Annotated in this window: 48 protein-coding genes and 1 tRNA gene (1 of these 49 cut by a window edge); 30 read left to right on the forward strand and 19 right to left on the reverse strand. The window is 64.6% G+C overall.

The features are described 5' to 3' along the window. Positions 1-897 precede the first annotated feature (897 nt). Positions 898-3618 (forward strand): cation-transporting P-type ATPase, encoded by a 2721-nt coding sequence (locus ACFQU0_RS20995; protein WP_382204081.1) that lies wholly within the window; start codon positions 898-900, stop codon positions 3616-3618. Positions 3619-3625: 7 nt separating this feature from the next. Here ACFQU0_RS20995 and ACFQU0_RS21000 read toward each other — a convergent pair whose 3' ends face one another. The 5 genes from ACFQU0_RS21000 to ACFQU0_RS21020 form a co-directional block, all read right to left on the reverse strand. Then, on the reverse strand, positions 3626-4780 hold the full coding sequence (locus tag ACFQU0_RS21000; RefSeq protein ID WP_382204083.1) for an MFS transporter: 1155 nt from the start codon (positions 4778-4780) through the stop codon (positions 3626-3628). A gap of 14 nt (positions 4781-4794) precedes the next feature. Then, positions 4795-5142: an Hpt domain-containing protein gene (locus tag ACFQU0_RS21005; protein ID WP_382204085.1), complete on the reverse strand. Its 348-nt coding sequence runs from the start codon at positions 5140-5142 to the stop codon at positions 4795-4797. 16 nt (positions 5143-5158) lie between these two features. Next, entirely contained in the window at positions 5159-5716 is a 558-nt protein-coding gene (locus tag ACFQU0_RS21010) for an NUDIX hydrolase (protein WP_382204087.1), read from the reverse strand. A gap of 29 nt (positions 5717-5745) precedes the next feature. After that, positions 5746-6807: a TRAP transporter substrate-binding protein gene (locus ACFQU0_RS21015; protein WP_382204089.1), complete on the reverse strand. Its 1062-nt coding sequence runs from the start codon at positions 6805-6807 to the stop codon at positions 5746-5748. 87 nt (positions 6808-6894) lie between these two features. After that, positions 6895-7599 carry a fumarylacetoacetate hydrolase family protein gene (locus ACFQU0_RS21020; protein ID WP_382204091.1) on the reverse strand — a complete coding sequence of 235 codons (705 nt, stop codon included), beginning with the start codon at positions 7597-7599 and terminating at the stop codon, positions 6895-6897. A 104-nt stretch (positions 7600-7703) separates the two neighbouring features. On the opposite strand from ACFQU0_RS21020, the gene maiA reads away from it, so the two are divergent. Both maiA and pgeF read left to right on the forward strand, forming a co-directional pair. Then, complete coding sequence (gene maiA, locus ACFQU0_RS21025; protein ID WP_382204093.1) at positions 7704-8381, forward strand: maleylacetoacetate isomerase; 678 nt, start codon at positions 7704-7706, stop codon at positions 8379-8381. Beyond that, entirely contained in the window at positions 8381-9184 is an 804-nt protein-coding gene (gene pgeF / locus ACFQU0_RS21030; RefSeq protein ID WP_382204095.1) for a peptidoglycan editing factor PgeF, read from the forward strand. Before maiA ends, pgeF begins: the two co-directional genes overlap by 1 nt. Here the strand turns inward: pgeF and ACFQU0_RS21035 are convergent. Next, the gene (locus ACFQU0_RS21035) at positions 9104-9418 is read right to left on the reverse strand and encodes a hypothetical protein (RefSeq protein ID WP_382204097.1); all 315 of its coding nucleotides are present in this window, start codon (positions 9416-9418) and stop codon (positions 9104-9106) included. The two genes, pgeF and ACFQU0_RS21035, sit on opposite strands and share 81 nt — an antisense overlap. A 109-nt stretch (positions 9419-9527) precedes the next feature. On the opposite strand from ACFQU0_RS21035, the gene ACFQU0_RS21040 reads away from it, so the two are divergent. The 5 genes from ACFQU0_RS21040 (at position 9528) to dusA (ending at position 15740) form a co-directional block, all read left to right on the forward strand. Continuing rightward, on the forward strand, positions 9528-11315 hold the full coding sequence (locus ACFQU0_RS21040) for a PHA/PHB synthase family protein (RefSeq protein ID WP_382204099.1): 1788 nt from the start codon (positions 9528-9530) through the stop codon (positions 11313-11315). A gap of 32 nt (positions 11316-11347) precedes the next feature. Continuing rightward, complete coding sequence (locus ACFQU0_RS21045) at positions 11348-12526, forward strand: acetyl-CoA C-acetyltransferase (RefSeq protein WP_382204101.1); 1179 nt, start codon at positions 11348-11350, stop codon at positions 12524-12526. Positions 12527-12587: 61 nt separating this feature from the next. Then, positions 12588-13325, forward strand: a complete 738-nt coding sequence (phbB, locus tag ACFQU0_RS21050) for an acetoacetyl-CoA reductase (protein WP_382204103.1) — start codon at positions 12588-12590, stop codon at positions 13323-13325. A gap of 194 nt (positions 13326-13519) precedes the next feature. Beyond that, positions 13520-14638, forward strand: coding sequence for a protein adenylyltransferase Fic (gene fic, locus ACFQU0_RS21055; RefSeq protein ID WP_382204105.1), 1119 nt, complete (start codon positions 13520-13522; stop codon positions 14636-14638). A gap of 82 nt (positions 14639-14720) precedes the next feature. Next, positions 14721-15740 carry a tRNA dihydrouridine(20/20a) synthase DusA gene (gene dusA / locus ACFQU0_RS21060; protein WP_382204107.1) on the forward strand — a complete coding sequence of 340 codons (1020 nt, stop codon included), beginning with the start codon at positions 14721-14723 and terminating at the stop codon, positions 15738-15740. Positions 15741-15758: 18 nt separating this feature from the next. Here the strand turns inward: dusA and ACFQU0_RS21065 are convergent, their stop codons facing one another. Further along, a complete protein-coding gene (locus ACFQU0_RS21065; protein WP_382204109.1) occupies positions 15759-16418 on the reverse strand; it encodes a GntR family transcriptional regulator in 660 nt (219 codons plus the stop codon). Between the two features lie 90 nt (positions 16419-16508). On the opposite strand from ACFQU0_RS21065, the gene scpA reads away from it, so the two are divergent. The 6 genes from scpA (at position 16509) to ACFQU0_RS21095 (ending at position 26521) form a co-directional block, all read left to right on the forward strand. Continuing rightward, positions 16509-18659, forward strand: a complete 2151-nt coding sequence (scpA, locus tag ACFQU0_RS21070; RefSeq protein ID WP_382204111.1) for a methylmalonyl-CoA mutase — start codon at positions 16509-16511, stop codon at positions 18657-18659. After that, entirely contained in the window at positions 18656-19660 is a 1005-nt protein-coding gene (gene meaB, locus ACFQU0_RS21075) for a methylmalonyl Co-A mutase-associated GTPase MeaB (RefSeq protein WP_382204113.1), read from the forward strand. Before scpA ends, meaB begins: the two co-directional genes overlap by 4 nt. A 19-nt stretch (positions 19661-19679) precedes the next feature. Then, positions 19680-21212 carry an acyl-CoA carboxylase subunit beta gene (locus ACFQU0_RS21080; protein WP_382204114.1) on the forward strand — a complete coding sequence of 511 codons (1533 nt, stop codon included), beginning with the start codon at positions 19680-19682 and terminating at the stop codon, positions 21210-21212. A gap of 321 nt (positions 21213-21533) precedes the next feature. Further along, positions 21534-23582, forward strand: a complete 2049-nt coding sequence (gene accC, locus ACFQU0_RS21085; RefSeq protein WP_382204116.1) for an acetyl-CoA carboxylase biotin carboxylase subunit — start codon at positions 21534-21536, stop codon at positions 23580-23582. Next, on the forward strand, positions 23582-24052 hold the full coding sequence (locus ACFQU0_RS21090; RefSeq protein ID WP_382204118.1) for a VOC family protein: 471 nt from the start codon (positions 23582-23584) through the stop codon (positions 24050-24052). Before accC ends, ACFQU0_RS21090 begins: the two co-directional genes overlap by 1 nt. 138 nt (positions 24053-24190) lie before the next feature. After that, positions 24191-26521: a methyl-accepting chemotaxis protein gene (locus ACFQU0_RS21095; RefSeq protein WP_382204120.1), complete on the forward strand. Its 2331-nt coding sequence runs from the start codon at positions 24191-24193 to the stop codon at positions 26519-26521. 3 nt (positions 26522-26524) lie between these two features. Here ACFQU0_RS21095 and ACFQU0_RS21100 read toward each other — a convergent pair whose 3' ends face one another. The 8 genes from ACFQU0_RS21100 to ACFQU0_RS21135 all read right to left on the reverse strand — a co-directional run bounded on the left by ACFQU0_RS21100 (position 26525) and on the right by ACFQU0_RS21135 (position 38753). Beyond that, positions 26525-29446 (reverse strand): bifunctional diguanylate cyclase/phosphodiesterase, encoded by a 2922-nt coding sequence (locus tag ACFQU0_RS21100; RefSeq protein WP_382204122.1) that lies wholly within the window; start codon positions 29444-29446, stop codon positions 26525-26527. A 54-nt stretch (positions 29447-29500) separates the two neighbouring features. Then, positions 29501-31240, reverse strand: coding sequence for a methyl-accepting chemotaxis protein (locus ACFQU0_RS21105; protein WP_382204124.1), 1740 nt, complete (start codon positions 31238-31240; stop codon positions 29501-29503). Between the two features lie 39 nt (positions 31241-31279). Next, entirely contained in the window at positions 31280-31774 is a 495-nt protein-coding gene (locus ACFQU0_RS21110) for a chemotaxis protein CheW (RefSeq protein ID WP_382204126.1), read from the reverse strand. 95 nt (positions 31775-31869) lie between these two features. Continuing rightward, the gene (locus ACFQU0_RS21115; RefSeq protein ID WP_382204128.1) at positions 31870-34680 is read right to left on the reverse strand and encodes an MASE3 domain-containing protein; all 2811 of its coding nucleotides are present in this window, start codon (positions 34678-34680) and stop codon (positions 31870-31872) included. Between the two features lie 32 nt (positions 34681-34712). After that, positions 34713-35282, reverse strand: a complete 570-nt coding sequence (locus ACFQU0_RS21120; RefSeq protein WP_382204130.1) for a response regulator — start codon at positions 35280-35282, stop codon at positions 34713-34715. A gap of 67 nt (positions 35283-35349) precedes the next feature. Then, entirely contained in the window at positions 35350-36009 is a 660-nt protein-coding gene (gene rsxB / locus ACFQU0_RS21125; protein WP_382204132.1) for an electron transport complex subunit RsxB, read from the reverse strand. Then, complete coding sequence (locus ACFQU0_RS21130) at positions 36006-37391, reverse strand: polyhydroxyalkanoate depolymerase (protein ID WP_382204134.1); 1386 nt, start codon at positions 37389-37391, stop codon at positions 36006-36008. Before ACFQU0_RS21130 ends, rsxB begins: the two co-directional genes overlap by 4 nt. Before the next feature lie 165 nt (positions 37392-37556). Continuing rightward, on the reverse strand, positions 37557-38753 hold the full coding sequence (locus tag ACFQU0_RS21135; RefSeq protein ID WP_382204136.1) for an amino acid aminotransferase: 1197 nt from the start codon (positions 38751-38753) through the stop codon (positions 37557-37559). Between the two features lie 97 nt (positions 38754-38850). On the opposite strand from ACFQU0_RS21135, the gene uvrB reads away from it, so the two are divergent. The 10 genes from uvrB to ACFQU0_RS21185 all read left to right on the forward strand — a co-directional run bounded on the left by uvrB (position 38851) and on the right by ACFQU0_RS21185 (position 47446). After that, positions 38851-40953: an excinuclease ABC subunit UvrB gene (uvrB, locus tag ACFQU0_RS21140; protein WP_382204138.1), complete on the forward strand. Its 2103-nt coding sequence runs from the start codon at positions 38851-38853 to the stop codon at positions 40951-40953. A 219-nt stretch (positions 40954-41172) separates the two neighbouring features. Then, a complete protein-coding gene (iscR, locus tag ACFQU0_RS21145) occupies positions 41173-41706 on the forward strand; it encodes a Fe-S cluster assembly transcriptional regulator IscR (protein WP_382204140.1) in 534 nt (177 codons plus the stop codon). A 70-nt stretch (positions 41707-41776) separates the two neighbouring features. Continuing rightward, positions 41777-42994, forward strand: a complete 1218-nt coding sequence (locus tag ACFQU0_RS21150; protein ID WP_382204142.1) for an IscS subfamily cysteine desulfurase — start codon at positions 41777-41779, stop codon at positions 42992-42994. Positions 42995-43006: 12 nt separating this feature from the next. Further along, positions 43007-43393 carry a Fe-S cluster assembly scaffold IscU gene (gene iscU / locus ACFQU0_RS21155; RefSeq protein ID WP_382204144.1) on the forward strand — a complete coding sequence of 129 codons (387 nt, stop codon included), beginning with the start codon at positions 43007-43009 and terminating at the stop codon, positions 43391-43393. 7 nt (positions 43394-43400) lie between these two features. Continuing rightward, positions 43401-43724, forward strand: a complete 324-nt coding sequence (iscA, locus tag ACFQU0_RS21160) for an iron-sulfur cluster assembly protein IscA (RefSeq protein WP_382204146.1) — start codon at positions 43401-43403, stop codon at positions 43722-43724. A gap of 19 nt (positions 43725-43743) precedes the next feature. Beyond that, the gene (gene hscB / locus ACFQU0_RS21165; protein WP_382204383.1) at positions 43744-44262 is read left to right on the forward strand and encodes a Fe-S protein assembly co-chaperone HscB; all 519 of its coding nucleotides are present in this window, start codon (positions 43744-43746) and stop codon (positions 44260-44262) included. A gap of 48 nt (positions 44263-44310) precedes the next feature. Then, a complete protein-coding gene (gene hscA, locus ACFQU0_RS21170) occupies positions 44311-46197 on the forward strand; it encodes a Fe-S protein assembly chaperone HscA (protein ID WP_382204148.1) in 1887 nt (628 codons plus the stop codon). Between the two features lies 1 nt (position 46198). After that, entirely contained in the window at positions 46199-46537 is a 339-nt protein-coding gene (fdx, locus tag ACFQU0_RS21175) for an ISC system 2Fe-2S type ferredoxin (protein ID WP_382204150.1), read from the forward strand. A gap of 14 nt (positions 46538-46551) precedes the next feature. After that, a complete protein-coding gene (gene dnaQ / locus ACFQU0_RS21180; RefSeq protein WP_382204152.1) occupies positions 46552-47277 on the forward strand; it encodes a DNA polymerase III subunit epsilon in 726 nt (241 codons plus the stop codon). A gap of 94 nt (positions 47278-47371) precedes the next feature. Further along, positions 47372-47446, forward strand: a tRNA-Val gene (locus ACFQU0_RS21185). A 56-nt stretch (positions 47447-47502) separates the two neighbouring features. On the opposite strand, the gene ACFQU0_RS21190 is transcribed toward ACFQU0_RS21185, so the two are convergent. Next, positions 47503-48141 carry a hypothetical protein gene (locus tag ACFQU0_RS21190; RefSeq protein ID WP_382204154.1) on the reverse strand — a complete coding sequence of 213 codons (639 nt, stop codon included), beginning with the start codon at positions 48139-48141 and terminating at the stop codon, positions 47503-47505. Between the two features lie 123 nt (positions 48142-48264). On the opposite strand from ACFQU0_RS21190, the gene ACFQU0_RS21195 reads away from it, so the two are divergent. Further along, the gene (locus ACFQU0_RS21195) at positions 48265-49068 is read left to right on the forward strand and encodes a ZIP family metal transporter (protein ID WP_382204155.1); all 804 of its coding nucleotides are present in this window, start codon (positions 48265-48267) and stop codon (positions 49066-49068) included. A gap of 116 nt (positions 49069-49184) precedes the next feature. On the opposite strand, the gene ACFQU0_RS21200 is transcribed toward ACFQU0_RS21195, so the two are convergent. The 3 genes from ACFQU0_RS21200 to ACFQU0_RS21210 are packed head-to-tail and all read right to left on the reverse strand — an operon-like array spanning position 49185 to position 52140. After that, positions 49185-50057, reverse strand: coding sequence for a sulfurtransferase (locus ACFQU0_RS21200; RefSeq protein WP_382204156.1), 873 nt, complete (start codon positions 50055-50057; stop codon positions 49185-49187). Continuing rightward, positions 50054-50932, reverse strand: a complete 879-nt coding sequence (locus ACFQU0_RS21205; RefSeq protein WP_382204158.1) for a DMT family transporter — start codon at positions 50930-50932, stop codon at positions 50054-50056. Before ACFQU0_RS21205 ends, ACFQU0_RS21200 begins: the two co-directional genes overlap by 4 nt. A gap of 53 nt (positions 50933-50985) precedes the next feature. After that, the gene (locus ACFQU0_RS21210) at positions 50986-52140 is read right to left on the reverse strand and encodes an aromatic ring-hydroxylating oxygenase subunit alpha (RefSeq protein WP_382204160.1); all 1155 of its coding nucleotides are present in this window, start codon (positions 52138-52140) and stop codon (positions 50986-50988) included. A gap of 213 nt (positions 52141-52353) precedes the next feature. On the opposite strand from ACFQU0_RS21210, the gene xseB reads away from it, so the two are divergent. The 5 genes from xseB to ACFQU0_RS21235 form a co-directional block, all read left to right on the forward strand. Continuing rightward, the gene (xseB, locus tag ACFQU0_RS21215; protein WP_382204162.1) at positions 52354-52593 is read left to right on the forward strand and encodes an exodeoxyribonuclease VII small subunit; all 240 of its coding nucleotides are present in this window, start codon (positions 52354-52356) and stop codon (positions 52591-52593) included. Then, positions 52590-53486: a polyprenyl synthetase family protein gene (locus ACFQU0_RS21220; protein ID WP_382204163.1), complete on the forward strand. Its 897-nt coding sequence runs from the start codon at positions 52590-52592 to the stop codon at positions 53484-53486. Before xseB ends, ACFQU0_RS21220 begins: the two co-directional genes overlap by 4 nt. Before the next feature lie 36 nt (positions 53487-53522). Continuing rightward, positions 53523-55406: a 1-deoxy-D-xylulose-5-phosphate synthase gene (gene dxs, locus ACFQU0_RS21225; RefSeq protein WP_382204165.1), complete on the forward strand. Its 1884-nt coding sequence runs from the start codon at positions 53523-53525 to the stop codon at positions 55404-55406. Between the two features lie 180 nt (positions 55407-55586). Next, complete coding sequence (locus ACFQU0_RS21230; RefSeq protein WP_382204167.1) at positions 55587-56666, forward strand: TRAP transporter substrate-binding protein; 1080 nt, start codon at positions 55587-55589, stop codon at positions 56664-56666. A gap of 147 nt (positions 56667-56813) precedes the next feature. Beyond that, positions 56814-57394, forward strand: the 5' portion of a protein-coding gene (locus ACFQU0_RS21235; protein ID WP_382204168.1) for a TRAP transporter small permease subunit. Its footprint extends 19 nt past the window's final position; 581 of the gene's 600 nt are visible here — the first part of the coding sequence; its start codon is at positions 56814-56816; its stop codon lies off the right edge, out of view.

Genomic DNA, 57394 nt, shown 5'->3' on the forward strand with positions numbered 1-57394 from the left:
TCAACGGTCTACCCAGACCACCCCCGCGCCAGTGCTAGCTTTGCGTACCGTCACTTATTGCACTGAAAACGAGGAGACCCCGAGAGGTACGCATGTCAGAGGTACGCACATCGGTACGCACATGGACGCCAGAGCGACGGCAGCGACAGCGCGAGGCAATCCAGCGGTGGAAGCCCTGGCAGCAAGCCACCGGCCCAAGAAGCGCGGCAGGTAAGGCGGCATCGGCGCGCAATGCCTACAAAGGCGGGCATACCGTCAAGCTGCGGCGGCTGATCGTGGAGTTGAACGGGCTACTTCGGGAGCAACGCGACCACCTGCCCTGTGGCGATTGCTGACCCAGGTGTGTGAAAGGTACTCCCTGGCACTTTGCCTGACGGGTAGTTCGCGCCCCGAGCTTTGACAGTTTTTCGGGGGCACAGGGATTGTTGTTTCTTACCCCTGGCCGTGGCGCGCTGTGGGGGTGCTGCAACAGGTCGGGGGAAATTTCAAAGCCCCCAGGCTGTGCCCCGGTGGCAACGGCAAAACCGGGGTATCAAGGCCGTCACCGGGGAACAAATCGGGGAACAAATGACATTGTCAGTTTCAAATGTTCAACAAAATCAAATGGTTGGGTGATTCTTTGGAATCCCGCCACGCATTCGAAAAGCCTGAGGTTTCACGACCTCAGGCTTTTTTTTCGCCTGCGCCTGCGCTTGGGCTGTCGGTTGAGCCACATCAAATCAGCGTGTCACAGCGATTTCTACAATGATCTGTGCGTTTGACGATCCACCGGCGATCTCGCTCTCGATTTCCCGTTCAGGTTTCCGTGCCTGCGTGGCTGTTGCTGGCTGGCACTGTGGCATCTCAAACACCGCTTGAACCGCAAGACGCTGCCCACAAAGGCGCGAGGAAGTTGCCATGTCCCCTCCGCACGCCCCTTTGGCTGAGCCAGCAGCGACAGCACCCTGTTGGCATGCACTGGCCGCCGACGTCACGTTGCAGTCCTTGGGCAGCAACGCACATGTGGGCTTGCGGGCCGACGAGGCAAAAACCCGCCTGGCGCAACATGGTCCCAACCAGTTGGCTGTGGCCCACCGTCGCCCGGCGTGGCGCCGTTTTCTGTTGCAGTTCCACAACCCGCTGATTTATGTGTTGATCGCAGCGGGCTTGGCGACGTTGGCGCTCCGGGACTATGTGGACAGCGGTGTGATTTTTGGTGTGGTGCTGATCAACGCTTTGATTGGACACATCCAAGAGGGCAAGGCCGAGCGCGCGCTGGATGCCGTGCGGGGCTTGCTGGCGTCCCGCGCCAACGTGCTGCGGGGTGGCGAACGGCACCAGATCGATGCCGCCGGGCTGGTGCCGGGCGACGTGGTCTGGCTGGAGTCGGGCGACAAGGTGCCGGCCGATGTGCGGCTGTTGCGCACCAAGAACCTGCGGTTGGTGGAAGCGGCACTCACCGGCGAATCGGCGCCGGTAGAAAAGACCGTGGTGCCGGTGCCTGCCGACGCCGCCATGGGCGACCGGCTGTGCATGGCGTACTCGGGCACGCTGGTGGCGTTTGGGCAGGGCCAGGGTGTGGTGGTGGCCACGGGCGCCCAAACCGAGATCGGTCGCATCGGCAGCCTGGTGGGTGAGATGCACACGCTGGCCACGCCACTCACGCGCCGACTCGACCAGTTTGCGCGTCAGATCACCGCTGTCATTCTGGGTGTTGGCGCACTCACCTTGTTGTACGGTCACTGGGTCGCGCAGATGCCGATGATGGAGGTGTTTCTGGCGGTGGTGGGCTTGGCCGTTGCCGCCATCCCAGAGGGTTTGCCGGCGGTCGTCACCATTGTTCTGGCCATCGGTACGCGGGTGCTGGCGCGCAACAAAGCCATCGTGCGGCGCCTGCCGGCGGTGGAAACGCTCGGCTCGGTCACGGTGATCTGTTCCGACAAAACAGGCACCCTGACCCGCAACGAAATGACCGCCGTGCGCGTGCTGCTGCCAGGCGCCGAACTGGCGGTGACGGGCACCGGCTACGCGCCGGAGGGCGGCTTTTTGCACCACGGGCGGTCGCTGGACCCAGGCGACAACCCGGTGCTGATGGACCTGGCCCGTGTGGCGCTGTTGTGCAACGACGCGCGTTTGCACACCGGCCCAGAAGCCACCTGGCAACTGGTGGGTGACCCGACCGAGGGCGCCCTGCTGACGCTGGCGCTCAAAGCGGGGTTGAACCTGTCCGAAGTGCTGGCCCAATGCCCGCGTCTGGACGCGATACCGTTCGAGTCTGAGCGGCAGTACATGGCCACGCTGCACCACGACCACGAAGGCCACCACCTGGTGCTGCTCAAGGGCGCACCAGAGCGTGTGCTGGCGCTGTGTGCCACCCAGGCCGGTGGCCAGCCACTGGACCTGGCGCACTGGCACGCTGCCTTGGCACGCGCGGCCGGCGTGGGCGAACGTGTGCTGGCGCTGGCCCAGTCCCGCTGGGATGTCTCCCGGCACGAAATCGATGTGCAGGACATGCGGGGTGGCTTCGAGTTGCTCGGTTTGGTCGGCATCATCGATCCGCCGCGCGACGAGGCGATTGCTGCGGTGGCCGATTGCCAGCGCGCTGGCATACGGGTGAAGATGATCACCGGCGACCATGCGGTCACGGCCGCAGCCATCGGTCGGCAACTGGGGTTGGCGGCCGATACGGCGCTCACGGGCGATGTGATCGAAAGCCTGGACGACCAGCAACTGAAAACCCGCGCACTGGACACCGACGTGTTTGCCCGCGCCAGCCCGGAGCACAAGTTGCGCTTGATCGCGGCGCTGCAGTCGCAAGGGCATTTGGTGGCCATGACGGGGGATGGCGTCAACGATGCGCCCGCGCTCAAGGCGGCTGACATCGGCGTGGCCATGGGCGGCAAGGGCACAGATGCCGCGCGCGAGGCGTCGGACCTGGTGCTGACCGACGACAACTTCGCCACCATAGCCCGCGCGGTGCGCGAAGGGCGGGTGGTGTTCGACAACATCAAAAAGTCCTTGATGTTCATGCTGCCCACCAACGGTGGCGAGGCCGGCGTGATTTTGCTGGCCATTTTTGCCGGCCTGCCCCTGCCGGTGACGGCGGCGCAAATCTTGTGGGTCAACACCGTGACCTCGGTGACATTGGCACTTGCGTTGGCCTTCGAGGCGCCAGAGCGCGGGGTGATGGACCACGCGCCCCGGCCGGTGGACGAGCCCATCGTCACTGGCGCGCTGGCGCGCCGCATCCTGTTTGTGATGCTGCTCATGGTGGCGGCCACCTTTGTTGTTTTCAACTGGGAGCTGGCGCGTGGCAGCAGCCTGGAGACTGCGCGCACCGCCGCCGTCAACATGATCGTGGTGAGCGAAATGTTCTATCTGTTCAACGTGCGCCGTTTCACCGACCACGCGTTCCGGCTGGAGACCCTCACCGGCAACCGCATGGCCGTGCTGGTGTTGGCCATCCTCATCGTGCTGCAACTGCTGTTCACCTACGCACCCACCTTGCAGTTGCTGTTCCGCAGTGTGGCGCTGGACGCCGCTTCGTGGGGCCTGATCCTGCTGCTGGGGGTGGCACTGTTCTGCGCTGTGGAGCTGGAAAAAGCCTGGCTGCGTCGCGCGGGTGCGTTCCGGATGTGAGCCTGCGTCAGCGTGCTGGGTCGGCCTTGAGCCAGGCCAGCACACCCAACGCGCTCAGGCCCAGCGCGGTGGACACCCACATGGCATCTGTGCCCCAGCGCGCCACACAGGCGCCAAACAGCAGCGGTGCCAGCGCCTGTGCCAGCCGCGATGGCGCCATGATCCAGCCTTGGCGCTGACCGTAGCCTTGTGGCCCGAACAGGGCCAGCGGCAACGTGCCCTTGGCGATGGTGAGGATGCCATTGCCCACGCCGTGCAACACAACCAACGCCGGGCTGGCCACCGGCCCCAGCGCCAGCCAGGAGGCGGCACCCAGCGGGTGTGCGAGTGCGGCCACGCGTGCCGACCAGACGGGATGGAAGCGCTGCATCAAGCCGTATTCGGCCAGGCGGCCAGCCACCTGTGCCGGCCCCACCAGCGCGGCAGTGGCCACCGCCGCCGACAGGCTGGCGCCGTGCGCCATGAGCAATTGCGGCAAATGGGCTGCCATGGCCGTGCTGATGAACCAGGTGGCGGCAAACACGTAGGCCAGTGCCCATGCCACGCGGCGCGGCGGCTGGGTGGGCGCAGACGCGCTGGCCGCTTGCACAGCCGCCGACTGCATTTGTCGCTGAGGTTCGGCGGCGCGTGCCTGCGGCAGGCTGGCATTGAGTGGCAGGCCGAGCACCAGGTGCAGCACGGCCCAGGTGGCACAGGCTTCGCGCCAGCCCCAGGTGTGGGCCAGCCAGGCCGTGAGCGGCCAGCCCACGGTGCTGGCAAAACCCGCCAGCAGGGTGATGCCGGTGATGGCCGAACGGGCGTGTCCGCCCTGAATGCGCACCAGGGCGGCAAACGCCGCGTCATACAAACCACAACCCATGGCCACGCCAAGAACCAGCCAGCCCACCCACAACACCGCTGGTGTGGGCGCGAGCGCCAAGGTCAGCAGACCGGTGGCGAACAGCAGGCTGACCAGACTGAGCACACGGCGGCCACCGTGGTGGTCGATCGCGCGGCCGCTGAACGGCCCGAGCAGCGCCGACACGCCCAGCGCCAGGCTGAAACCCAGCCACACCTCCGTGGCGGCCATGCCCAGTTCGGCGGCCATGGCACCGGCCAGCATGGCCGGCAGGTAGTAGGACGAGGCCCAGGCCAGCGTCTGGGCGCTGCCCAGGCGAAGCACCAGCGAGGTGGTGTTCAGGTCCGCACCCAGCCCGATTCGACGTAGGCGTTGGCGGTCTCCAGCGCCAGCGCCGCCACACGCGCCACGGTGGTGTCGAGTTCGGTGCTGCCCAGGCCGGTGGCGGCCAGCTTCTCGATCTGTGCGGCCAACGCCCCCAGTTGCTCAGCGCCCATGCTGATGCTGCTGCCCTTGAGGCTGTGGGCGGTGCGCCGCAGTGCCACCCAATCGCCCGCGCTCAGCAGCGCCACCAGGTGGGCGCTTTGTTCGGGCAAACCGTCAACGTACAGCTTCACGATGCCGTCGAGTTCGTCACCCAGCGCTTCGCGCAGTTCGTTCAGGGTGGCGTGGTCGATGAGCTGCATAGGGCGCTGTGCCAGGTCAGGCAATGTCGAGGGTGTGAAAACCGAAGTGTCCGCTTCGGCGGTCGGCAAAATAGCACAGCAGTGTTTCTCTGACCGTGCGGAAGGCGATGTCGTCCCAGGGGATCTGATCTTCGGTGAACAGGCGGGCCTCCTGGGTTTCGTGCCCGGGGTCAAATTGGTCGCTCAGCAGCCGTGCGCGGTAGTACATGTGCACCTGGCCCACCCGCGCCACGTTGAGTAGCGTGTACAGCGGGCCCATTTCGATTTGGGCGCCAGCTTCCTCGTCGGTCTCTCGCGCCGCGCCTTCGGCGGTGGTCTCGCCCAGTTCCATGAAGCCGGCGGGCAAGGTCCATTTGCCTAGGCGGGGTTCGATGTTGCGTTTGCACAGCAACACCCGCTCGCCGGTCTCGCCCCACACGGGCACCGTGCCCACCACATTGAGCGGGTTCTCGTAGTGGATGGTGTGGCAGGCGGGGCAGACGGCGCGCACGCGCGTGTCACCATCATCGGGCACCCGGTGTTGCACCTGGGTGCCGCACACACGGCAGTGGTTGACGGGGAAACGCGGCAGCATGCGACGAGTGTAGCGTCGCCGCAGGTCCCTCAAGCCTTGGCGGGTCTGGTCGCCTTGGTGTGTTTGTCGATCAGGCTGCGTGCGGTGTCGAGCAGCTTGCGGCCGTCGAAGCCGCGCTTGTTCATGTCGTCCACCCACTCCACCTCCACCTGGCGGGCCTTGCGGCGGAACTCCTGCGCATCGGCCTGGGGAATGGTGTAGATCGTGTTGCCACGGTCGGCAGCGGCCTTGCGGCCCGGCACGTCACCCGCCTGCTGCACCTGGCCCAGGTAGGCCGAGGTGGCCATGCCCGAGTTGGCGTCGATGATTTTCTTCAGGTCGGGCGCCAGCGATGCGTACTTGGCCTTGTTCATGCCCATCACGAAGGTGGTGGTGTACAGCGCGCCGCCGGCAGGGTCGAACTCGCTGTGGAACTTGGTCAGCTCGTGCACCTTGACGGCGGGCACCACTTCCCAGGGAATGGCGCAGCCGTCGATCACACCCTTGGACAGCGCGTCCGGAATCTGCGGCAGTGGCATGCCCACCGGCGTGGCGCCCAGGTAGCCCAGCATCTTGGTGATCTGGCGGGTGGGGCCGCGCAGCTTCATGCCGCGCAGGTCATCGGGGTGCCGGATCTGTTTGTTTTTGGTGTGGAACATACCCGGGCCGTGCACCTGCAGGGCGATGGGCTGGATGTCCTTGTACTCGTCGGCCGCCATGGTCTGGATGTACTCCCAGAAGGCCTTGGAGGTGGCCTCGGCGTTGGTCATCATGAAAGGCAGCTCGAACACTTCGGTGCGCGGGAAGCGCCCAGCGGTGTTGCCGGGCAGCGTCCAGACGATGTCGACCACGCCGTCTTTGGCCTGGTCAAACAGCTGCACCGGCGAGCCGCCCAGCTGCATGGCCGGGTAGGCCTCGAACTTGATGCGCCCGCCCGACTCCTTTTCGACCTTGTCCATCCACCACTTGTGCATGTTGAGCCACACGTTGGACTGTGGCGCCATGAAGGTGTGGAACTTGAGCGTCACGCTTTGTTGGGCAAAGCCCACCAGGGCGGGGGCGCCCAGCGCCACGGCGGCGGAGGACTGGAGCAGGGTGCGGCGCTGGATCATGGGAAGTCTCCTGGGGGTCTGAGGTGGGCGCGAGTGTAGCCCCGGGGTTGGTCTGGGCTCAATCCGCGTATCTACTGAAGCGGGGCCTTATGCCACCGCCACACGGATGGGTGTGAGGCCCCCCACGCCACCGTCCATCACGTCGCCAGCTTTCACGGCGGCCACCCCTTCGGGTGTGCCGGTGTAGATCAGGTCGCCGGCTTGCAATTCCCAGGCGGCCGACAGGTGTTCGATGGTTTCGGCGATGTTCCAGATGAGCTTGGACACGTTGCTGCGCTGGCGGTCGGCCCCGTTCACCTGCACCCAGATGTCGGCCTGCGCAATGTCGCCTGCCTGTGCGGCGGGGGTGATGGGGCCGATGGGGGCGGACTGGTCGAAGGCCTTGCCGATGCACCAGGGGCGGCCCTGCTTCTTCATGTCGTTTTGCAGGTCGCGCCGCGTCATGTCCAGGCCCACGGCGTAGCCGTAGATGTGCTTGAAGGCGTCGGCCGCCTGGATGTTTTTGCCACCGGTGCCAATGGCCACCACCAGCTCGATTTCGTGGTGCAGGTTGCTGGTCTGGCTGGGGTAGGTTATTGCTGCGGTCTGCCCGGCATCGGCCACCACGATGGCATCGGCCGGCTTGAGAAAAAAGAAGGGCGGCTCGCGACCGGTGAAGCCCATTTCCTTGGCGTGTTCCTCGTAGTTGCGGCCCACGCAGTAGATGCGGTGCACCGGAAAGCGGGCCGGCTGGCCCACCACCGGGACCGAGACCGTGGCAGGGGGGGCGAACACAAAAGCATCAAGCGACATGGGTTTTCCTGAAGGTGTGTGGACTGACCGAGGCGGGCAGTGTGCCACGCTCAGCAGGGTTTGTTGGCCCGTGGTTTTGCGAGGCTGGGTTTATCCTAGCGCCCATGAAGCTCTACAACTTTTTCCGTTCGGGCACCTCTTTCCGGGTGCGCATCGCCCTCAACCTCAAGGGCCTGTCTTACGAGTACCTGCCCGTGGCTTTGCCCAAGGGCGAGCACAAGCAGGACGCCTACCGCGCGTTGAGCCCCGACACCCTGGTGCCCGTGCTGGATGTGCAGGGCGACCCCGACCAGGCGCTGTTGAGCCAGTCCATGGCCATCATCGAATACCTGGACGAAACCCACCCCCACCCGCCGTTGTTGCCGGCCGATCCGCTGGGCCGCGCCCGCGTCCGCGCTCTCGCCCAAACCGTGGCCTGCGAAATCCACCCCGTGAACAACCTGCGCATCCTCAAGTACCTGGGCAGCACGCTCCAGGTCACCGACGCACAGCGAGACGCTTGGTACAACCATTGGGTGCTGGAAGGTCTGCAGTCGTACGAGCGCCGTTTGCAAGACCTGGCCGCGCAGCGCGCCGCCGCCGGTTTGCCGCCCTCGGTCTATTCCTACGGCGACACGCCCACCCTGGCCGACTGCTGCCTGGTGCCCCAGGTGATCAACGGCACACGTTTTGGCCTGAAGTACGAGAACCTGCCTTTGACGATGGCCGTTCACGAGGCCTGCATGAAACTGCCCGCCTTCCAGCAGGCCCATCCGTCGAACTGCCCGGACTTCACGCCCTGATGGCTGAGTCCGACTGGCTGGTGCCTGAGTGGCCGGCACCGGCGCGCGTGAAGGCCATCTTCACCACCCGCGCGGGCGGTGTGTCGCAGGCGCCTTTTGACAGCCTGAACCTCGGCGACCATGTGGGCGATGCGCCCGACGCCGTGGCGACCAACCGCCAGCGCCTGGGTGGCGCCATCCACGCCGCCCCGGTGTTTTTGCAGCAGGTGCACGGCGTGGCGGTGGCCCACCTGGACCGCCCAGCACCCGCGCCCGGTGTGCTGGTCGCCGATGCCTGCCTCAGCGCCGAAGTGGGGCAGGCCTGCACCATCATGGTGGCCGATTGCCTGCCCATCCTGTTGACCGACCGCGCGGGACGCTGGGTAGCCGCCGCCCACGCGGGCTGGCGCGGGTTGGCAGGGCGGCAAGGCGTTGGCGTCATCGAGTCGGTGCTGGCGGCGTTGCGCGCGCGCGCGGCTGAGGCGGGCGAGTCGGTGGCCGATGCCGATTGGTTGGCCTGGCTGGGCCCCTGCATCGGTCCAACGGCATTTGAGGTGGGGCCCGAGGTGCAGGCGGCATTCACCGACACCTTGCCCGCCGCGCAGGTCTGTTTTGTGCCTCAGCCTCAGGGCAAATTCCTTGCCGATCTGGCGGGGCTGGCGCGGCAGCGCCTGCAGGCCGCCGGCGTCACGTCCATGTGGGGCAACGACGGCTCCGCCGACTGGTGCACCGTCGGCCAAGCTTCACGTTTCTTTTCGCACCGGCGCGACGCCGGGCGGCTCGGCAGCACCGGGCGCATGGCCGCCTGCATCTGGCTCGGCTGAGGCCGGCGCCTGGGCCTGCGCGGCCTGCCAGGCCGCCAGTTCCGCAGCCTCGCGGGCCTTGATCTTTCGTTTGCGCGCGGGGGTCGACATCAGGTAAACCACCAATGCCATGGGCCCAAGACCGTAGAGCAAAAAGGTCACAATGGCACCCAGGACACTGCCTTCGGGGTTGGTGGCCTCGGCGAAGGCCATCATCAAGGTGACATACAGCCAGGCTATGACTACGAGGTACATGGTGTTGAGTCAGTGGGAGGTAAGGGATGGGCCCGCATCATCGGGCCTGATAGCGCATGGAACGCCTCTTGCTGCACAGCGATAATGCCCTATCACGTTGGAGACACGTATGAGTTCAGAACCGAATTGGCTGGCCGCCGCGCAACAGTTCCAGCAACAGCTGGTCGATCAATGGACGAAGATAGCGCAAGGCACGGTCAAAGTACCTGACCTCGCGGAAAACCCCTTGATGGCCGCCATGCAGGCCGCGGTGCCCAGTGGGGCAGGGGCCAACGGTTGGGGCTTGCCCGTGGGGGCCACCGATCTGTTCAAGGCCGCCAACGGGCAGCCGGTGTCGTTCGACATGGGCAAGCTGCTGGAGATCCAGCGCAACTACCTGACCGAAGTGGCCGAACTCTGGAACCAGGGCTTGCAGGCCAAACCCCTGGCCGACCGCCGCTTCTCCAGCGAAGCCTGGAGCAAAAACCCCGTGTCGGCCTTTTCGGCCGCGGCCTATCTGCTGAATGCGCGCACCCTGATGGCCATGGCCGAGGCGGTGCAGGGCGACGCAAAAACCCGCAACCGGGTGCGCTTCTCAGTGCAACAGTGGATCGACGCCAGCTCGCCCAGCAATTTCCTGGCCTTCAACGCTGAAGCCCAGAAAAAAGCCCTGGAAACGCAAGGCGAGAGCATTGCCAAAGGCATGCAGAACCTGCTGCACGACATGAAGCAGGGCCACGTGTCCATGACGGACGAGAGCGTGTTCGAGGTGGGCAAGAACGTGGCCACCACCGAAGGCGCGGTGGTGTTCGAGAACGAGCTGTTCCAGCTCATCGAATACAAACCGCTGGGTGCCAAGGTGTTTGAGCGGCCGTTCCTGATGGTGCCGCCCTGCATCAACAAGTTCTACATCCTCGATCTGCAGCCCACCAACTCCATGATCCGCTACGCGGTGGAGCAGGGCCACCGCACTTTTGTGGTGAGCTGGCGCAACCCCGACGAGTCGATGGCCCAGGTCACCTGGGACCAGTACATCGAAGACGCGGTCATCCGCGCCATCGACGTGGTGCGCGACATCACAGGCGCCGACACCATCAACGCGCTGGGCTTCTGTGTGGGGGGCACCATGTTGTCCACCGCGCTGGCCGTGCTGGCCGCCCGTGGCCAGCACCCGGTGCAAAGCGCCACGCTGCTGACCACGCTGCTCGATTTCACCGACACCGGCATCCTCGACGTGTTCATCGACGAGAACTTCTGCAAGTTCCGTGAGATGCAGTTCGCCCAAGGCGGCCTCATGCCCGGACGTGATCTGGCCACCACCTTCAGCTTTCTGCGCCCCAACGACCTGGTGTGGAACTACGTGGTGGGCAACTACCTCAAGGGCGAAACCCCGCCGCCCTTCGACCTGCTCTACTGGAACAGCGACGCCACCAACCTGCCCGGCCCCTACTACACCTGGTACCTGCGCAACACCTACCTGGAAAACAACCTGGTCAAGCCGGGAGTGGCCACGGTCTGCGGCGAGAAGATCGACTTTCGCCAGGTCAAGCTGCCGGTTTACATCTACGGCTCGCGCGAAGACCACATCGTGCCCATCGGCGGCGCGTACGCCAGCACCCAGCACCTGCCCGGCCCCAAGCGTTTTGTCATGGGCGCGTCCGGCCACATCGCCGGGGTGATCAACCCACCTGCGGCCAAGAAGCGCAGCCACTGGATTGGCCCAGCCAACAAATTCCCGGCCAACGTCAACGACTGGATCGCCAGCGCCAAGGAGCACCCGGGCAGCTGGTGGACGGACTGGGCCGACTGGCTCAAGGGCCACGCGGGCAAACAGATTGCCGCGCCCAAAGCCTACGGCAGCCGTGCCTACAAGGCCACCGAGCCGGCCCCTGGCCGCTACGTCAAGGCCAAGGCTTGAGAGACACAACCGATTTGCAACAGGAGAAGCACATGGAAGACATCGTCATCGTTTCGGCCGCCCGCACCGCCGTGGGCAAGTTTGGTGGTTCGCTGGCCAAGACACCGGCCACCGAACTGGGCAGCATCGTCATCAAGGAACTGCTGGCGCGCACCGGCCTGCCCGCCGACGCCATCGGCGAAGTGATCATGGGCCAGGTGCTGGCTGCAGGCGTGGGCCAGAACCCAGCCCGCCAGGCCATGATGAAGGCCGGCGTGGCCAAGGAAACCCCCGCGCTGACCATCAACGCCGTTTGCGGCTCAGGCCTCAAGGCGGTGATGCTGGCCGCGCAAGCGGTCGCCTGGGGCGACAGCGAAATCGTCATTGCCGGTGGCCAGGAAAACATGAGCGCCAGCCCCCACGTGCTCAATGGCAGCCGCGACGGCCAGCGCATGGGCGAGTGGAAGATGGTCGACACCATGATCGTGGACGGCCTGTGGGACGTGTACAACCAGTACCACATGGGCATCACCGCTGAAAACGTGGCCAAGGCTCACGGCATCACCCGCGAAATGCAGGACGCGCTGGCCGCAGGCAGCCAGGCCAAGGCCGCCGCCGCCCAGGCCGCCGGCAAGTTCAAGGACGAAATTGTGGGCGTGAGCATCCCGCAGCGCAAGGGCGATCCGGTGCTGTTCAACAGCGACGAATTCATCAACGGCAAGACCACCGCCGAGGTGTTGGCTGGCTTGCGCCCCGCGTTTGACAAGGCCGGCTCGGTCACCGCCGGCAACGCATCGGGCATCAACGACGGCGCGGCCGCCGTGATGGTGATGAGCGCCAAGAAGGCCGCAGCCCTGGGCCTGACGCCGCTGGCGCGCATCGCCGCTTTCGGCACCAGTGGCCTGGACCCGGCCACCATGGGCATGGGCCCGGTGCCAGCCTCGCAAAAGGCCCTGGCGCGCGCCGGCTGGAAGGCCAGCGATGTGGACCTGTTCGAACTCAACGAAGCTTTTGCCGCTCAGGCTTGCGCCGTCAACCAGGCGCTGGACATCGATCCGGCCAAGGTCAACGTCAACGGTGGCGCCATTGCCATCGGCCACCCCATCGGTGCGTCCGGTTGCCGCATCCTGGTGACGCTGCTGCACGAGATGCAGCGCACCAACGCGAAGAAAGGCCTGGCGGCCTTGTGTATCGGCGGTGGCATGGGGGTTTCCCTCGCTGTCGAGCGCTGAGAAGCGCCCTAGCATCACATTCGCATTCCAGTTTCCACAACGACAACAGAGGAACACACACATGAGTCAAAAAGTTGCATACGTCACCGGTGGCATGGGTGGCATCGGTACCGCGATCTGTCAGCGCCTGCACAAGGAGGGCTTCAAGGTGGTTGCTGGCTGCGGCCCCACGCGCGACCACGCCAAGTGGATCGCTGAGCAAGCCGCGCTGGGCTACACCTTCTACGCGTCGGTGGGCAATGTGGGCGACTGGGACTCCACCGTCGAAGCCTTCAGCAAGACCAAGGCCGAACACGGCAGCATCGACGTGCTGGTCAACAACGCCGGCATCACCAAGGACCGCATGTTCCTGAAGATGTCGCGCGAAGACTGGGACGCGGTGATGAACACCAACCTCGACTCCATGTTCAACGTGACCAAGCAGGTTGTGGGCGACATGGTGGAAAAGGGCTGGGGCCGCATCATCAACATCTCGTCGGTCAACGGTGAAAAGGGCCAGGCTGGCCAGACCAACTACTCGGCCGCCAAGGCCGGCATGCACGGCTTCTCCATGGCCCCGGCGCAGGAGTTGGCCACCAAGGGCGTGACTGTCAACACCGTGAGCCCGGGCTACATCGGCACTGACATGGTCAACGCCATCCGCCCCGACGTGCTGGAAAAAATCGTGGCCACCGTGCCCGTCAAGCGCCTGGGCAAGCCCAGCGAAATCGCCTCCATCATCGCCTGGTTGGCCTCGGAAGAGGGCGGCTACGCCACCGGCGCCGATTTCTCGGTGAACGGCGGTCTGCACATGGGCTGATCCCTCTGGGTGCCCTCACAAAGCCCGCTTCGGCGGGCTTTTTTGTGCGCGCTGGGATAATCGGGGTTTGTCATCGGCATCGACATTCACGCTGTACGTGTCGATATTTCATAAAAACGAGAACACGTTTTGTTGACGTGTCGTTTGTGGCGACATAAGCTGACCATCTGTCGCCAAAACGAGATTTTTGCATCATGACCGACGCCGCCTTTGCCTGGCACCCCGAGCAGCCCCACAACCAGCTCCCAGCGTTGCCCCCGGCGCACGAGCTGGAGACCCGGGCCGTGCTCAAGGCCTGCATCGAGGCCCGCGCCGCGCTGGCCGAGCTGAAGCAGGCCGCCGAGCTGATCCCCAACCAGGCGATGCTGATCAACACCATCCCGCTGCTGGAAGCCAAAGACAGTTCGGAAATCGAAAACATCGTCACCACGACCGACCAGCTGTTCCAGTACGCGCAGGGACACGACAACGCCGACCCGGCCACCAAAGAAGCCTTGCGCTACCGCACCGCGCTGCACCAAGGCTTTCAGTCGCTCAAGGCAAGGCCGCTGAGCACCGCCACCGCCGTGGACGTCTGTCGCACCCTCAAGGGCGTGGACATAGACATCCGCCGCACCCCGGGCACCCAGCTCGCCAACGACCGCACCGGCAAGGTGGTCTACACCCCGCCCGAAGGCGAAGCCTGCCTGCGCGACATGCTGGCCAACTGGGAGCGCTTCCTTCACAACCAGACCGAGCTGGACCCCTTGATCCGCATGGCCGTGGGCCACTACCAGTTCGAAGCCATCCACCCGTTTACCGATGGCAACGGTCGCACCGGCCGCGTGCTCAACATCCTCTACCTCATTCAGGAAGGGCTGTTGAACCTGCCCATCCTGTACCTCAGCCGCCATGTGATCGCCCACAAGGCCGACTACTACCGCCTGCTGCTCAGCGTCACGCGCGACGGCGCTTGGGAGCCCTGGCTGCTCTTCATGCTGCAGGCCGTTGCCGACACCTCCAAATGGACCACCGGCAAGATCGCCGCTATCCGAACGCTGGCCGAACACACCACCGAACACGTGCGCACGCGCCTGCCCAAGATCTACACCCGCGAGCTGGTGGACGTGATCTTTGAGCAGCCCTATTGCCGCATCGGCAACCTGGTGGACAAAGGCATCGCCCAACGCCAGGCGGCCTCCCGCTACCTGCACGACCTGGTGGGGTTGGGCGTGCTGCGTGAAATGCCCTTTGGCAAAGAGAAACTTTTTATTCACCCCAAACTGATGCAGCTGCTCAGCCGGGACAACAACCAGTTCCAGTCTTACGCTTGAAAGCGTCCGTGATGCGCTCAACCAACTCAAACCAGTCTCGGCAGCTCATTGGCATGCACTGCAAAAAGTGTGGACATCAAAAATGCAGATAAATCAACAGGTCAGCCCCTGGCGTTTGTCGGTCGCCCCCATGATGGGCTGGACCGATCGCCATTGCCGCTATTTCCACCGGCTGCTCACGCGCCACACCCTGCTGTACACCGAGATGTTGACCACCGGTGCGCTGATCCACGGCAACGCGGCCCAGCACCTGCGGTTTAACGAAGAGGAGCACCTGGTGGCCCTGCAACTCGGCGGCAGCGAGCCGGCCGACCTGGCCCGCTGCGCGGTGATGGGTGAGCAGCGTGGCTACGACGAGATCAACCTCAACTGCGGCTGCCCGAGCGAACGTGTGCTGCGCGGCGCGTTTGGCGCGTGCCTGATGAACGAAGCCGCGCTGGTGGCCGATTGTGTGAAGGCCATGGTGGACGTGGTGGACATCCCGGTGACGGTGAAACACCGCATCGGCATCGACAAGATCGAGAGCTACGACTTTGCCGCCAATTTCGTCGGCACGGTGGCCGAAGCGGGTTGCAAGGTGTTCATCGTGCATGCGCGCAACGCCTGGCTCAAAGGCCTGTCACCCAAAGAGAACCGCGAGATTCCGCCGCTGCGCTACGACATCGTCTACCGCCTCAAGCGCGAATTTCCGCACCTCACCTTTGCGATCAACGGTGGCATCAAGACCAACGCGGAAATCGCCCAGCACCTGCAGCACGTGGACGGCGTGATGGTGGGCCGAGAGGCCTACCACAACCCCTGGCTGATGGTGGATTGGGACGCCGAGTTTTACGGCGACGCACCGCGCGAGCTCAGCCGGGAGGCGGTGGAGGAAGCCATGGTGGCCTACATGGAACGCGCCCACGGCGAAGACGGTGTGGGCTGGTACTCGGTGGCCAGCCACATGCTGGGTCTGCGCAATGGCCTCAAAGGTGCGCGCCGTTGGCGGCAGGTGTGGAGCGATCACCACCTCAAACCCGAGCCGCCGCGTGAGGTGTGGTGTCTGGCGCAGCACAGACCGGAGACTTTGGCGGCGCAGCCGCACGCGCCCACCCCGGTGTGATTTTGGCCTGACGCGGCTTCAGATGGCCGCTTCCAGCCCGTTGCTGAAATGCTCGCGCATGCGTTGTGCGGCCAGGGCGGGGTTGCGTGCCTGCAAGGCGGTCATGATGGCGCGGTGTTCAAGCAGGGATTCCTCGATGCGCCCGGTCTTGAACAGCGAGTTGTGCCGGTTGAGCTTCATGACCTTGCGCAGGTCGCTCACCATCTGGTCGCGCCAGCGGTTGTTGGCGATGTCCAGCAGGCGCATGTGGAACTGCTCGTTGATCTGAAAGAAGCGCTCGCGTTGGCGCTCGGGGTCGCTACCGGCGGCTTCCAGCTCCTGGTGCAGGCGGTCGAGCTCTGTCAGTTGTTCGTCGCTGGCGCGCTCGGCCACCACCGCCACCGCGTCCGATTCGAGCAGGGACAGCAGGTGGTACACGTCGCTCAAGTCTTTGTCACTCACCTCGGTCACGTAGGCGCCGCGCCGCACCTTCATGGTGATCAGGCCTTCTGCTGCCAGCACCTTGAGCGCCTCGCGCATGGGTGTGCGGCTGATGCCCAGCTCGTCCGCAATTTTGAGTTCGTCAATCCAGCTGCCCGGCTCCAGCTCGCGGTTGAAGATGCGCTGGCGCAAGCGCTCCGCCACCTCTTCGTAGAGGGCGCGAGGGATGATGGTGGCGTCAGGGCGGGTGTCGAACATGCGGAACGTGATTGTAGAGCAACTTAATTTTGCATCAATAATTATGAATCATGTAGAATCCCGGCACCCCTGAAAACCCTTGCCCTTGTCATGAGCACCTTCGAATTCAAGCCTGCCAGCCTGTCCGACTGGGAAAAAGCCGCCGCCAAATCGCTCAAGGACAAACCGCTGTCCAGTCTGAACTGGGTCACGCCCGAGGGCATCACGGTCAAGCCGCTGTACACCGCCGAAGACACGGCCACGCTGCCCCACACCAACACGCTGCCGGGTTTCGAGCCCTTCATTCGCGGCCCGCAAGCCACCATGTACGCGGTGCGCCCCTGGACCATCCGCCAATACGCGGGCTTCTCCACCGCTGAAGAATCCAACGCCTTCTACCGCAAGGCGCTCGCGGCCGGCGGGCAGGGCGTGTCGGTGGCGTTCGATCTGGCCACCCACCGCGGCTACGACAGCGACCACCCACGCGTGACCGGTGATGTGGGCAAGGCGGGTGTGGCCATCGACTCGGTCGAGGACATGAAGGTTTTGTTCGACGGTATCCCGCTGGACAAGGTGTCGGTGTCCATGACCATGAACGGCGCCGTGCTGCCGGTGTTGGCCGGCTACGTGGTGGCGGCGGAAGAGCAGGGCGTGGCGCAGGACCAGCTGAGCGGGACCATCCAGAACGACATCCTCAAGGAGTTCATGGTCCGCAACACCTACATCTACCCGCCCGAGCCGTCGATGAAGATCATCGGCGACATCATCGAGTACACGGCGAAGCACATGCCGAAGTTCAACTCGATCTCGATCAGCGGCTACCACATGCAGGAAGCGGGCGCCAACCAGGCGCTGGAGCTGGCCTTCACCCTGGCCGATGGCAAGGAGTACGTGAAGACCGCCATCGCCAAAGGCATGGACGTGGACGACTTCGCTGGCCGCCTCAGCTTCTTCTGGGCGGTGGGCATGAACTTCTACCTGGAAATCGCCAAGATGCGCGCCGGCCGCCTGCTCTGGACGCGCATCATGAAGGGCTTCAACGCCAAGAGCCCCAAGAGCCTGATGCTGCGCACACACAGCCAGACCTCGGGCTGGAGCCTGACCGAGCAGGACCCTTACAACAACGTGGTGCGCACCACCATCGAAGCCATGGCGGCCGTGTTCGGCGGCACGCAGTCGCTGCACACCAACAGCTTCGACGAAGCCATCGCGCTGCCCACCGAGTTCAGCGCCCGCATCGCGCGCAACACCCAACTGATCATCCAGGAAGAGACCCACATCACCCACGTGGTGGACCCCTGGGCCGGCAGCTACATGATGGAGAGCCTGACCAACGAGATGGCGGACAAGGCCTGGGCCATCATCGAAGAAGTCGAGAAGATGGGCGGCATGACCAAGGCCGTGGACAGTGGCTGGGCCAAACTCAAGATCGAGGCCAGCGCGGCGGAGAAGCAGGCGCGCATCGATTCGGGCAAGGACGTGATCGTGGGCGTCAACAAATACAAGTTGGCCAAGGAAGACCCGATCGACATCCTGGCCATCGACAACGTCAAGGTGCGTGACGGCCAGATCACCCGCTTGCAGCAGATCAAGGCCACGCGTGACAGCGCCAAAGTGCAAGCCGCCTTGGCCGCACTCACGGCAGCCGCCGAGAGCGGGCAGGGTAACCTGCTCGACCTGTCCATCCAGGCCATCCGCCTGCGCGCCACCGTGGGCGAGGTGAGTGATGCGCTGGAGAAGGTTTTTGGGCGCCACCGCGCCGACACACAAAAGGTGACCGGTGTGTACGCAGCCGCTTACGACAGCGCCGAAGGCTGGGAACAACTCAAGGCCGAAATCAACGACTTCGCCATCGCCCAGGGCCGCCGCCCGCGCGTGATGATCAGCAAGCTGGGCCAGGACGGCCACGACCGGGGCGCCAAGGTGGTGGCCACGGCGTTTGCAGACCTGGGTTTCGATGTGGACATGGGACCGCTGTTCCAGACGCCCGAGGAATGCGCCCGCCAGGCGATTGAAAACGACGTGCACGCCGTGGGTGTCAGCACCCTGGCCGCCGGCCACAAAACGCTGGTGCCGTCCATCATTGCGGAGCTGAAGAAACAGGGCGCCGATGACATCATCGTTTTCGTGGGCGGCGTGATCCCGCGCCAGGACTACGACTATCTCTACGAGGCCGGCGTCAAGGGCATCTACGGCCCCGGCACACCCATCCCCGCCAGCGCCAAGGACGTGCTGGAGCAAATCAAAAAGGCGATCGGGTGACACCTGAGGCCTTGTTCGAGGGTGTGGTGCGTGGCACGCCGGCGCAGCAGCGCCGCGCCATGGCCAAGGCCATCACCCTGCTTGAATCCACGCGGCCGGACCACCGTGCCCAGGGCGACGAGCTGTTGACCACACTGCTGCCCCACACCGGCCAAGCGCTGCGCTTGGGCATCAGCGGTGTGCCCGGCGTGGGCAAAAGCACATTCATCGAGGCATTGGGTCTGTACCTGATCGCTCAGGGCCACCGCGTGGCGGTGCTGGCGGTCGATCCCTCGTCCACCGTGTCCGGTGGCTCCATCCTGGGCGACAAGACACGCATGGAGCACCTGAGCGTGCACGAGAAGGCTTACATCCGCCCCAGCCCCAGCAGCGGCACCTTGGGCGGCGTGGCCGAAAAAACGCGCGAGGCCATGCTGGTGTGTGAAGCGGCGGGTTACGACGTGGTCATCGTCGAGACGGTGGGCGTGGGCCAGAGCGAGACGGCGGTGGCCAACATGACCGACATGTTCTGCCTGCTGCAACTGCCCAACGCCGGCGACGACCTGCAAGCGATCAAGAAGGGTGTGATGGAGTTGGCCGACCTGGTGGTCATCAACAAGGCCGACATCGATCCCGACGCTGCCACCCGCGCCGAGGCGCAAATCACCTCCAGCTTGCGGCTGCTGGGACTGCACGGCAACCCCGATCACGCCCACCACGACACGGCCATCTGGCACCCCAAGGTCATCCAGATCAGCGCGCTGCTGGGCCAGGGCGTGGACAGTTTCTGGTCAGCCGTGTGTCAATACCGCGACGTACAAAATGCCAATGGCCGCTTCGCTGCGCGGCGCCAAGGCCAGGCCAAGGCCTGGATGTGGGAGCGCATCGACGCCGCCCTGAAACAACGCTTCCGCCAGCACCCGCAAGTGCAGGCCCGTCTGGGCCCCGCCACCGACGCGGTGCTGGCCGGCACGCTGCCCGCATCGACGGCGGCGCGTCAACTGCTTGAACTGTTCGACTGAATTTTTCCGGAGACCCCTCATGCAAGAAATCCTGCAACAACTGGAAGCCAAGCGCGCTGCCGCGCGCCTGGGTGGCGGCGAAAAACGGATTGCCGCCCAACACGCCAAAGGCAAGCTCACTGCCCGCGAGCGGCTGGAGGTGCTGCTCGACGAGGGCACCTTCGAAGAGTGGGACATGTTTGTGGAGCACCGCTGCACCGACTTCGGCATGCAGGACCAGAAGATCCCCGGCGACGGCGTGGTGACGGGCTACGGCATGATCAACGGTCGCCTGGTGTTCGTGTTCAGCCAGGACTTCACCGTCTTCGGCGGCGCGCTGTCTGAAGCCCATGCCGAGAAGATCTGCAAGGTGATGGACCAGGCCATGAAGGTGGGTGCGCCGGTGATCGGCCTCAACGATTCGGGCGGCGCCCGCATCCAGGAGGGTGTCGCGTCGTTGGGTGGATACGCCGACGTGTTCCAGCGCAACGTGATGGCCAGCGGCGTGGTGCCGCAGATCAGCATGATCATGGGCCCATCGGCCGGTGGTGCGGTGTACTCGCCCGCCATGACCGACTTCATCTTCATGGTCAAGGATTCGAGTTACATGTTCGTGACCGGTCCCGAGGTGGTGAAAACGGTGACCCACGAGGAAGTGACCGCCGAGGAGCTGGGCGGCGCCATCACCCACACCACCAAAAGCGGCGTGGCCGACCTGGCCTTCGAGAACGACGTGGAGGCGCTGCTGATGCTGCGCCGCCTCTACAACTACCTGCCGCTCAACAACCGCGAGAAGGCGCCGGTGCGCCCCAGCGGTGACCCGATCGACCGCATGGAGTTGAGCCTGGACACGCTGGTGCCCGACAACCCCAACAAACCCTACGACATGAAGGAGCTGATCCTCAAGGTCGTGGACGATGGCGATTTCTTCGAGCTGCAACCCGACTACGCCAAGAACATCCTGATCGGATTTGCCCGGATGGACGGCCAGACCGTGGGCATCGTGGCCAACCAGCCGCTGGTGCTGGCCGGCTGCCTGGACATCAAGAGCAGCATCAAGGCCGCGCGTTTTGTGCGTTTCTGCGATGCGTTCAACATCCCGGTGGTGACCTTCGTGGATGTGCCCGGCTTCATGCCCGGCACGGCGCAGGAATACGGCGGCATCATCAAACACGGCGCGAAGCTGCTGTACGCGTATGCCGAGTGCACGGTGCCCAAGATCACGGTCATCACCCGCAAGGCCTATGGTGGTGCTTACGACGTGATGGCCTCCAAGCACCTGCGTGGCGACGTGAACTTGGCGTGGCCGAATGCCGAGATTGCGGTGATGGGCGCCAAGGGCGCGGTGGAAATCATCTTCCGCGAGGACAAGAAGGACCCGGCCAAGCTGGCCGAGCGCGAGGCCGAGTACAAGGCCCGTTTCGCCAACCCGTTTGTGGCGGGTGCGCGGGGCTTCATCGACGACGTGGTTTTGCCACACGAAACCCGCAAGCGCATCTGCCGCTCGCTGGTGATGCTCAAGGACAAGAAGCTGGAGAACCCGTGGCGCAAGCACGGGAACATTCCGCTGTGATTTCGTGGGCTGTTGCTGTGTCGGTTTTGCGCGCTGGAGTCGGTGGGCTGGGCGTTTTGCTCCGTGTCCCCCGCGCTTCGCGCTCCTCCTTTACCTGCGCAAAACGCCCAGCCCACCCACTCCAGGGCATGTGGCGCGCCACCGTGTTCAAGCCCCTTCACTTCGCAGCCATGGGTACGGCGTGCCTGTCGCAGCGAGGTAAAGGAGGAGCCGGCCACAGGCCGGCGGGGGACACGAGCGGAGGCAGGCACGCCGTGCCCATGGCGGGCACAGCCACAGCGCAAAGCCAAACAAACCGATTCCCGAACTGAGGAGATTTCCATGTTCACCAAAATTCTGATCGCCAACCGTGGCGAAATCGCCTGCCGCGTGATTGCAACGGCCAAAAAAATGGGCATCGCCACCGTGGCGGTCTACTCCGACGCCGACAAGGAAGCCCGCCACGTCAAGCTGGCCGACGAAGCCGTGCACATCGGCGCTGCGCCCAGCCGCGAGAGCTACCTGCTGGCGGACCGCATCATCGCCGCCGCCAAACAGACCGGCGCGCAGGCCATCCACCCCGGCTACGGCTTCCTGAGCAAAAACGAAGCCTTCGCCAAACGCTGCGAAGACGAAGGCATCGCCTTTGTGGGCCCACGCGCCCACTCCATCGCCGCCATGGGCGACAAGATCGCCTCCAAGAAGCTCGCCAACGAAGCCAAGGTCAACACCATCCCCGGCTGGAACGACGCCATCGAATCGCCCGAGCGCGCGGTGGAGATTGCCCGCGACATCGGCTACCCCGTGATGATCAAGGCCTCCGCCGGCGGCGGCGGTAAGGGCCTGCGCGTGGCCTTTAACGACAAGGAAGCCCTCGAAGGCTTCACCTCCTGCCGCAACGAGGCCCGCAACAGCTTCGGCGACGACCGCATCTTCATCGAGAAGTTCGTCGAGCAGCCGCGCCACATCGAGATCCAGGTGCTGGGCGACAGCCATGGCAACGTGATTTACCTGAACGAGCGCGAATGCTCCATCCAGCGCCGCCACCAGAAAGTGATCGAAGAGGCGCCGTCGCCTTTCATCAGCGACGAAACCCGCAAGGCCATGGGCGAGCAGGCGGTGCAGCTGGCCAAGGCCGTGAAGTACCAGAGCGCGGGCACGGTGGAGTTTGTGGTGGGCAAGAACCAGGACTTCTACTTCCTGGAGATGAATACCCGCCTGCAAGTGGAACACCCGGTGACCGAGTGCATCACCGGCCTGGACTTGGTGGAGCTGATGATCCGCGTGGCCGCAGGCGAAAAGCTGCCGCTGACGCAGGCCGACGTCAAGCGCGAAGGCTGGGCCATCGAGTGCCGCATCAACGCCGAAGACCCCTTCCGCAACTTCCTGCCCTCCACCGGCCGCCTGGTGCGCTTCAACCCGCCGCATGAAACCATGTGGCAGGCCGACACCGCGCACCGCTACGGCGTGCGGGTGGACACCGGAGTGTACGACGGTGGCGAGATCCCGATGTACTACGACTCGATGATCGCCAAGCTCATCGTGCATGGCAAAGACCGCAATGACGCCATCGCCAAGATGCGTGAGGCGCTCAACGGCTTTGTCATCCGTGGTATCAACAGCAACATCCCCTTCCAGGCAGCGTTGCTGGCCCACCCTGATTTTGTGTCGGGCGACTTCAACACCGGCTTCATCGCCCACCACTACGCCAACGGCTTCCGCGCCGAGGACGTGCCACACGACGACACCGATTTCCTGCGCGCCATCGCCGCCTTCGTGCGCCGCAAGTCGCGCGAGCGCGCCAGCGGCCTGAGCGGCCAGCTGCCCGGCTACGGCGTCAAGGTGGGCAAGGACTACGTGGTGGCGTCCCTGTCGGCCGACGGCGAACACGCCTACACGCCGGTGCACGTGGACGAATTCGTGGGCGAGACCGGCTACGCCTCAGTCACGGTCAACGACAAACGCTACAAGATCACCTGCAACTCGCGCCTGAACGATGTGCGCATTGAAGGCATGTGCAACGGCAATCCCTTCGTGGCGCAGATCGAGCGTGGCACCGCGCGCAACCCGCTGGCGCTGGTGATCCAGCACAACGGCACCAAGCTGGAGACCATGGTGGTGTCCAAACGCATGGCCGAGCTGCATGCCCTCATGCCCTTCAAGGCACCGCCCGACATGAGCAAGTACGTGCTCTCGCCCATGCCCGGCCTGTTGGTCGAGGTGGCGGTGTTGCCGGGCCAGAAGGTGCAGGCCGGCGAACGCGTGGCCGTGATCGAGGCCATGAAGATGGAGAACGTGTTGTTTGCGGCCGCCGATGGTGTGGTGGGCAAGGTGCTCGCAGCCAAAGGCGACTCGCTGGTCGTTGACCAACCCATTGTGGAGTTTGCGTGATGGCCCGTCCTTTCAAGGTGCTGGGCATCCAGCAAATCGCCATCGGTGGCCCTGACAAGACCCGCTTGCAAAAGCTGTGGGTGGACATGCTGGGCCTGGAGGTCACGGGCACCTTCAAGAGCGAACGCGAGAACGTGGACGAGGACATCTGCGCCATCGGCAGCGGCCCGTTCAAGGTCGAGGTCGACCTGATGCAGCCGCTGGACCCGGAGAAAAAACCGGCGGTGCACACCACACCGCTCAACCACATCGGGCTGTGGATCGACGACCTGCCCGTGGCCGTGGAATGGCTGACGGCACAAGGGGTGCGCTTCGCACCCGGTGGCATCCGCAAGGGTGCGGCGGGTTTCGACATCACCTTCCTGCACCCCAAGGCCAGCGACGAATTCCCCATCGCCGGTGAGGGCGTGTTGGTGGAGTTGGTACAGGCGCCGCCCGAGGTGGTCAAGGCATTTGCGGCCCTCGGGTAAGCGGGCTGTCAGGTCTCGTAAAACCCCGCACCCGCCCAATTTGAGGCGTTATAGTTTGTAAAACTTCACAATTGTGTTCAAGCCGCTGCCGTGCGGTGATGGCTTGCTGTTGTGGAGCCGCACAACGACGGGGACACGATGACCACTCTCCACGAACAACTGGGTGTTTGGCGCCTGGGCATATGGCTGGCCCGCAAAGCCCGGTTTCCGGTCAAGCTGGGCGGTATGGCCACGGTGTTGCTGGTGCCCTTGCTGGTGGCGGCGGTGCTGTTGGTGATGCGCCAGCACAAAGACATCCAGACCACCCAGGCGGAAGTCGAAGGTGTGCTCAACATCCGCCCCGCCATGGAGGTGTTGAGTCTGGTGCAAAAGCACCGTGGCCAGACTAATGTGCTGCTGTCCGGCAACAACAACGTGGCCGCCGATCTGGCGCAAACGGGTGAGCAATTGGCGCGTGCGCGGGCCGCCCTCGATCAGCGGGTGAGCAACAACACCTCGTTCGACGTTCGGTCGTCCTGGCGCGGGCTCAGCGAGCGATTGCAACGCCTGCCCACCGAAAGCCGCGCCGGCACTGCGGCCGCCAGTTTTGCCCTGCACACCACGCTGGTGGGCGATCTGCGGCGCTTCATCTACACCACGGCCGAAGCCTCGCAACTGCTGTTCGACCCCGTGCCGCAGACCTACTTGTTGATGGACAACGTGGTGGTGCGCACCATCCCGCTGACCGAATTGTTGGGGCAGATGCGGGGCGCTGGTGCGGGCTTGTTGGCCAAGAGCGAACCAGATGTGGCGGGTGCGGCCGGCATGCGCCTGCGCTCGCAGCAACTGGGTGACATGCTGGTGGATCAGCAGCACGGGCTGGCGCTGCTGACGCAGTCCGGGCTGACCGGCTTGTCGGTGGACGGTGCGGTGGAGGTGGCCAAACGTTTTGGCGAGATGGCCATGGCCCGTTTTGCCGACGGTGCGCAAGGGGGTGATGCGGGGGCGTTTTTTTCCGCCGGCACCGAGGCGATTGAACAGGTGCTCAAGGTGCAGACGGGCATGATGGACGCGTTGCAGACCCAGTTGGTGCAGCGTGAGCAGTCGCTCCAGTCGGAGCGCACCTTCCTCATCGTGGTCATGGTGCTGGGTTTTGTGGCGCTGCTGTACACCGTGATCAGCGTTTACCGCAGTTTCATGATCGACTTGTGGCGCCTGGGCTACGCCATGAACGAGCTGGCCAGCGGCAACCTGCGCGTGGCAGCTTCGGTGCGCGCCAACGATGAAATCGGTGATCTGGCCGAACTGTTGCGCAAGATGATTGCCAACGTGTCCTCCATGGTGGCGGCCGTGGGCAGCGACGCCGCGCTGGTGGCCCACGCCGGCAAGCAGCTGGTGGATGGCAACCGCCAACTGTCTGAACGTACCGAGCAGCAGGCCGCCAACCTGGAGCAGACCTCGGCCAGCGTGCAGGAGCTGGCGTCCACGGTGCAGCAGAACGCCGGCACGGCGTTGGAAGTGGATCGGCAGGCCGCTGAGGTGCGCACGGTGGCCGAGTCGGGCGCACAGACCATGACGGCAGCGGTGGACTCGGTGGAGGCCATCCAGCGCAGCGCCCACCGCATGAACGAGATCATTGGCGTCATCGACGGGCTGGCGTTCCAGACCAACATCCTCGCGCTCAATGCCGCCGTGGAGGCCGCGCGCGCGGGTGAGGCCGGCCGGGGTTTTGCCGTGGTGGCCAGCGAGGTGCGTTCGCTGGCACAACGTTCCGGTGAAAGCGCGCGCGAAATCCGCAACCTCATCCAGACCTCGTCGTCGCAGGTGGAAACCAGTGTGGGGCAGATCCGCAAGGCCGGCGAGGGCATGGCCCAAATTTTGGGCGGCACGCGCGGCGTGTCGGCCAACATCTCCGCCATCTCCACCGCCAGTTCGGAGCAGAACACCAGCGTGCAGGAAATCTCCACGGCGGTGAAACAACTTGACGACATCACCCAGCGCAACGCGCAGATGGTGGAGGTGGCGGTGCGGCAGTCCGAAAGCCTGGAGACACGCGCCGCCTCGCTGTCCTCGGCCATCAACAGCTTCAAGCTGTTGCAAGGTGTGGCCGAAGAGGCCATGGCGCTGGTGGAGCGGGCCCACGCACACCGGCGCGGCGCGGGTTCGCTGGACAGCTACTTGCGCAGCCTGACCGACCGCGCGAGCGGCTTCTTTGACCGCGACATGTATGTGTTTGCGCTCACCGCCGATGGCACCTATGTGGCCTTCGGCGGCAACCCGGCCAAGGTGGGCACGCGGGTGCAAGACGTGCCGGGCATCGACGGCAACGCGCTGATTGCCGGCATCGTGCGCCAGGCCGAGGAAGGACCGGGCTGGGTCGAGTACGACATCGTCAACCCGGCCTCAGGCCGTGTGCAGGGCAAGATGTCTTACGTGATGAAGGTGGACGACGTCTACATCGGCTGCGGCGTGTACAAGACGCTGGCCTGACACTCAGGCCGCCACGGGCGGTGCGATCGTGTCGGTCAATTGGGTCGCAGGTACCGGGCGGCTGAACAGGTAACCCTGGAAAGCCGTGCAGCCCTGTTCCAGCAGGAAGTCGCGTTGTGCCAGGGTTTCCACGCCTTCGGCCACCACGCCCAGCCCCAGGCTTTTGGCCAGCGACAGGATGGTGCAGGCGATGGCGGCGTCGTTGGGTTCGGTGAGTACGTCGCGGACAAAAGACTGGTCGATTTTGAGCTGGTCCAGCGGCAGGCGTTTGAGGTAGCTCAGCGAGGAGTAACCGGTCCCAAAATCGTCCAGCGAAAAGCGCACGCCGATCAGACGCAGGGTGCTCATTTTTTCGATGGTTTCCTCGATGTCGCTGTGCAGCATGCTTTCGGTCAGTTCCAGGCGCAGCAGGTGGGGGTTGGCCCCGGTGGACTGGATGGCAAACATGACTTTTTGTACAAAGTCGGCGTCGCGGAACTGGCGCGCACTGACGTTGACGGCCATCGTCCAGAGGCTGCGTTCTGGGTCGGTGTGCCAGGCCGCCAGTTGGCGGCAGGCGGTGGTCAGCACCCATTGGCCCAAAGGCTGAATCAGGCCACTTTGTTCGGCCAGTGGAATGAACACCGCAGGCGACACCATGCCACGTTCGGGGTGGGGCCAGCGCACCAAGGCCTCCACACCCATGACCCGGCTGTGGGTGTTGACGATGGGCTGATAGAACACCTGAAAACGCAAGGTTTCCATGGCCTGGCGCAAGTCCCGCAGCATGGCGGCACGGGCATTGACCTCGTCCTGCAGCGCCGGGTCGAAGAAGGCGAGCCGGTTGCGACCGGCTGCCTTGGCGCGGTAGAGCGCCATGTCGGCCTGCTTGAGCAGTTCGTCCGTGTGTTCCTCAGCACGGTGAAACATCACCACGCCGATGCTGGCCGCTGCGTCCACCTGCAGGCCGTTGAAGTGGTAGCGCTCGGCCAGCGTCTCGCGCACTTTTTCGCCCAGGTCGCCGGCGCGTGCGGTGGCCATGGTGGCGTCGGCACCCAGGCCACCGAGCACCAGCACGAACTCGTCGCCACCCAGGCGGGCCACGGTGTCGGTCTGGCGCACACAACGCTGCAGGCGCATGGCCACCTGGCGCAACAGCTCGTCGCCCTGGAAGTGCCCCAGTGTGTCGTTGACTTCCTTGAAGTGGTCGAGGTCGAGCAGCACCAGGGCGCCGAAATCGCCGCTGCGCGAGGCGTTCATGAGCGCAAGGTGGAGCCGCTCGGACATCAGTCGCCGGTTGGGCAAGCCGGTGAGGGCGTCGAAGAAGGCCATGCGCTGGGCCTCGTCCTCGGCGCGTTTGCGTTCGGTGATGTCGGCCCGGATGGCAATGTACTGTTCGGGAATGCCATCGGCGCCCACAAAGGGCACGATGGTGGTGTGGACCCAGTACAGCGAGCCGTCCTTGGCCCGGTTGCAAATCTCGCCGCTCCACACCTCGCCGCTGGAAATGGTGTGCCACAGATCGCCGAAGAAGGCCTTGGAGTGGTGACCCGAGTTGATCAGCTGGTGGGTGCGGCCAATCAGTTCGCTGCGTGGGTATTTCGAGATGCTGCAGAACTTGTCGTTGACCCGCGTGATGACACCTCTTGCGTCGGTCACCGCCACGATCGCGTGGGCATCCAGTGCCGCCTTGAGTTCGGTGATCTCGCGCATGGACTCCAGCAGCTGTTTCTGCGTCTTTTCCTGCTCGGTCACGTCTTTGACGATGGCGACGGCACCCACGATGTCGCCGTTGTCAGTGCGTTGCGGCACCATCCGGGCCTGCACATGCACCTGGCGGCCGCGGAAGTTCACAAACGCAATGTCAAACGCGACCTCGTGGCCACCCAGCGCCGATTCGATGTGCGGGCGGGCTTGGCTCATCAAGGCTTCCGGCAGCACATCGGCCATGCGCGCACCAATGATGTCGGCCACCGGGCGGCCCAGGTTGTTGGCGTGCACCGCGTTGACGTAGCGGTAGTGCAGGTTGGCGTCGATCTGCGAGACACCGACCGGGATGTTGTTGAGCACGGTGTCGAGCTGGCGTTCCTGTTGCCGTACCTGGCGCTCCGTTTTCGCCAGCCTGGCGTAGGGTTCACGCACCGCCACCTGGAAGGTGACGTGGTAGATGATGCCGAAGGACGCCACCTTGTAGAGGTGGCCAAACATGTTGAGGAAATCCGACGGCGCGTTGTAGCCGGTGAAGGCCAGCTCGCCCACGCCCATGACAAAACAGGCGGTGCCCAGCCACAGCGCGTGGCCGCGGGGTTCGCGCCGGCTTTGGTGGAACAGCCAGCCAGCGGCGGCGAGGTTGGCCGCGCACAACACGTACTCGTAGCGGACCTTGAATGGCGTCAGCCCCTGCCCGGGCACAAAGGTCTCGGGGAAGGTATCCAGGTGGAAGCTGCCCATCCAGGTCAACGCGACCACGGTGATCAGGCCCAGCAACAACCACAGGCCTTTGCTGCCCCCGATGTGCACCCGCGTGGCCAACCACCAGACGGTGAGCACCTCGAAGCTGCGCCCCATGAGCCAGAAGAAGATGGCTTTGGGTGTGCTCGATTCACTGAACAGCGCTGGCATGCCCGCATAAGACAGGGCGTGCATCACGTCGGCTCCGGCCACCACCGTGAAGCCGAAGATCAGCGCCTTGGACAGGTGGGCGTAGGCTTCGTCGCGGGTGTACCACGCGATGGAGACCACCAGCAGCGAGACGATGACCGAGAACAGCTCCAGCAGCAGGTGGGTGGAGAGCATGTGGCCGTGGCCCTGGCCAAACAGCGCAAACGGTGGCAAGGCGCTGGCGACGGCGAGCAGCAGCACAGCCGCCAGGCAGACGCCGACGGCCCAGCGGCGCTGGCGCTGCAACCTGGCCACCGACGGGGTGGGTGGGGGATGGCTTGTCATGTGGCGTCGGCGGGCGCCGCGCACCCGCCCGGTGTCATCGGGCAGGTGCGGTGATCAGAAGGATGCCCAGTCGCTGCCAGCGTCCGACTTGGACACACCGACGCGGGGTGCGGCGGCAGCGGCGCGCGGCGCGGGCATGGACGGCTTGGTCTGGCGCGTGGGCGCCTTCTGGTTCAGGGGGGTGGGCGTGGGTTGGCGCGGCGCAGGTGCCGGTGCGCGCGCATGCGCTGTGGGGCGGGGGCTGGCGGCGTCGCCGTTGACCTTGAACACGGCCACGGTCTGCACCAGGTCGTCGGCCTGGGTGCGCAGGCTGGTCGCTGCCGCTGCCATCTCTTCCACCAGCGCCGCGTTTTGCTGCGTGGCCTGGTCCATCTGCTGCACGGCCTCGCCGATCTGGCCCACACCCGCGCTCTGCTCGGCGCTGGCCGCGCTGATCTCACCCATGATGTCGGTCACACGGCGTATGCTGCCCACCACCTCTTCCATGGTGGTGCCGGCCTTGTCCACGAGGGCGCTGCCTTGCTCCACCCGGCCCACGCTGTCGGTGATCAGGTCCTTGATCTCTTTGGCGGCAGCCGCGCTGCGCTGCGCCAGGTTGCGCACCTCGCCGGCCACCACCGCAAAACCCCGGCCTTGTTCGCCTGCGCGCGCCGCTTCCACGGCGGCGTTGAGCGCCAGGATGTTGGTCTGGAAGGCGATGCCATCGATGACGCTGATGATGTCGGCGATCTTGCGCGAGCTGTCGTTGATGCCCTTCATGGTGTCCACCACCTGGCTGACCACCTGGCCACCTTGCACCGCCACGGTGGAGGCGCTTTGAGCCAGCTGGTTGGCCTGGCGGGCGTTGTCGGCGTTCTGGCGCACGGTGGAGCTGAGTTCCTCCATCGACGCGGCGGTTTCCTCCAGCGCGCTGGCCTGGCTTTCGGTGCGGCTCGATAAATCCTGGTTGCCTTCGGCGATTTCGCTGCTGGCCACCGACACCGAGTCGGAGCCCTGGCGCACGCGGGTCACGATCTGGCTCAGGTTTTGCTGCATGGCGGCCAGGGATTGCAGCACCACGGCCACCTCGTGCTTGCCGCTGGTGTCCACGTGGCGGGTGAGGTCGCCTTCGGCCACGGCCTTGGAGAGTTCGGACGCCTGCGACAGCGAGCGCGAAATGCCACGGATCAGCATCAGGCCAAAGGCGATGGCAAAGGCGATGCCGAGCACGATGGCGGCGATGGCCACCAGGCGGCTTTGTTCGTAGCGCGCGATGGAAGCCTCGTATTCTTTTTTGCCTTCGTCGAATTGCAGATCGACCAGGGCAACGATGTTTTTGCGCACCCCTTCGTAGAGGGCATCGGCCTTTTCGGTGTTGAGGCGCTTGGCCTCGTCGATGTTGCCGCCGCGCAAGGCCTCCTGGATCGGGCGAAAGGCTTCGTTGGTGAACCGGTCGCGCGCCGCCTCGAACTGTTTGGCCAGCGTGGCCTCTTCGGGCGTGAGTTTTGTGGCCATGTAGGCGGCCCACAGGTCGTTGATTTCCTTGGTGTTGGCGGCCATGGCCGTCAGCTCCTTGTTGAGCACCTCGGGCCTGGGGTCCAGCATGGCCGAGGCGGCCTCCAACCGGTTGCGCAGCACCAGACGCTGCACGTCGGCCAACTGGCCCACGGGCACCATGCGGTCCTGGTAGACGGTGTTGAACGAGGCGTTGGTGGCGCTCATGCCCCACAGGCCGATGCCGCCGATGGTGATCAGCAGCGCCGACAGCAGGCCAATCAGCACGATCAGGCGCGTGGAGATTTTGAGGTTGTTCATGGTGGGCCGTTCGTGGGGTGAAGAAGGGTGGGGCGCGGTTCAGACGGTCGCGGCGGCGTCGAGCAGGCCGAGTTCGTCGCTGGACATGAGCTGCTCGATGTCCACCAGGATCAGCATGCGTTGCTGCTCGCCCTGGGTCTGGGTGGCAATGCCAGTGACGTAGGCGGTGTCGATGCCGCTGGCCAGTTGTGGCGGCGGCTTGATCTCGTCGGCCGGCAGGGCGATCACGTCGGACACCGAATCCACCACGATGCCAATCACCCGTTGGCCGATGTTGAGCACGATGGTGGCGGTGATCTCGTTGTAGCTGGTGGCCTGACCGAACTTGATGCGCAGGTCCACGATGGGCACGATGACGCCGCGCAGGTTGACGACCCCCTTCATGAAGGCGGGCGAGTTGGCGATGCGTGTGGGTTCGCTGTAGCCCCGGATTTCCTGCACCGTGAGGATGGGGATGCCGTATTCCTCGCGCCCCAGGCGGAAGCTGAGGTATTCGCCGGCCGTTGCATGGGAGGCAGATGGGCTGAGGTTCATGCGGGCTCCGTGTCGGCGGGGGTGTGTGCAAATGCAAACTGCGTAACCGGCAGCTTAACAAAGCGAAAGAATCGGGTCAATCGATTTGATCGAATTCATTCGCCGCCGGTCAGGCGATCGGTCGCCCTTCGCTGGCTTGCCCGGTTCAAGGTGGGGTGGGCCAGGCGGTCGGCCAGTGCCCGAAGCAGGGCGCGGTTGTCCAGCGGTTTGCGAAACACCTGACGTATGCCCCGTGCGGCCAGATCGGCGGCGTCCAGCCCTTCACCGTGGCCGGTGCACAAAAAGATGGGCAGGGCCGGCAGCCGACGGTGCACCTGCCCGGCCAGTTCCAAGCCGTCCATGCCGGGCATGGTCAGATCGGTCAGCAGGGCCACCACCCCGTGGCCTTGGCCGGGCAAGGCCTCCAGCAGCCTTTGTGGCGTGTCGAACACCTCCACCCGGTAGCCTTCGCCGACCAGCAGTTCGTGCAGGTAACGCCCGACCGCAGGCTGGTCGTCCAACACCCAGACCAGTTGGCCGGCACCGTCGGCCCGAACGGGTGGCACCGGCGCCGCCGCACAGGGCGGCAGGGCCGCAGTCACCAGCGGGAAGTACAGCCGGAAACACGTGCCACCGCCTTGACGTGATTGCACCGACACATAAGCGCCCGCGCGGCGCAGAATGCCTTGCACCATGGCCAGACCCAGGCCTGTGCCCTTGCCCACGCCCTTGGTGGTGAAAAAGGGCTCGAACAGGCGCGGCAGGTCGGCGGGCGGGATGCCACCGCCGCTGTCGCACACATCCAGCGCCAGGAAGGGGCCGGCAAAGGCCTCGTGGCTGGCCGCGCACAACATCGGCTCGGTCACGACCACCTGGTGCAGGTGGATGTCGATGTGACCGCTTGGCCCAATGGCGTCGCGGGCGTTGAGGATCAGGTTGACCAGCACCTGGTGGAGTTCGCCCGGGTGGATGCGCAGAGCCGAGGTGTCGTCCACGCGGGTGCCTATCACCACGCCGGGTGGAATGGACGGTTTGAGCATGGCCAGCACCTCGTGCAGCACCTGGGTGGGGGCGATCATGGCCGCGTCGGCCGTGGCCTGAGTACGGGTGAACAGCAGCAGCTTGGCGATCAGTTCGCGGCCCCGTTCGCTGGCCGCCACCACCTCGCCCAGGTAGCGCGCGAGTTTGCTCTGCTTGTCCGGCACCAGGCGGTCCAGGGCCAGGGTGGCGTACCCCAGCACGGCGGTGAGGATGTTGTTGAAGTCGTGTGCGATGCCGCCGGTGAGTTGCCCCAGCGCCTGCATCTTTTGCGCCTGCTGAAGCTGGCGCTCGAGTTCGCGCTGGTCCGCGTGGGCCTGGTCGCGCTCCGAGGTGTCCCGCACGAAGGCGTAGAAATGCCCGTTGTGGGGGTCGCGGGTGATGGACACCTCCACGGGGTAGTCGTGGCCTCGCTTGTGGCGGTGGCGCGTGGCGAAGAGATCGTGGCCGTGGGCCATCACGTGCTCGCTGCGGGCGCGAAAACCGCTGGGTTCGGTCGACGCGTCCAGCTCGCGTATGGGTTTGCCCACCAACTCGGCCGTGCTGTAGCCCGACATGTTGGCCAGCGCCTGGTTGGCTTCCAGCAGCCGGCCGTTGGCGTCGAGCACACAAAAGCCGTCGAGTGCGGTTTCCAGCACACGCTGGTAGCGCGACTGCGCCTGCAGGCTGTCGGTCACGTCTTCCGACACGGAGACGTAGCCCTGGGCTTCGCCGTTTGGGCCGCTCAGCGGTGTGACCACCCGCCGCACCTGGCGGTGCCGCCCTGCGCCGTCGATCACCGGCACCACACCGCTCCAGGCCTTGCCCTGGTCGAGCGACTGGCGCATGGCCTGGGCCACCGTCGCATCGGTGATGGCCGGCAGCTCGAACAGGTTGAGGGGGTCCTGGTTGGGGAGGCTGCCCGGGGGCAGCAGCTCGCGCGAGGCGCGGTTGCGCCAGACCACGTGGCCCTGGGCGTCGAACACGCCCACCGGCGTGACCGTGCTGTCCAGCGCCAGGGCCTGGGCACGCAGCGTGTCGTTGGCGTTCTGCAAGGCCTGGGTCTGATCGGCCAACGCCTGGTAGGGGCGGCGCACCGTGACCACCATCAAACCCCAGTAAATGACGAGGTAGGCCAGCACCTTGAACAGGTGGCCAAGCATGTTCTGCAGGTCGTTGCTCAGCGCGTAGCGGGTGAGAAAAATTTCGCCGTACAGCAGCAACATGGTGGCGGCAAACAGCAGCACCTGCGACAGGCTGCGCGTCTGGCCCGAGCGGCGCCACAGGCGCCAGGCGGCCAGCGCCAGCACGGCGGTGATGGCCCGTTCAACGCCCACTTTGAACGGTGTCAGCCCGCTGCCGGGCACAAAGGTGTCGGGCAAGGCGTGTTCGTGGAAGATGACGCCCCAGCTGATCATCAGCACCAGCACACAGGCGCCGAACAGCAGCACGTGGCGGCTGCTTTTTCGCATCGGGGGCTGGCCGGGCCACAGGCTGTAGGCCAGCAGGCTGAGTGCCACCCAGGCCCGCGCCACCAGCCAGAACGCAATGCTCTTTTCCGACGACGACGGTGTGATGAAAACCGGCATGTCGCGGAAGGACAAGGCATGAAAGATGTCCAGCCAGCCCGAAGCCGCCAGCGCCAGCGCCAGCAGCACCAGTGAGCCCGACACCTCGCGCGCGGGCGTGTGCCAGACGGTGGCAAACACCAGGAAAGCCACCAGCACCGAGGCCAGTTCCATCAGCGTGTGCAGCGGCAGGTAGTGCACGCGCGGGATGTGCCAGTCGCCCAAGGGCTGGGCCATGGCCCACAGGGTGAGCAGGCCCAGTGCCAGCACCAGCAGGCCCACTTGGCAACGCAGGCCGCAGCGCTGGCGTCGGTGCGCGGGCGGGGTGGGCGCGGAGGTCACGCGGGGGGCCGGAGCGCTTGCCGGGGGGCGGTTCAGGCGTCCAGCCCCAGTTGCTGCAGCAGCCGGGGCATGTCCACCGGTTTGGTGAGGCAACATTCGGCACCGGCGTCCAGCAGGGCGCGTTCGGTGTCGGGGCTGAGGTGGCCGGTCAGGCCGATGACGCGCAGGTCGGCGTTGCCGGGCATCTGCTTGATTTGCCGGCACACCTCCGTGCCTTTGAGGCCGGGCATCATGACGTCGAGCAAAACCACATCGGGCACAAAGCTGTGCACCTTGAGGCCGGCTTCAAAGCCGTCGAACGCGGTTTCCACGCGGGTGTTGAAGCGCTCGTCCTCCAGCCACTCCTTGAGAAAACCGACCACGGCCGGGTCGTCGTCCGCGATCAAAATGCGCATCGGCCCCTTGTTGCCAGCGGGGTTCCACTGGCGCGCAAAACGCTCCACTTCTTCGCGGCGAAAGCGGCGGTGCCCGCCCGGTGTGACCTCGGCCTGCAGCAGCCCTTTCTGGGCCCAACCCCGCACGGTGATGGGCGACACCATCATCCACGCCGCGACCTCGTTGGGGGTCAGGTAGGGCTTGGCGGACAACTCGGTCGGTTTCACGCGGGGTCCAAAGTGAAGGTGCGGAAATCGATTGTATCGATCAAACCGAGAAAGTGCGACGCGAGTCTCAATCCCCCTGGCGCGCCCGGGCTTTGGCCAATGCGGCCGCAATGAAGGCCTTTTTTTTGTCCAGCACCTCGGGGTCGGTGATCTTGGAATGGCCGGCCAGATCGGCCAACTTCGCCTGCGCTTCTTCGGTCTTGCGGGCCTGGTGTTCGGTCGTTTCGCGGGCCACCCGGGTCTGCCGTGCCGTGTACCGCTGGCGGCCCATGGCCGCCTGTTCGGGTGACCAGGCGGTCCAGCCGGTGGCGTGTTCGTCCACCACCCGCAGGCCAATGCAGTCGACCGGGCAGACGGGAATGCACAGCTCGCAGCCCGTGCACCAGGCTTCCACCACGGTGTGCATCCGCTTGTTGGCGCCCACGATGGCGTCGGTCGGGCAGGCCTTGATGCACAAGGTGCACCCGATGCACCAGTCTTCGTCGATCAGGGCCAGGCGCAGCGGGCCTTCGGTGCCATGGGTGGTGTTCAGGGGCTTGGGCGGGCGGCCGGTGAGTGCTGCCAGCCGCTCAACCCCTTTCGCCCCGCCCGGCGGGCACTGGTTGATGTCGGCTCCGGCCTGGGCCATGGCCTGGGCATAGGCCGCGCAATCGGGGTAGCCGCAGCGCGTGCACTGGGTCTGCGGCAGCGCGTCGTTGAGCCGCGCCGCCAGTGCCTCGGTGCTCACTTGGCCGTGGCGGGCTTTTTGCGCGCCGCGGCCGGCGTTTTGCGGACGGGCGCCTTGGCCACAACAGCCTGTGACACCACAGCGGGCATGGCGGCGGCAGGCTGCGGCGCGGCCGCTTTCGGTTGGTGTGCCAGGATGAAAGCTTTCACCACCGGGTAGACCATCTCGCGCCAGCGGCGGCCGCTGAAAATGCCGTAGTGGCCCGCGCCTTTGGCTTCCAGGTGCATCTGGTGCTCTTTGGTGATGCCGGTGCACAGATCGTGGGCGGCGGCGGTCTGGCCCGAGCCGGAGATGTCGTCCAGCTCGCCTTCCACCGTCAGCAGACCGGTTTGTGTGATGTCTTGGGGGCGCACGCGCTCTTGCTTGCCCTGTGGGTTCTTCACGTCCCACGTGCCGTTGACGAGCTTGAATTCCTGGAACACGGTCTGGATGGTTTCCAGGTAGTAGTCGGCGTCCATGTCGAGCACGGCGTTGTACTCGTCGTAGAACTTGCGGTGGGCCTCGGCGCTTTCGTTGTCGCCCTTGATCAGGTCCTTGAAGTAGTCGTAGTGGCTGGACGCATGGCGGTCCGGGTTCATGGCCACAAAACCGGTGTGCTGCAGGAAGCCCGGGTAGACGCGGCGGCCGGCGCCGGGGAAGTTGCTCGGCACGCGGTAGATCACGTTGTGCTCGAACCAGGCGTGGCTGCGTTGGGTGGCCAGGTTGTTCACCGCCGTGGGCGACTTGCTGGCGTCGATGGGCCCGCCCATCATGGTCATGGACAGGGGTGTGGTTTCGCCGCGCGAGGCCATCAGCGACACAGCCGCCAGCACCGGCACCGTGGGCTGGCACACGCTCATCACATGGCAGTTGCCATAGGTCTTTTGGAGGTGCCGGATGAACTCCTGCACGTAGTTGACGTAGTCGTCGAGGTGGAACTCGCCTTCGGACAGCGGCACCAGACGGGCGTTCTTCCAGTCGGTGATGTAGACCTTGTGGTCCTTGAGCATGGTCTTGACCGTGTCGCGCAGCAGCGTGGCGTAGTGGCCCGACAGGGGCGCCACGATCAGCACGACGGGTTGACCCTTGAGCTTGTCCAGCGTAGGCAGGTCGTCGGAGAAGCGCTTGAAGCGGCGCAGTTCACAGAAGGGCTTGTCGATTTCCACCCGTTCATGGATGGCCACGTCCACACCGTCCACGTCCACCGTGCGCAGGCCGAACTCGGGTTTTTCGTAGTCCTTGCCCAAGCGGTGCATGAGGTCGAACCCGGCTGAGATGCGTTGGGCCATGGGCATTTGGCCCAGCGGCGACAACGGGTTGCTGTAAAGCTTGGAGGCCGTTTGGGCCAGGTCCGAAAACGGCTCCATCAGGGAGCGGTGGGTTTCGTACATCTGGTAGAGCATGAGGGGGTCTCCGTGTGAAATGCTGCAGCGCAACAATATAGCAGGCTCAACTGATGTTTGCTTTGCAAAAAACGTCAGGTGTCGATTTTTGACATTCTGGCGCCCACCAACAGCAACGCCACCCGGAGGTGGCGTTGTCATGTGTCGCTTGCGTGACTCAGCCGCTCAGACCACCTGGGCAATCGCCTTGCAAACGTAGTCGATGTTTTTGCTGTTCAGGGCGGCCACGCACATGCGGCCGGTGTCGGTGCCGTAGACACCGAACTCGCTGCGCAGGCGCACCATCTGGTCTTTGCTCAGGCCCGAGTAGCTGAACATGCCGATCTGGCTGGTGATGAAGGACATGTCCTGCTTCACGCCAGCGGCCTTCAGGCCATCCACCAGCTTTTGGCGCATCGCCTTGATGCGGACGCGCATTTCGCCCAATTCTTTTTCCCACAAGGCGCGCAGCTCGGGGTTGTTCAGCACCGCCGCCACCACGGCACCACCGTGGGTGGGCGGGTTGCTGTAGTTGGTGCGGATCACGATCTTGAGCTGGCTCAGCACGCGGTCTGCCTCGGCCTTGTCGGCACACAACACCGACAGACCACCCACACGTTCGCCGTAGAGACTGAAGCTCTTGGAGAACGAGGTGGACACGAAGAAGTTCAGGCCGGCTGCCACGAACTTGCCGATCACGGCGCCGTCTTCGGCGATGCCGTGGCCGAAGCCTTGGTAGGCCATGTCGAGGAAAGGCGTCAGGCCCTTGGCCTTGACGGCGGCGATCACCTGCTCCCATTGGGCGGCGGTGATGTCGTAGCCGGTCGGGTTGTGGCAGCAGGCGTGCAGCACCACGATGGTGCCGGGTGCGGCTGCGTTCAGGCTGGCCAGCATGCCGTCGAAGTTGACACCGCGGTTTTCAGCGTCGTAATAAGCGTAGGTGCCCACTTCGAATCCCGCGTTGGTGAACAGGGCGCGGTGGTTTTCCCAGCTCGGGTCGGAAATCAGCACCTGGGCGGTGGGGCTGACTTTTTTCAGGAAGTCGGCGCCGATCTTCAGGCCGCCGGTGCCGCCAATGGCTTGCACGGTGGCCACGCGGCCACTTTTCACGGGTTCGCTGTCGGCGCCAAACACCAGGCCTTTGACGGCGGCGTCGTAGGCGGCGATACCGTCGATGGGCAAGTAACCGCGCGCGGTGGGTTTGTCCATCATGGTTTTTTCAGCGGCCTGCACGCACTGCAGCAGCGGCAGCTTGCCGTTGTCGTCGAAATACACGCCCACGCCCAGGTTGACCTTGTTGGGGTTGGTGTCGGCAGCAAATTGCTCGTTCAGACCCAGGATGGGGTCGCGGGGGGCCATTTCGACGGCAGAAAACAAAGACATGACGTGTCCTGATAAGGAGGTGGCGGTGGGGCGGCGGGGGCAACCCGAAAGCCGAAACTGCGTTAGTCTGTCGGGTTAACCCGGAATTTTAGCGCCCATGACCCAGCCCACCGTGCCCACCGCCGCCGACGCCGGACCCGCGCCGGCGGGTGAATTCGTCCGTTTCCCCGGCTCGCCCTTCGAACTTTTCATGCCTTACCCGCCGGCGGGCGATCAGCCTGAAGCCATCCGCCAGTTGGTGGAAGGGGTGAACGACGGCGAGGTGTTCCAGACTCTGCTGGGCGTGACCGGCTCGGGCAAGACCTTCACCATGGCCAACGTGATCGCGCGCCTGGGCCGCCCGGCCATCGTGTTCGCGCCCAACAAAACGCTGGCCGCGCAGCTCTACAGCGAGTTCCGCGAGTTCTTTCCCAAGAACGCGGTCGAGTACTTCGTGAGCTACTACGACTACTACCAGCCCGAGGCCTATGTGCCCCAGCGCGACCTGTTCATCGAGAAGGACAGTGCCATCAACGAGCACATCGAGCAGATGCGTTTGAGTTGCACCAAAAGCCTGCTGGAGCGGCGCGACGTGGTGATCGTGGCCACCGTGTCGGCCATCTACGGCATTGGCAAGCCCGAGAGCTACCACCAGATGGTGATGACGCTGCGGGTGGGCGATAAGCTGGGGCAGCGCGACCTGATTGCGCAACTGGTGCGCATGCAGTACGCACGCAACGAACAGGACTTTTCGCGCGGCAAGTTCCGCGTGCGCGGCGACACCATCGACGTGTTCCCGGCCGAACACTCCGAGCTTGCGATCCGCATCGAGCTGTTCGACGATGAAGTGGAAACCTTGCAACTGTTCGATCCGCTGACCGGGCGCGTGAAGCAGAAGATCCCGCGTTTCACCGTCTACCCCAGCAGCCACTATGTGACGCCGCGCGAGCAGGTGCTGATGGCGGTGGAGTCCATCAAAGCCGAGCTGGCTCAGCGCCTCAAGGAGCTGGTGGGCATGGGCAAGCTGGTCGAGGCGCAGCGGCTGGAGCAGCGCACGCGGTTTGATTTGGAAATGCTCAGCGAGGTGGGGCTCTGCAAGGGGATTGAAAACTACAGCCGCCACCTCAGCGGCGCCGCGCCGGGCGAGCCACCCAGCACGCTGACCGACTACCTGCCGTCGGACGCACTGATGTTCCTGGACGAAAGCCACGTGCTGATTGGCCAGTTTGGCGGCATGTACAACGGCGACCGCGCGCGCAAAACCACGTTGGTGGAGTACGGCTTCCGATTGCCCAGCGCATTGGACAACCGCCCGCTCAAGTTCGATGAGTTCGAAACCAAGATGCGCCAGGTGGTGTTCGTGTCCGCCACGCCGGCCGACTACGAAAAGACCCACGCGGGGCAGGTGGTGGAGCAACTGGTGCGGCCCACCGGGCTGGTGGACCCGCTGGTGGAAGTGCGCCCGGCTGTGCACCAGGTGGACGACGTGTTGCAGGAAATCCGCAGCCGGGTGGAAAAAAGCGAGCGCGTTCTGATCACCACGCTGACCAAACGCATGGCCGAGCAGCTGACCGACTACCTGACGGAAAACGGCGTCAAGGTGCGCTACCTGCACTCCGACGTCGACACGGTGGAGCGGGTGGAAATCCTCCGCGACCTGCGCCTGGGCACCTTCGATGTGCTGGTGGGCATCAACCTGCTGCGCGAAGGGCTGGACATTCCCGAGGTATCGCTGGTCGCCATTCTGGACGCCGACAAAGAGGGCTTTTTGCGTTCCGAGCGCAGCCTGATCCAGACCATTGGCCGGGCGGCGCGCAACCTCAACGGCCACGCCATCCTTTACGCCGACCGCATCACCGAATCCATGCGAAAGGCCATTGGCGAAACCGAACGCCGACGCGCCAAACAAGTGGCCTTCAACGCCGCCAACGGCATCACGCCGCGCGGGGTGGTCAAGCGCATCAAGGACTTGATCGATGGTGTTTACAGCGAAAAGGCGGGGCAGGAGGCCGAACGTCTGGAGCAAGCCGCTGCGCAACAGGCCCGCGTTGAGGACATGTCGGAGAAGGACGTCGCACGCGAAATCAAGCGCCTGGAGAAGCTCATGATGGAACACGCGCGCGACCTCGAATTCGAAAAGGCGGCGCGGGTGCGGGACGAGTTGGCGGAGCTCAAGCGCCTGGCGTTCGGCGCCGCGACGCATGACAATGTGACGCCGTAGTGCGATACGCGACCAGTCAGTCGCAATGCCGAGTAAAACAGTTGGTCTTGTGCTATAATCGACCAAAACGGTCAGGCAAAAAGCCTGGCGTGTTGGCGGTCAACGCTCGCCGCACAGCAGCAAACAGGTGAACAACCGGGGCGGATGGAGAACAGGGCCTTGACGTGCGGCGGCGCACGCAGGGATTCAACGAACTCAAGCCAAACACAGGAGCTTGATATGCGCCTCACGACCAAAGGCCGCTTTGCGGTCACCGCCATGATCGATCTGGCCTTGCGCCAGAGCAACGGGCCAGTCACGCTCGCGGCCATCAGCCAGCGCCAGCACATTTCGCTGTCCTATCTGGAGCAGCTGTTCGGCAAGCTGCGTCGCCACGAGCTGGTGGAGTCCACCCGTGGCCCCGGCGGTGGTTACACCCTCGGACGCAAAGCGGCCGACATCACCGTGGCCGACATCATCGTGTCGGTTGATGAGCCTATCGACGCCACCCAGTGTGGTGGCAAGGAAAACTGCCACGGCGAAGGCAACCGCTGCATGACCCACGAGTTGTGGGCTGCGCTCAACGCCAAGATGGTCGATTTTCTCGACTCCATCAGCCTGCAAAAGCTGGTGGACGAGCAGCTCGCCAAAGGTGTGGTGGTGGAAAATGCGCCTTCCGTCAAACGCGCCATTTCCAGCGCGCCGGTGGTCAAACCCATCCGCGTGAACGCGCCCAACTCGGTGTTCGCGCTCGGCGCGGCCATGTCCAAGTGATTTGTTGTTGTGTGGTGGTGCCCCCCGTGGGGCGCTGCCGCATGCTCCTTTTGCCTCTACCTCCCCAACCATGAGCACGCCGCACTTTCCCATCTACATGGACTACAGCGCCACCAACCCCTGCGACCCGCGGGTGGTGGACGCCATGATTCCCTGGTTGCGCGAGCACTTCGGCAACCCGGCTTCGCGCAGCCATGCGTGGGGCTGGGAGGCCGAAAAGGCTGTCGAAACCGCACGCGAGCAGGTGGCCGCCCTCATCAACGCGGACCCGCGCGAAATCGTCTGGACCAGTGGCGCCACCGAATCCAACAACCTCGCCCTCAAAGGCGCAGCGCATTTCTACAAGACGCGTGGCAAGCACCTGATCACCGTCAAGACCGAACACAAGGCCGTGCTCGACACCATGCGCGAGCTGGAGCGCCAGGGCTTTGAAGTCACGTACCTCGATGTGCAGGCCGATGGCCTGCTGGACCTGGACGTGTTCAAGGCCGCCATCCGGCCCGACACCATCCTGGCGTCCGTCATGTTCGTGAACAACGAGATCGGCGTGATCCAGGACATCGCCGCCATTGGCAAGATCTGCCGCGAGAAGAACGTGATCTTCCACGTGGATGCCGCCCAGGCCACGGGTCGCGTGGACATCGACCTGCAGACGTTGCCGGTCGATCTGATGAGCCTGACCTCGCACAAAACTTACGGTCCCAAAGGCATTGGCGCGCTGTACGTGCGCCGCAAGCCGCGCATTCGCATCGAGGCGCAGATGCACGGTGGTGGTCACGAGCGTGGCATGCGTTCCGGCACCTTGCCCACGCACCAGATCGTGGGCATGGGCGAGGCCTACCGCATTGCCAAGGAAGAGATGCATGCCGAGAACGCGCGCATCCGCGCCTTGCACGACCGCATGGTCGCGGGCCTCAAGGACGTGGAAGAGGTGTTCATCAACGGCCACGAAACACAGCGTGTGCCGCACAACCTGAACATGAGCTTCAACTACGTCGAAGGCGAGTCGCTCATCATGGGCATCAAAGGTTTGGCGGTGTCGTCGGGTTCGGCCTGCACGTCGGCCAGCCTGGAGCCCAGCTATGTGCTGCGTGCCCTGGGCCGCAGCGACGAACTGGCGCACAGCAGCCTGCGCATGACCATCGGCCGCTGGACGACCGAGGAAGAAATCGATTACGCGATCCAAACCATCAAGGAGAACGTGGCCAAGCTGCGCGAGTTGTCGCCGCTGTGGGAAATGTTCAAGGATGGTATCGACCTGTCCACGATCCAATGGGCAGCTCACTGAAGGAGAAACACCATGGCTTACTCTGAAAAAGTGGTTGACCACTACGAAAACCCCCGCAACGTCGGCTCCTTTGAAAAGGGTGATGACACCGTGGGCACCGGCATGGTGGGCGCACCCGCCTGCGGCGACGTGATGAAGCTGCAGATCAAGGTGAACCCGCAAACCGGCGTCATCGAGGACGCGCGCTTCAAGACCTACGGCTGCGGCTCGGCCATCGCGTCGAGTTCGCTGGTGACCGAGTGGGTCAAGGGCAAGACGCTGGACGAAGCCGCGGCGCTCAAGAACAGCGAGATCGCCGAAGAACTGGCGCTGCCGCCGGTCAAGATTCACTGCTCCATCCTGGCCGAAGACGCCATCAAGGCGGCCGTGGACGATTACCGCAAAAAACACGCTCACTGAAGGCGCCATGTCGGTCACCATCACTGAGGCCGCTGCGCGGCACGTCACCAAATACATCAACCGCCGGGGCAAAGGTGTGGGTGTGCGTCTGGGCGTCAAGACCACCGGTTGCTCGGGCCTGGCCTACAAGCTCGAATACGCCGACGAAATTGCCCCAGAGGACGTGGTGTTTGAGGGCAACGGTGTCAAGGTGCTGGTGGACCCCAAAAGCCTGGCCTACATCGACGGCACCGAGCTCGATTTTGTGCGCGAAGGGCTGAACGAAGGCTTCAAGTTCCACAACCCCAACGAGCGCGACAAGTGCGGTTGTGGTGAGTCCTTCCGTGTCTGAGCCACAGGCGGCGTTGGCGCTGAACCTGCAGTCCAACGATTTTGTTCTGTTCGGCCTGCCGGAGCGCTTCGAGCAGGACCGCGCCACGCTGGACCAACGCTGGAAAGACCTGCAACGCCAGGTGCATCCCGACCGTTTTGCCGCCGATGCGGCCACCGCTCAGCGTGTGGCCATGCAGTGGTCGGTGCGGATCAACGAGGCGTACCAGAGGCTCAAAAATCCGCTCAAGCGCGCCGCCTATTTGTGCGAGCTGCGCGGTGCGCCCATACAGGCCGAAAACAACACCGCCATGCCTGCGGCCTTCTTGATGCAACAGATGGAATGGCGCGAGGCGCTGGACGAGGCGACCTCCGCTGCCGACTTGCAGGCGCTGAAGGCGCAGACCCAGTCGTCGGCCCGCGAGCTGACGGCGCAGCTGGCCCAGGCCCTGGACACCGACGGTGACGCCACTCGGGCTGCACAAAGCGTGAGAGCCCTCATGTTTGTCGAGCGATTTGCCTCAGAGGTCGAGGACCGCCTCGATCAACTGGGACAATAGCCTTTTTGCGTTCACCAACGGAGCCGTTCTTCCCCGGCTTCAGCTCACATGGCATTGCTGCAGATTTCCGAACCCGGCCAATCGCCCGACCCGCACCAGCGGCGCGTGGCGGTGGGCATTGACCTGGGCACCACCCATTCGTTGGTGGCGGCCGTGCGCCACGGCGTGGCCGAATGCCTGCCTGATGAACAGGGCCGCGTCATCCTGCCCAGCGTGGTGCGCTACCTGCCCACCGGCCAGGGCAGCGGCCGCCAGATCGGTTTTGACGCCCTGGCGGCCCAGGTGGACGACCCGGCCAACACCATCAGCTCCGTCAAGCGACTCATGGGCAGGCGCCTGGCCGACGTGGCCGATGCGGCGCGTCTGCCCTACACCGTGCTGGACCGCCCCGGCATGGCCGCTGTGGCCACGGTGGCTGGCGAAAAAAGCCCGGTAGAGGTCAGTGCCGAAATCCTGGCCACGCTGCGTTTCCGTGCCGAGGACAGCTTTGACGATGAGCTGTTTGGTGCCGTCATCACCGTGCCAGCCTATTTCGATGATGCCCAGCGCCAGGCGACCAAGGACGCGGCACAAATGGCCGGCCTCAAGGTGCTGCGCCTCATCAACGAACCCACGGCCGCGGCCATCGCTTACGGACTGGACAACGCCAGCGAAGGCGTTTACGCCATCTACGACCTGGGCGGCGGCACCTTCGACGTGTCCATCCTGCGGCTCACGCAGGGTGTGTTCGAGGTCATGGCCACAGGCGGCGACTCCGCCTTGGGCGGCGACGACTACGACCGTGCCCTGGCCGACTGGGTGTTGGCCGCCACTGGCCACACCACCCGTGCCACCGACTTCAGCGCCGGTGAACGTGCCCTGCTGATGCGCGAAGCGCGCCACTGCAAAGAGGCCTTGTCGGCTGTGGACGAGACCGGCAGCGTGACCTTCGAACTGGCCTTGCCCAGCCTGCAGCTCTTGCAGCCCGTCACGCTGGCGGACTTCGCCCAGGCCACCCGCGCGCTGACCGACCGCACCATCACCGCCGCCCGCAAGGTGCTGCGCGATGCGCACATCGACAAAAGTGAGGTGAAGGGCGTGGTCATGGTCGGTGGCTCCACGCGCATGCCGGTGGTGCGGCAGGCCGTGGCCCAATTTTTTGGCACCGAGCCGCTGGTCAACCTCAACCCCGACGAGGTGGTCGCGCTGGGCGCGGCCATCCAGGCCAACCAACTGGCGGGCAACAACCCGCAAGGCGACTTGTTGTTGCTCGATGTGATCCCGCTGTCGTTGGGCATCGAGACCATGGGCGGGTTGGTGGAGCGCATCGTGCCGCGCAACAGCCCCATTCCCACCGCTTTGGCGCAAGACTTCACCACCTTCAAGGACGGCCAGACCGCCCTGGCCATCCACGTGGTGCAAGGTGAACGCGACCTGGTGGCCGACTGCCGCAGCCTGGCGCGCTTCGAGTTGCGCGGCATTCCGCCCATGTCGGCCGGTGCGGCGCGCATTCGTGTGACCTTCACCATCGACGCCGATGGTTTGCTCAGTGTGAGCGCCAAAGAGCAGGGCACCGGGGTGGAAGCGCGTGTGGATGTGAAGCCCTCTTATGGCCTGAGCGACGAGCAGATCGCTGCCATGCTGCAGGATGGCTTTGCCACCGCTCAGCAAGACATGCAGGCCCGTGCGCTGGTGGAAGCCCGTGTGGACGCCGAGCGCATGCGCATGGCCACCCAGAGCGCGCTGGACGCCGATGGCGACCTGCTGAGCGAGGATGAGCGCGGTGTCATCCACGCCTTGGTGGCCGATTTGCTGGCGACCGAGTCCAAACAGGACGCTCCCACCATCGAAGCCGCCACCCAGGCGCTGGCCAAGGGCACAGAAGCCTTTGCAGCCATGCGCATGAACCGGGGCATTGCCCAGGCCCTCGCGGGCAAAAATGTCGAAAGCCTCTGATATGCCCGTCATCAAAATCCTGCCCCACCCCGAGTTCTGTCCGCAGGGCGCCAGCCTGTCGGCGCCGGCCGGCACCAGCATCTGCGAGGCGCTGCTCGACAACGCCATCGCCATCGAACACGCCTGCGACATGAGCTGTGCGTGCACCACCTGTCACGTCATCGTGCGCGAGGGTTTCAACAGCCTCAACGAGATGGAAGAAGGCGAGGAAGACTTGCTGGACCGCGCGTGGGGCCTGGAGCCCAACTCGCGCCTGAGCTGCCAGGCCATCCTCGCGCAGCAAGATCTGGTGGTGGAGATTCCCAAGTACTCCATCAACCACGCCCGCGAAAACCATTGAGCGAAGGCCCTCGCATGTCACGTCAGATTGTTCTGGACACAGAAACCACCGGTCTGTCGGCACAGAACGGCGACCGCATCATTGAAATCGGTTGTGTGGAGTTGCTTCACCGCAAGCTGACCGGCCGCAACCTGCACTTCTACATCAACCCCGAGCGCGACAGCCATGAAGACGCGCTGCGGGGGCACGGCATCAGCAATGAGTTTTTGCGCGACAAGCCCAAGTTTGCGGCCATTGCCGACGAGCTGGTGGCCTATTTGCACGACGCCGAACTCATCATCCACAACGCGCCGTTCGACATCGGTTTCCTGAACAAGGAAATGGAGCTGCTGGGCCGACCTCCCATCAACACCCTGGTGGGCGGCGTGACCGACACGCTGGTGATGGCCAAGGAGATGTTCCCAGGCAAACGCAACAGCCTGGACGCCTTGTGTGATCGGCTGGAGGTGGACAACTCGGGCCGCACCCTGCACGGCGCCTTGCTGGACGCGGAGCTGCTCGCCGATGTCTACATCAACATGACCCGTGGGCAGAACACCCTGGTCATGGACCTGGACAGCAACGACCAAACCGGCGGTGGCGACGAGGTGCAACAAATCGATCTGCGTGGCTTTGACCTGCCCGTGCCACGCGCCAATGAGCTGGAGTTGGCGGCGCACGAGGCGTTGTTGGCCGATCTGGACAAGTCCACCAAAGGCAAGACGCTGTGGCGCCGGCACGAACCGCAACTGGCCGCATGATTTTTTGCCGGCTTTTCAATTTGGCTGAAAATCAGGCTATAATTTGAGGCTCGCAAGATGACAAGACAGCACGTTTGTTGATGCAAGCGAATTTGGGTCGTTAGCTCAGGGGTAGAGCACCACATTCACACTGTGGGGGTCGGAGGTTCGAAGCCTCCACGACCCACCAAATTCCAGCAAAAAAGCCACGCAAACGCGTGGCTTTTTTGCTTCTGGCACGTGCCTTCAGCGCACCGCTGTCGCCAAGCCCATGCCGGTGACCTCGGCCGGGCGCCAGAACAGGTTGGCCTTGCAGTCGGCTTGCGCCATGACGTGAAACACCGCCTCGGCGGTGGGCGGCGGCAACATGGCGCGCAGATAGCGGGTGAGTGTGAGGGCTTGAGCGCGACCGATTTCCGGCTCGCAGCGCGGGGTGCTGATTTCGGCGTCACCCGGCACCCGAGAGATGCCGATGCGGGCCAGTGAGGGGTGGACGCCCAGCACCCGTTCCCGTCCCGCCGCAAACACCAGCACACAGCTGGTGAGGCAATCGCTTCCTGGTGCCACGCGGGTGTTGAAGTTGCGGTTGCGCAGCATGGCACCCATGGTCACCGCCGCGCCGATCTGCCCGTGGGGCGCGTTGAGCACCAGCCACCGTTCGGTGCAGCTTTGTTGTTCCAGGCGGCTCAAGGATTGCGACAGGCGCTGCACCGCGTTCTGATCGATGTCGCCGGTGAGTGTCAGTTCGCATTGGCCGGCGCGACGCTCCAGTTCAATGCGGGCCACACCCGCGTCGGCGGTGGCGCTGGGTTTCGGGGGCGTCGAGCAGCCCGCCAGCCACACGGCGGCGCACAGTGCCAAGAGGCGAAGGGAGGGTGTATTCATGCGAGAGACATCCAAACCGTGAAGGTGCTTGACACACTTGCTAAGATGCGATTGTCACCCGCTGCAGCGATGCTCACATCGCAGGCGGGTATTTTTCTTCCCGGCTTGTCCGGCGTACGCATCATGCTTTTGTTGGCAATTTTGACGGCCACCCTGGTGGCGGGCATTGGTAGTGTGTGGGTGGCCGCCGTGCTCAGCATGGCCATGCTGGCACGCTACACGCAGCACATGCTGAGCCTGGCGGCCGGCGCCTTGTTGGCCACCGCTTTCATGCACCTGCTGCCCGAGGCGTTCAACAGCGACGCGGGTGCGAAGGAGCTGTTCGCGCTTTTGTTGGGCGGTGTGGTGTTCTTTTTTCTGCTCGACAAGGCCGAGCTGTGGCACCACGGGCACGAACACCACCATGACCACTCACACGCGGGCGCGCATGACCACGGGCACGCGCATCACCACGGCCATGACCATGGCCGCTCTGGCGGTGGTTGGGCGGTGCTGGCGGGTGACAGCGTGCATGCGTTTGGCGACGGCGTCATGATCGCGTCGGCGTTTGTCGCCGACATCCGCCTGGGGGTGGTGGCTGCATTGGCGGTGTTGGCACACGAGGTGCCCCACCACATGGGCGATCTGGTGGTGTTGCAAAAGAGTTCCGGCACGCGGCGTGCGGCGTTGCTCAAGGTGTCGATGGCCGGCACGGTGACGGCCTTGGGTGGCCTCACCGGCTACCTGCTGGTCAACCAATTGAACGACTATCTGCCCTATTTCCTGGTGGCGGCATCCAGCAGTTTTGTGTACGTGGCCTTGGCCGACCTGATTCCGCAACTGCAGAAAAAACTTGGCATGCGCGAGACCGTCTCACAAATCTTCTGGCTGCTGGCCGGTATTGCCCTGGTGACGGTGGTCAGTGGCCTCGCCCACGGCGGTCACTGATACGGCTTCGCATTCAAGCGCATCACTGCGTTGGTTCGCCTCGCCGTGCTACAGCACTGTCTTCGGCTTCCCGCCTTGTTCTGCGCTCGAATGCGAAGCCGTATGAGTCGGATGTATCACCCCTGGGCGATGGGCAGACCGGGGGTGTTGCACCACTCGCTCCAGCTGCCCGCGAACAAGGCCGCGCGGCCCAGTCCAGCGATCTCCATGCCCAGCACATTGGGGATGGCGCTCACGCCGCTGCCACAGTGGTGCACCACACTCGCGGGATCGCGACCAGCCAGCAAGGTGTCGAATTCCTGCCGCAGTTGTGCGGCGGATTTGAAATGGCCATCTTGCGTGAGGTTCAAACCAAACGGTCGGTTCAAGGCGCCCGGGATGTGCCCCGCTACCGGGTCCAGTGGCTCCACCTCGCCCCGGAAACGTGGCGTGGCGCGCGCATCCAGCACCACCTGGTCTGGGTGTCCGAGTTGCTCGAAAAGTTGCTGGGCCGACACCAGCCGGGCGCGTGCCGGTGACAGGGTGAAGTCCCCGGTGGGGCGGGAGGTTTTGTCGGGTCCGCTGGCAACCGAACCACCTGCGGCCTGCCACGCTTGCAGGCCACCGTCGAGCACCGCCACCGCTTCGTGGCCGCACCACTTCAGCATCCACCACAAGCGGCCACAGTAGTTGGCGCCCTGGCGGTCCACCACCACCACCTGCATGTCGGCTGACAGGCCCACGCTGCGCAGCCAGGCGGCAAACGTTTCGCGCGAGGGCAACGGGTGGCGACCACCGGACGCGGCATCGGCGGCGCCCGTTTTGTCGCTCAGGTCGCGGTCAAGGTGCGCGTACACCGCCCCGGGGATGTGGGCCTGCTCAAACTGTTGCTCGCCCGCCGCCGGGCTGGTGAGGTCAAAGCTGCAGTCGAACACCAACAGTGGCTGGCCGCTGGCGATCAGGGCTTGCAGCTGGGCGACGTCGATCAGGGTGGTGAAGGGGGCGTTCATGCGTGTTCCTCTGCAGGGCTGTCGGGCACTTCGCGTTCGCGCAGCACGGTGGCGGCGACGCCGCTGACGATGATCAGGGCCATGCCGGCCCAGCCCACCCAGGGCAGGCGGTCGCCAAACACCACCAGACCGTACAACGCCGCGAAGACGATGCCTGAGTATTGCAGGTTGGCCACCACCAGGGTGGCGCCGCTGGCGTAGGCACGGGTCATGCACAGCTGGCCCAGCACCGCCAGCAAACCAATGGGCAGCAGCCACAGCACGTGGGCGCCGTTCCAGGGAGAAACCCCTGCGAACACCATGCCGCCTGCGCCCACAAGCACCGCACCGACGGAGAAATAGAAGACGGTCCGGCTTTCAGGCTCGCCCACACGCGACAGCGCCGACACCTGCAGGTAAGCCAGCGCCGACGTGACGCCCGACGCCAGCCCCACCAGCGCGCCCACCACCTGGTCGGGCGCCAGTGTGGGCCGCAGGACCAGGGCCACACCAGCAAAACCGGCCAGCACGGTGGCAAACAGCGGCCCCTGCCGACGCACCGGCAGGTTGCGCCCCTGCATCAGCAGCGCGCCACCGAGCAGAAACGTGGCGATCCAGATGCTGCTCATGTAGTTGAGCGTCATGGCGGTGCCCAGTGGCAGGATGGCAATGGCGTAGAACCAGGCCGCCAACGAAATGGTGCCGACCACGCTGCGCCACACGTGCATCATGGGCACCTGGGTGCGCAGCGACACGCCGCGCACACGCGTCATGGCGTAGAGAAACACCACGCCGAAGATGCCTCGGTAGCAGACGATTTCGAAGCTGTTGAAGTGCGCCGAGGCGAACTTGATGCACACCCCCATGCTGGCGAACAGAAAAGAGGCCAGCAGCATCCACAGCGCTTGCTGGCCTTTGGCCGGAATGGCTTGGGTGGCGGTCGGAATGTTCAGCCTCGCAGCGAATCGCCCAGGTGGCGGCGGTACCACTCGTGGAAGTGCTGCATGCCATCTTCCATGGGGCTCTGGTAGGGGCCGACCTCGTTGTCGCCGCGCGCCAGCAAGGCCTTGCGACCGGCGTCCATGCGTTCGGCGATCTCGTCGTCCTCGATGCAGGTTTCCATGTAGGCGGCGCGCTGGGCCTCGACGAACTCGCGCTCAAAGGCGGCGATGTCCTCGGGGTAGTAGAACTCCACCATGTTCAGCGTTTTGTCCACGCTGATGGGGTGCAAGGTGGAAACGGTGAGCACGTGCGGGTACCACTCCACCATGATGTGGGGGTAGTAGGTCAGCCAGATGGCACCGTGTTCGGGCATGGCGCCGTTGCGGTACTGCATGAGCTGCTGGTGCCAGCGCTGGTACACCGGGCTGCCGGCCTTGCCCAGGAGGTTGGCCGCGCCCACGGTTTGCACCGAGTACTCGGGCTTGAACTCCCAGCGCAGGTCTTCGCAGGTCACAAAATTGCCCAGACCGGGGTGGAAGGGCGCGACGTGGTAGTCCTCCAGGTAGACCTCGATGAAGGTTTTCCAGTTGTAGTTGCAGGTGTGCAGCTCCACGTGGTCCAGCACCATGCCATCAAAGTTCAGCGCGGCACGCGGGCCCATGTTGGCCAGGTCGGCGGCGATGTCGCGGCCGTTGTCTTCGAACAGCAGGCCGTTCCATTCGCGCAGCGGGTAGCGCTTGAGGTCCAGGCAGGGGTCTTGTGTGAAGTGTGGGGCGCCCAGCAGATTGCCCAGTTTTGTACCTGGAGCGCTGCCGCCGTTGTACGTCCAGCGGTGCAGCGGGCACACGATGTGGCCACCGGCGCTGCCGTTGCGCTGTTCGTTGAGGTTGCCCCGGTCCTTGAGCATCACCGCCTGCCGGTGGCGGCAGACGTTGGAGACCAGCTCCACACCTTGTGCGGTGTGCACCAGTGCGCGGCCCTGGCCTTCCTGCGGCAGAGCGTAATAGTCACCCAGGTTGGCGACGGCGTTTTGGTGCCCCACATAGCGGGGCCCGCGCTGAAAGATGGTCTCCAGTTCGCGCTGGAACAGCGCCTCGTCGAAGTAACTGGAAACTGGAAGTTGGCTTGCGGCCTGCTGCAGTTGAAGACTTAAATCAGACATCGTGGTCGTGACCTAGAGACTCCCCCTATGAAGGGGCAGGGTAAGCGCTTGTCGACGGTGAAGTCAGCGCGGAAGGGGTGGATAGAGCCCGGGCTCCTGAAAACGAAAGGGGGCGATTGTACCCCGGGGGTGTGAGGGCACCGTTTGGGCGGGCCACTAAAATGCGAGGTTTGGCACACGCCTTCCGGCGCTGGGCCGTCTATTTATTTGCCCATGTCCAAAACCGCCGCCGCCAAGGCGCCCGCCCCGCCCGCCACCTACGAAGCCGCGTTGCAAGAGCTGGAACAGCTGGTCGCTGCGCTGGACGCTGGTCAGTTGCCGCTGGACCAGTTGCTGGCCCAGTACCAACGTGGTGCCGAACTGCTGCGTTTTTGCCGCTCACAGCTGGACACGGTGGAGCAGCAGATACGTGTGTTCGAAAACGGCACGACGCAGCCCTGGAGTGCCCAGTGAACGCTGCCACCCTGGATTTTGCGGCTTGGAGCCAGGCACAGCTGGCCAAGGTGGAGCGCGCGCTCGAAACCTGGGTGCCGGTGGACGCGCCCGCCCGGCTGGGCGAGGCCATGCGCTACGCCGTGCTCGACGGTGGCAAACGCTTGCGCCCCTTGCTGGTCTTGGCGGCAGCAGAGGCCGTGGGTGGTCAGCCGCAGGCGGCCTTGCGTGCCGCGTGTGCCGTTGAGCTGATCCATGCCTATTCGCTGGTGCACGACGACATGCCCTGCATGGACAACGACGTGTTGCGCCGGGGCAAACCCACGGTGCATGTGCAGTTTGGCGAGGCCCAGGCGCTGCTGGCGGGCGATGCCTTGCAGGCGCTTGCCTTTGAGTTGCTGCTGCCCGGCGAAGACGTGCTGCCCGCCGCGGTGAGCGCGCGCCTGTGCCGCCTGTTGGCCCAGGCCGCCGGTGCACAGGGCATGGCCGGTGGGCAGGCCATCGATCTGGCCAGCGTGGGCCAGATGCTGGACCAGGTGGCACTGGAAGACATGCACCGCAAGAAGACAGGTGCTCTGTTGCAGGCCAGCGTGCTCATGGGTGCCGCTTGCGCGGGGGTGACACAGCCGCAGCGCGACGCCCTGGCCGACTATGGTGCCGCTCTGGGCCTGGCTTTCCAGGTGGTGGACGACATCCTGGACGTGGTGGCCGATTCGGCCACGCTGGGCAAAACCGCCGGCAAGGATGCCGCCAACGACAAGCCCACCTTTGTGTCACTGATGGGGCTGGACGCTGCGCGTGCCTATGCCCAAGCGTTGATCGAACGTGCCCAGGCAGCCCTGGCACGCAGTGGTCTGACCGACACCCGCGCGCTGGCGGCGCTGGCCCAACAGGTGGTGCAGCGTTCCCACTGAGCCCCCCGACAACGGATATCGAAAGTACCCCTCGCGATGAGCGCCTTGTTGCCCACCATCCAATCGCCCGCCGACCTGCGCCGCCTGCAGCGCACACAACTGCGTCCGCTGGCCGACGAGCTGCGGCAGTTTGTGCTCGACAGCGTGTCCAAGACCGGTGGGCACCTCAGCTCCAACCTGGGCACGGTGGAGCTGACCGTGGCCTTGCACTACGTGTTCAACACGCCCGAGGACCGCATCGTCTGGGACGTTGGGCACCAGACCTACCCGCACAAAATCCTGACCGGCCGGCGTGAGCGCATGCACACGCTGCGTCAGTTGGGTGGCATCAGCGGCTTTCCCCAGCGGGCCGAAAGCGAGTACGACACCTTCGGCACGGCGCACTCATCCACCAGCATCTCAGCCGCACTGGGCATGGCTGTGGCCGCACGCCAGAAGGGCGAAGACCGCCACGCCATCGCGGTGATCGGCGACGGCGCCATGACCGCCGGCATGGCCTTCGAGGCGCTCAACAACGCGGGTGTGGAGCACTGCCGGCTGCTGGTCATCCTCAACGACAACGACATGTCCATCAGCCCGCCGGTGGGCGCACTCAACCGCTACCTGGCGCAGCTCATGAGCGGGCAGTTTTATGCGGCGGCCAAAAACGTGGGCAAAAGTGTGCTCAAGCCGGTGCCCCCGCTGTTTGAACTGGCCAAGCGGCTGGAGCAGCAGGCCAAGGGCATGGTGGTGCCGGCCACCCTGTTCGAAAAATTCGGCTTCAATTACATCGGCCCCATCGATGGCCACGACCTGGACTCGCTGATCCCCACGCTCGAAAACATCAAGCAGTTGGAGGGCCCGCAGTTTTTGCACGTGGTCACCAAAAAGGGCCAGGGCTACAAGCTGGCCGAGGCCGATCCGGTGGCCTACCACGGGCCCGGCAAGTTCGATCCTGCCGTGGGCCTCACGCCGCCGGCCACACCACCCAAGACCACCTTCACCCAGGTGTTTGGCCAGTGGCTGTGCGACATGGCCGAGGCCGACAAACGCCTGGTGGGCATCACACCCGCCATGCGCGAAGGCTCGGGCATGGTCGAGTTCCACAAACGTTTTCCCGAGCGCTACCACGATGTGGGCATCGCCGAACAACATGCCGTGACCTTTGCCGCCGGCCTGGCCTGTGAGGGCCTCAAGCCGGTGGTGGCCATCTACTCCACCTTTCTGCAGCGCGCCTACGACCAGTTGATCCACGACGTGGCGCTGCAAAACCTGCCGGTGGTGTTTGCGCTGGACCGCGCTGGCCTGGTGGGGGCCGACGGCGCCACCCACGCGGGTAACTACGACATCGCTTACCTGCGCTGCATCCCCAACATGGCCGTGGCCTGCCCGGCCGACGAGGCCGAGTGCCGGCAATTGCTGAGCACGGCATACGAACAGAACCACCCGGTTGCGGTGCGTTACCCGCGCGGGGCAGGCATTGGCCGGCCGCAGCCCGCTGACTTGGGCGGTCTGCCTTATGGCAAGGGCGAGTGGCGCCGCCGCGGGCAGGGGGTGGCCATCCTCGCGTTCGGCACCTTGTTGTACCCGGCGCTCCAGGCTGCCGAGGGCCTGAACGCCAGTGTGGCGAACATGCGCTGGGCCAAGCCTCTCGATGTGGAACTGTTGCTGGAACTGGCCCGCAGCCACAGTGGCTTGGTGACGGTGGAAGACGGCGCCACCATGGGTGGGGCCGGCAGCGCCGTGTTGGAAGCACTGCAAGCTGCCGGGCTGAGCCTGCCGGTGCTGCAGCTGGGCTTGCCGGATCAGTTCATCGAACACGGTGACCCGGTGAAGCTGCTGAGCCTGCAGGGCCTGGATGCCGAAGGCATCGAGCGGCGCGTCCAAGAGCGTTTTTCGCACCTGGTCGGTGCGGCTTCCGCCGCTTCAGCGACCACCTGATTTTTCAAGAATGCGACCGTGAAAATTTTTCACGGCGTTTGGTGTTCAAACCGGCGTTTGCGAGGGAAAACCCCCAAGTTTCGGGGAGTTCTGCTTCCTACAATGCGCAAGCCTTCACACACAGGCGAGGCGGTGTCCAGTGCGCCGCCGACCGTCAACAATCCAAATCGGAGTCAAACCATGGATCGTCGTTCAATCATCAAACATGCAGGCATCGCCGGCGTGCTGGCCGCAGGCGCCGCACCTGCTGTGCATGCCCAGGCAGCCATCCGCTGGCGCCTGACCTCCAGCTTCCCCAAGGCGCTGGACACCATTCACGGCGCGGCCGACGTGTTCGCCAAGAAGGTCAACGAGATGTCCGGCGGCAAGTTCTCGGTCACCGTGCACGCTCCTGGCGAACTGGTGCCGGCGTTCGGCATTGTGGACGCTGTGCAGCAAGGCACCGTGGAAGCCGGTCACACCGCACCCTATTACTACTTCGGCAAGGACGACACCTTTGCCATGGGCACGGCGATTCCGTTTGGTCTGAACAGCCGCCAGCTCACCGCCTGGTACTACGACGGCAACGGCCTCAAGCTGTTCCGCGAGTTCTACGACCAGTACAACATCGTCAACTTCCCCGGCGGCAACACGGGCGCCCAGATGGGTGGCTGGTACCGCAAGGAAATCAAGTCCCTGGCCGACGTCAAGGGTCTGAAGATGCGCGTCGGCGGGTTCGCTGGCAAGGTCATGAGCCGCATGGGCGCCGTGCCCCAGAACATCCCCGGTGGCGAAATCTACCAGGCGCTGGAAAAAGGCACCATCGACGCGACCGAATGGATCGGGCCGTACGACGATGAAAAGCTGGGCTTCCAGAAAGTGGCCAAGAACTATTACTACCCCGGCTGGTGGGAAGGCGGCGCACAGCTGGACTTCTACATCAACAAGGCGGCCTTCAACGCCCTGTCGACCGAGAACAAGGCCATCGTGGAAACCGCTGCATCGCACGCCCACACCATGATGCAGGCCATGTACGACGCCCGCAACCCGGGGGCCTTGAAGCGCCTGGTGGCTGGTGGCGCCAAGCTGCTGCCCTTCCCCAAGGCGGTGATGGACGAGGCGTACAAGCAGTCGATGGCTTTGTACAGCGAACTCAGCGCCAGCAACCCGAACTGGAAGAAGATCTACACGGACTACTCGGCGTTCCGCAAGGACCAGAACCTGTGGTTCCGCTTCACCGAAGCGCGTTTCGACTCCTACATGCAGTCGGCCAAGCTGTAAGCAGCTTGCTGTGCCGGCACCAAACCCCGCACCCGCGGGGTTTTTTGCTGCAATGCTTCGCCGTAAGACGGGTGTGGCCAGCCGGGACGTTGGCCGATCCGATAGACTTTGCGCCCGTTTGCCTTCACCCTCCATCCAGGGGTTCCCATGTCACTACTGCTCAAACTTTCACGCCTGATCGACGCGCTGACCAACCTCATTGGCAAGCTGGCGATGTGGATGATCCTGGCCACCACCCTCATCAGCGCTGGCAACGCCATCATCCGCAAGCTGTTTGGCACCAGTTCCAATGCCTGGCTGGAAATCCAGTGGTACCTGTTTGCCGCCGTTTTCATGCTGGGCAGTGGCTACGCCTTTCTGCGCAACGCACACGTGCGCATCGATTTCATTTCCAGCCGCTTCAGTGCCCGCACACGCAACTGGATCGACGTGGGAGGCATCCTCGTTTTTGTGTTTCCGCTGTGTTATCTGCTCATCAGCCTGGGCATGCCCTTGTTCCTGAACGCCTGGAACAGCGGTGAGATGTCGTCCAACGCGGGCGGCCTGTTGCGCTGGCCCGTGTACGCCCTCATCCCGCTGGGTTTTTTACTGCTCTTTGTGCAGAGCATCAGCGAATTGATCAAGCGCTTTGCGTTTCTTACCGGCAACGGCCCCGATCCCCTGGCCCATGACGGCCCCAGCGATGAAGAACTGCTGGCACAACAACTCCTGGAAGAAGAAGCGCTGCG

Origin of the sequence: Hydrogenophaga defluvii (assembly GCF_042665235.1) — a bacterium.
Taxonomy (GTDB): Bacteria; Pseudomonadota; Gammaproteobacteria; order Burkholderiales; family Burkholderiaceae_C; genus Hydrogenophaga; species Hydrogenophaga defluvii_A.

Bases quoted from the DNA above. Each gene is read 5' to 3' on its own strand.
- ACFQU0_RS21040 (WP_382204099.1), top strand. From the start codon at position 9,528: ATGAGTTCAGAACCGAATTGGCTGGCCGCCGCGCAACAGTTCCAGCAA.
- iscA (WP_382204146.1), top strand. From the start codon at position 43,401: ATGTCGGTCACCATCACTGAGGCCGCTGCGCGGCACGTCACCAAATAC.
- ACFQU0_RS21190 (WP_382204154.1), bottom strand. From the start codon at position 48,141: ATGAATACACCCTCCCTTCGCCTCTTGGCACTGTGCGCCGCCGTGTGG.
- ACFQU0_RS21205 (WP_382204158.1), bottom strand. From the start codon at position 50,932: ATGCTGCTGGCCTCTTTTCTGTTCGCCAGCATGGGGGTGTGCATCAAG.
- iscU (WP_382204144.1), top strand. From the start codon at position 43,007: ATGGCTTACTCTGAAAAAGTGGTTGACCACTACGAAAACCCCCGCAAC.
- ACFQU0_RS21015 (WP_382204089.1), bottom strand. From the start codon at position 6,807: ATGATCCAGCGCCGCACCCTGCTCCAGTCCTCCGCCGCCGTGGCGCTG.
- ACFQU0_RS21035 (WP_382204097.1), bottom strand. From the start codon at position 9,418: ATGTACCTCGTAGTCATAGCCTGGCTGTATGTCACCTTGATGATGGCC.
- iscR (WP_382204140.1), top strand. From the start codon at position 41,173: ATGCGCCTCACGACCAAAGGCCGCTTTGCGGTCACCGCCATGATCGAT.
- fic (WP_382204105.1), top strand. From the start codon at position 13,520: ATGACCGACGCCGCCTTTGCCTGGCACCCCGAGCAGCCCCACAACCAG.
- ACFQU0_RS21005 (WP_382204085.1), bottom strand. From the start codon at position 5,142: ATGCAGCTCATCGACCACGCCACCCTGAACGAACTGCGCGAAGCGCTG.
- ACFQU0_RS21095 (WP_382204120.1), top strand. From the start codon at position 24,191: ATGACCACTCTCCACGAACAACTGGGTGTTTGGCGCCTGGGCATATGG.
- ACFQU0_RS21105 (WP_382204124.1), bottom strand. From the start codon at position 31,240: ATGAACAACCTCAAAATCTCCACGCGCCTGATCGTGCTGATTGGCCTG.
- dnaQ (WP_382204152.1), top strand. From the start codon at position 46,552: ATGTCACGTCAGATTGTTCTGGACACAGAAACCACCGGTCTGTCGGCA.
- hscA (WP_382204148.1), top strand. From the start codon at position 44,311: ATGGCATTGCTGCAGATTTCCGAACCCGGCCAATCGCCCGACCCGCAC.
- ACFQU0_RS21100 (WP_382204122.1), bottom strand. From the start codon at position 29,446: ATGACAAGCCATCCCCCACCCACCCCGTCGGTGGCCAGGTTGCAGCGC.
- ACFQU0_RS20995 (WP_382204081.1), top strand. From the start codon at position 898: ATGTCCCCTCCGCACGCCCCTTTGGCTGAGCCAGCAGCGACAGCACCC.
- dxs (WP_382204165.1), top strand. From the start codon at position 53,523: ATGAGCGCCTTGTTGCCCACCATCCAATCGCCCGCCGACCTGCGCCGC.
- accC (WP_382204116.1), top strand. From the start codon at position 21,534: ATGTTCACCAAAATTCTGATCGCCAACCGTGGCGAAATCGCCTGCCGC.
- ACFQU0_RS21130 (WP_382204134.1), bottom strand. From the start codon at position 37,391: ATGCTCTACCAGATGTACGAAACCCACCGCTCCCTGATGGAGCCGTTT.
- ACFQU0_RS21010 (WP_382204087.1), bottom strand. From the start codon at position 5,716: ATGCTGCCGCGTTTCCCCGTCAACCACTGCCGTGTGTGCGGCACCCAG.
- uvrB (WP_382204138.1), top strand. From the start codon at position 38,851: ATGACCCAGCCCACCGTGCCCACCGCCGCCGACGCCGGACCCGCGCCG.
- ACFQU0_RS21080 (WP_382204114.1), top strand. From the start codon at position 19,680: ATGCAAGAAATCCTGCAACAACTGGAAGCCAAGCGCGCTGCCGCGCGC.
- ACFQU0_RS21195 (WP_382204155.1), top strand. From the start codon at position 48,265: ATGCTTTTGTTGGCAATTTTGACGGCCACCCTGGTGGCGGGCATTGGT.
- ACFQU0_RS21110 (WP_382204126.1), bottom strand. From the start codon at position 31,774: ATGAACCTCAGCCCATCTGCCTCCCATGCAACGGCCGGCGAATACCTC.
- fdx (WP_382204150.1), top strand. From the start codon at position 46,199: ATGCCCGTCATCAAAATCCTGCCCCACCCCGAGTTCTGTCCGCAGGGC.
- ACFQU0_RS21045 (WP_382204101.1), top strand. From the start codon at position 11,348: ATGGAAGACATCGTCATCGTTTCGGCCGCCCGCACCGCCGTGGGCAAG.
- ACFQU0_RS21210 (WP_382204160.1), bottom strand. From the start codon at position 52,140: ATGTCTGATTTAAGTCTTCAACTGCAGCAGGCCGCAAGCCAACTTCCA.
- dusA (WP_382204107.1), top strand. From the start codon at position 14,721: ATGCAGATAAATCAACAGGTCAGCCCCTGGCGTTTGTCGGTCGCCCCC.
- phbB (WP_382204103.1), top strand. From the start codon at position 12,588: ATGAGTCAAAAAGTTGCATACGTCACCGGTGGCATGGGTGGCATCGGT.
- ACFQU0_RS21090 (WP_382204118.1), top strand. From the start codon at position 23,582: ATGGCCCGTCCTTTCAAGGTGCTGGGCATCCAGCAAATCGCCATCGGT.
- xseB (WP_382204162.1), top strand. From the start codon at position 52,354: ATGTCCAAAACCGCCGCCGCCAAGGCGCCCGCCCCGCCCGCCACCTAC.
- maiA (WP_382204093.1), top strand. From the start codon at position 7,704: ATGAAGCTCTACAACTTTTTCCGTTCGGGCACCTCTTTCCGGGTGCGC.
- ACFQU0_RS21065 (WP_382204109.1), bottom strand. From the start codon at position 16,418: ATGTTCGACACCCGCCCTGACGCCACCATCATCCCTCGCGCCCTCTAC.
- ACFQU0_RS21135 (WP_382204136.1), bottom strand. From the start codon at position 38,753: ATGTCTTTGTTTTCTGCCGTCGAAATGGCCCCCCGCGACCCCATCCTG.
- ACFQU0_RS21230 (WP_382204167.1), top strand. From the start codon at position 55,587: ATGGATCGTCGTTCAATCATCAAACATGCAGGCATCGCCGGCGTGCTG.
- ACFQU0_RS21020 (WP_382204091.1), bottom strand. From the start codon at position 7,599: ATGTCGCTTGATGCTTTTGTGTTCGCCCCCCCTGCCACGGTCTCGGTC.
- pgeF (WP_382204095.1), top strand. From the start codon at position 8,381: ATGGCTGAGTCCGACTGGCTGGTGCCTGAGTGGCCGGCACCGGCGCGC.
- scpA (WP_382204111.1), top strand. From the start codon at position 16,509: ATGAGCACCTTCGAATTCAAGCCTGCCAGCCTGTCCGACTGGGAAAAA.
- ACFQU0_RS21150 (WP_382204142.1), top strand. From the start codon at position 41,777: ATGAGCACGCCGCACTTTCCCATCTACATGGACTACAGCGCCACCAAC.
- ACFQU0_RS21200 (WP_382204156.1), bottom strand. From the start codon at position 50,057: ATGAACGCCCCCTTCACCACCCTGATCGACGTCGCCCAGCTGCAAGCC.